The sequence below is a fragment of the Roseomonas sp. SRI_022 genome (assembly GCF_057586215.1).
Map to the genome: position 1 here is coordinate 1 of NZ_JBYCZL010000029.1, position 53,967 is coordinate 53,967.

Consider the following 53,967-nt stretch of genomic DNA (forward strand, 5'->3'; position numbering starts at 1 on the left):
CCCCCCCCCCCCCCCCCGCCGCCGCGACCACACCCAGCAACGGCCCGGTCAGCGACAGCCGTGCCACCGGTTGTTCCGTCTCAAGGCTGCGCAGACTGCCCTCCAGCAGCGCGGCCTGGACCATGCCATGCGCGGTCTCCAGTCGGGACAGCTGCTGGCGTCCGGCAAAGGCCGCGATGGCGGCCAGCGCATCGCCGCCGCACGCCTCCGGCGTCTCCTCGGGCGCGAGGCGGCGCAGCAGGGCAGGCGGGCAGGCGGGATGCCAGGCCTCGGTCGCCTCGGGCAGCGTGCGGAGCAGCAGGCGGGGGCCGCGCGCGGGTGCCTCCACGACCTGGCCTTCGGCGGCGAGCCTGCCATCGGCGGTGTCGAACCACATGATCGATGTCGCGCTGCCGCGGGCACGGCCACTGCGCAGCGCGGCGATCGCCGGCAGCCGCCCCAGGCGCGCCGCGGCCTCGGCCGGCAATTCGAAGTCGAGCGTGACCGGTTCCGCCTCGGCCGGCGTGGGACTGGGTGCGGGTTCGGCCGGCGTGGCCTCGGCGTCAGTCTCTGCGACCGGCGCCCGGCTGGTCCCCGCGGCGTCGGCCGGGAAGGTCACAGCACGGCCTCGGGCAAATCCGCGGGGATCAGGAAGCGCACGAGGCGGGCGCCGCCATCCGCGAGGTCACGCCAGGGCGTCGCCACGGCGAATTCCGCCAGGGAGCAGGTCGGGAAGCCATCGGCCATGCGGCGCGCCGCGACGGCGGCCGGCCCCGCCATCGCCGCCGGCCCGGCCAGTGCCAGGGCCAGGTCGTGCAGCCCCGGATTGTGGCCGATCAGCAGCACGCTGCGCGCCGTCTCCGGCGATTGGCGCAGCAGTTCTAGCAGCCGCTGCCACGGGGCGAGGTAGATGTCGTCCATCGGTTCGATCAGCGGGCTGTCGGCGAAGGGCGAGATCGCTTCCAGCGTCTGCAGCGTGCGCCGTGCGGAGGAGACGAGCACGACATCGGGCGACAGGCCGAGGTCGCGCATCGCCGCCGCCATCGCGGTCGCGGCGCGCCGCCCGCGCGCGTTGAGCGGCCGCGCATGGTCGGCGAGCAGCGGATCGTCCCAGGAGGACTTGGCGTGGCGCAGGAGGAGGAGCTGACGCATATCCCGCCCATCCTGCCATGGACCATCGCGCCTGTCGCGGCTGCCGGGGCGAGCCTGTCCGCGCCGGGAACGATGCATCCCCCGGCGCGACGACGGGTCGCCCGCGGTGCGGGCCGGGCACCTCGACGCCCGGTTGCGCCGGCGCCATCCTCCGCCGCGCCGGATGCGACGGAGGATGCCATGGCGCAGGATACCGAGATCGAGTGGATGAAGCTCACCTTCGCCGAGCTCAATGCCCGCGCGGCGGAAGGCGCGCTGGTGATCGTGCCCGTCGCGTCACTGGAACAGCATGGGCCGCACCTGGCGACCGGCGTGGACATCATCTGCGCCAACGGCGTCGCCCAGCGCGTCGCGCACCGCATGGCCGCCATGGGCAAGCCCGTGGTGGTGATGCCCTGCGTGTGGACCGGCCTCGCCGAGCATCACGTCGCCTTCGGGGGCACCGTCACGCTCGACTTCGCGGCCTTCTCGGCGGTGCTGAAGGGTGTCGTCCGTTCCGCCGCGCGCGCCGGCTTCAAGCGCGTCATGTTGCTGAACGGCCATGGCGGCAATGCCGAGGCGGTCGCCGTCATTGCCGGCGAGTGCCAGGCCGAATCCGGCATCGCGGTCGCTGCCGGCACCTACTGGCATCTTGCCGGCGATGCGTTCGCCCCCATCCTCGAACGGCAATCCAACGTCATGCACGCCTGCGAGGCCGAGACCTCGATGGTCATGACCCTGCTGCCCGAGGCGGTGCGCAGCGACCGGCTGGGCGAGGCCTACGGCCCGCATTCCACCCGGCCGGAGGGCCAGCCCGCGGCGATGATCCGCCGCCGCTCCTTCAAGGATGTGACGCCCTCGGGTGTGATCGGCGACGCGCGCTCGGCTTCGGCGGAGAAGGGGGAGGCGCTGCTGGAAGCGGCCGCCGAGCGCATCGCGGACGAACTGGCGAATGCGCGCCTCTGGTCCTGATCACGCGACCGGCAGCACCGCCATCATCACTGCGGCGAAGTGGCAGCCCGCGGCAGCCACCACGCAGCCATGCCAGGCCTCGTTCTGAAAGGGCATGCGCCGGCTGACGTGGAAGGCCACGCCGGCGCTGTAGAGCACGCCGCCGACGCCCAGCAGCACCAGCGCGCCGGTTGGCACATGTTCCAGTATTGCCGGCGCGGCGCCGAGCAACGCCCAGCCCAGCGCGAGATAGGCGACGATGGAGGCGCGCTCGAAGCGGTGTGGCCAGGCCAGCTTCAACACCATCCCCGCGAGCGATCCGGCCCAGACGAAGGTGATTAGCGCCCAGCCCCAGCTGCCGCCGATCGCGACCAGCGCGAAGGGGGTGTAGGTGCCTGCGATCATCAGGAAGATGGCGGCGTGGTCGAGCCGCCGCAGCGTCGCCCGCGCCCGCACCCCGCGCGCGAGGTTGTAGGCGAGCGCAACGGCCAGCATGGCAATCAGCGCGAGGCCATAGAAGCCGAGCGCCAGCACCGGTCCCGTCCGCACATCGGCCGGAAGGGTCAGCGCGATGGCGATGCAGCCTGCGATGGCCGCGGCCAGCCCGGCGCCGAGGATCGCGCCATCGAGGCGGCGCTCCGCCTCGGTGTCCTGGCGCCCGGCTCGGATCGGCAGCGGATGGCGCGTCCTGTGAGGGGATGGCATGGGGCCGACAGCGTACACCGGAGAGGCCCCGGTGCGGGCGGATTATCGCCGTCCCTCGCGCCGTTGTCCGCGATGCGGCATCTCGCCGAGGATGCGATTACGGCTGCCGGTCGCGTGCGTGGGCGATCCGGCGATGACCCGTGCCCGGCAGTGCCCGCCGCCGTCAGGCGGTCATGAGCGGCGCGCGCCCCTGCGACGCATCAATCCCGGCCTCAGCCAGCGTGAAATCCCGCCAGGCGAGCGCGCCGCCCTTGCCGGCGCCGGTATCGAGGAAGATCGCGCGCCCGCCGCGGAGCCCGGTCATCGTCACCGGCCGCCCGTCATGCGACCGTGTGTCGTGGCCGACCAGCACGGTCAGCCAGGCCGGGATGCGATCGACCCAGCCGGTCAGGCGGATCGGGAAGCCATCCGCCGCGCGCCGGCCGGTGACCTGGCCGAAGATGGCGCGCCCGACCAGGCCCTCGGGCTTCGTCGCCCCCGCATCGGGCGGCGGCGCCTGCTGCAGCATGCCGTCATGGAAGGCGGCATGGACGCAGAGGAGCCGACCGAAGGACAGCCAGGCCGGCGCGCGGCCGATCTCGGCGATGGCGCGCGCCTTCAGCGCCGGGCCATCGGGCGCGTCGGCGATCTGGTCCAGCGTGCGGCCGAGCCCGTCGCGGTCCATCCGCACGGACTGGCCGAGCAACGCGCGCCGCAGCTTGTGGTCGTGGTTGCCGAGGATGAACATGCCGCGCCCCGCATCCATGGCGGCGAACATGCTGCGCAGCACGGCGGGATTGTCCGGCCCGTGATCCGTCAGGTCGCCGAGCTGGATGACGAACAGGCCCGCTGCCTCGGCCCCCGCCACGGCGGCATCGAAGCCTCGCGCATCGCCATGCACGTCGCCCACCACGCGCAACCCGGTGAAGCCCGCGGCGCGCAAGCTGTCGGGCGAGGGCGTCACGCGACGCCCGCCCCCCTGATGGCGGCGAAGGCTGCGAGTGCGCGGGCGCGCCCTTCGCTGAGCCCGATCACCGGCGCCGGATAATCGCGGCCGAGCGCCACGCCCGCGCCGCGCAGGACGGCGTCCGGCGTGTCATGCGGGCGGTGGATGAAGCGGTCGGGCAGGCGCGCCAGTTCCGGGCACCAGCGCCGGACATAGACACCCTCGGGGTCGAATTTCTCGCCCTGCAGCACGGGGTTGAAGATGCGGAAATATGGTGCGGCATCCGCCCCGCAGCCCGCCACCCATTGCCAGGATGCGGCGTTGGCCGCGAGGTCGGCATCGACCAGCGTGTCCCAGAACCAGGCCTCGCCCGACTGCCAGGGCTGCAGAAGGTGCTTCACGAGGAAGGAGGCGACGATCATCCGGACCCGGTTGTGCATCCAGCCGCTGCGCCAGAGCTGGCGCATCCCGGCATCGACGATCGGGTAGCCGGTCCGACCGCGCTGCCAGGCCCGCAGCATCGCGGCATCGCTGCGCCAGGGGAAGGCCCTGTATTCCGGCCGCAGCGGCTGCACGGGCATCTCCGGCCGGTGCCAGAGGAGGTGGTGGGAGAATTCCCGCCACAACACCTCCTTCAGGAAGGTCTCGAGCCCCGCGCCACCCTGCGCCCGGGCGGCATGCCAGACCTGGCGGGGCGAGACCTCCCCCAGATGCAGGTGCGGCGACAGGCCGGAGGTGCCCCATTCGGCCGCCGGCGCGTCGCGCCTTGTGTCGTATTGCGCGAGACCTTCGCGCAGGAAGGTGGCGAGGCGCCCCGCGCCGCCGGCCTCCCCCGGTGTCCAATGGGCCGGGAACTCCTGCGCCCAGTCCGGCTGCGGCGGGGCGGGCAGCAGGCCGAATTCCTCCGCGCGAAGCCCGGCCGGCGTACCGGGCGCGGGTGCCAGCCGCCCGGGCGCGGGCAGCGGCCGTGGCAGGCCCTCCAGCAGGGCCGAGACGGCGCGCGCGAAGGGCGTGAAGACCGCGAAGGGCTTGCCCGCGGCGGTGCGGACCCGATGCGGTTCGTGCAGCAATGCGTTGCGGTGAAGCACCAGGCGCCGCCCGGCGCGTTGCAGGGCGTCGTGGGTTTCCGCATCGCGGTGGCGGGATGCGGGTTCTGTCTGGCGGCCCGCATGGATCTCGGCCGCGCCGATCCGCGCGGCGAGGTCCGGGATCAGCCGCCGCGGGTCGCCGCGCAGCACCACCAGCGGCGCGCCGCACGAGGCCAGCGACCGGCCGAGCGCGACCAGGCTGTGATGCAGCCACCAGCGCGACGCGCCGCCCGGGGCGCGGGGGCCGTCCTCAATGATGTAGACCGGCAGCACGGGCCGGTCCTGCACCGCGGCGAGGGCTGCATTATCGGCGAGCCGAAGGTCCTGCCGGAACCAGATCAGGGCGGCGTCGTGCATGCCCTTGATGTGGGGTGCGCCGGCATCGCGTCAGGGGGCCGTCGCCATCAGGCGCCCGTTCGGCTCCGGCATGACTTCGCATTTGAGCAGACGACCGCGCGACGCCAGACTGGCATCCGCCGTGCTTGCCTGACTGATCCCGGAATGCAGGGCGCGGGCACCGGGACCGCGCCCAGTCGAGAGGAGGGCCTGGACGATGCAGCGACGTTCCCTGATCCGTGGCGCTGGTGCGGGCCTCGCCGCCTCGCTGGCCGGGCCAGGCCTGCTGCGTGCGCAATCGGCGACGACGCTGCGCTTCAGCCCGCAGCAGGATGTGGTGACGCTCGATCCCGTCACCACCACCGCCTATGCCACGCGCAACCATGGCTACATGGTGTTCGACACGCTCTACGGCATGGATTCCACCTACACGGCGACGCCGCAGATGGTGGAAGGGCACCGCATCGAGGATGACGGCAGGCGCTGGACCCTGACGCTGCGCGACGGGTTGCTGTTCCACGACGGGGAGAAGGTGCTGGCGCGCGACTGCGTCGCCTCCATCCGCCGCTGGGCGCGGCGCGATCCCTTCGGGGAGACGCTGATGGCGGCGACCGATGAGCTTTCCTCCCCCGATGACCGCACCATCCTGTTCCGCCTGAAGCAGCCTTTCCCGCTGCTGCCGATCGCGCTCGGCAAGGCGTCCGTGCCGGTCTGCGCCATGATGCCGGAGCGGCTAGCGAATACCGACCCGTTCCGCCAGGTGCCGGAGCTGATCGGCAGCGGCCCCTTCCGCTTCCAGGCGGATGAACGCGTGCCGGGATCGCTGCTGGTCTATACGAAGTTCGACCGCTACCTGCCGCGGCGCGACGGGCCGGGCGGCTGGACCTCCGGGCCCAAGGTCGTGCATTTCGACCGCGTCGAATGGCGTGTCATGCCCGACCCGGCGACGGCGACCAACGCCCTGGTGGCGGGTGAGGCGGATTGGCAGGAATACGCCTATCACGACCTGCTGCCGCAGATGCGCCGCGCGCGCGGTGTCACGGTGCGCGTGCTGGACCCGTCGGGCTTCGTCGGCATGGTGCGGGTGAACCACCTCCAGGCGCCGTTCAACAATCCGGCGATCCGTCGTGCGCTGTGGGGCGCGATCGACCAGACGGCCTGCATGCAGGCGCTGGTGGGCGCGGAGGAGACGAGCCTGTACCGCGTGCCGCTCGGCTTCTTCGGGCCGGGCACGCCGATGGCCTCCGAGGCCGGGCTGGACCCGCTGCGCGGCCCGCGCGACTACGCCAGGGTCCAGGCCGATCTGCGCGCCGCGGGGTATCGCGGGGAGACGGTGCTGTTCATGATCCCGTCCACCTCGCAGCCCAATGCGGCGATGGGCGCCGTCATCGCCGACCAGTTCAAGCAGGCGGGGATGAATGTCGAGATCTACTCGGTCGAGTTCAACGCCATGCTGCAGCGGCGCAACCGCAAGGGGCCGGTATCCGACGGCGGCTGGTCCGCCTTCATGACCAACTGGGCGGGCACCGACTGGCTGAACCCCGCCGGCCATATCGCGCTGCGTGGCAACGGAGAGGCCGGCTACGCCGGCTGGGCGACCATGCCGCGCATCGAGGAGTTGCGTGACGCCTGGTTCCGCGCGCCGGACCTCGCGGCGCAGCAGGCGATTTGCCGTGACATCCAGATCGAAGCGATGCGGGAGGTGCCCTACTACCCGACCGGACAGTATCTTCAGCCCACCGCCTATCGCAGCAACATCACCGGCGTGCAGGAAGGGTTCGCGACCTTCTGGAACGTGCGGCGGGGCTGAGCGGCCAAATCCCCTGCGAAGACCCGCAGGGGAGAATGCCATGACGCCGAGTCGGATGCGCGGAGCATGCACGTCCACATGCCTTCGCGCGGCATGGTCCGGGGTGTCGTCTTTGCGGGCATCCCGCGCGTTCAGGTGATTCCACCTGAACGCCATGCGCGCTACCGGCCGTTTCGCCGGTTGGCTTCCAGCACGCCCCGCAGTGCCGCCATCAACCTGTCGCGCGACGCCGGATCGGGTGCGCGGTCGATCGCATCCTCGATGCCGAGCAGCAGGGCGGCGCGCGCATTGTGCCAGTCGGGCCGGCCGGCCGTGGCTGGATCGGCGCGACGTGGGCGCCCTTGGAGGCGCTGCGGCGCCGCGGCCCTGGGCAGCAGGAAGCGTTCGTCGAGCACCGGCATCAGCACCTGGCCCGCGCCCACCGAGCCCGATTGGCCGATGCGCTGCGTCAGCGCCTCCATCGCCGGCGGTTCGCCGTGCACCAGGAACACCCCGCCCGCGACCGGTCCGCGTGCCGTCAGCCACGCCGCGAGTTCCGGCGCATCGGCGTGGCCGGAATAATCGCGGATCTGGCGGATCGTGGCGGCGACGCGGATCGCCTCGCCCTGGATGCGGACCTCCTGCTTGCCCTCCAGCAGCAGTCGCCCGAGCGTGCCTTCCGCCTGATATCCGGTCAGCAGCACCGTCGCATCCGGTGACCACAGCCAGTGCTTGAGGTGATGGCGGATGCGCCCGGCATCGCACATGCCCGACCCGGCGACGATGATGTGGAAGCCCTCGGTCGCGGCGATGGCGCGCGACTGCGCGCCGGTCTCGGTGAAGTGCAGCAGCGGGGATCGCAGCGCGCGCTTCACCGACGCGCCGTCCTCGAGTGACGCGGTGTGGTCGAGGAAGACCTCCGTCGCACGGATGGCGAGCGGGCTGTCCACGAAGACCGGCGCCTGCGGGATGCGCCCCGCCTGCATCAGCGTGACCAGGTCCCAGCAGATCTCCTGCGTGCGTTCCACGGCGAAGGCGGGGATCAGCAGCGCGCCGTTGGGACGGATCGCCTCCTTCACCAGCGTTTCGAGGCGGTCGCGTCGTTCGTCGTGGCCGACGCAGGGCTTGTCCTCGTCACCATAGGTGGATTCCAGGAAGACGTGGTCGACGCCCTGCGGCCCCTCCGGATCGTCGTAGAACACCGCGCAATCGGGGCCGAGGTCGCCCGACACCAGCACGCGCAGCGGCGGCGCGCCGTCCTCGGTGAATTCCAGCTCGATCGAGGCGGAACCGAGCATGTGCCCGGCATTCCACCAGCGCGCGCGCACGCCGGGGAGTTCATCGAAGGAGAGCCAGCGATCCATCGGCACGGCGCGGAAGGCGCGCACCGCTACGGCGGCGTCGGCGGCAGTGTAGATCGGTTCCACCGCACCATGACCGCGCCGGCGGTTGCGGCGATTCAAGTGATCGACCTCCATCTCCTGCACATGCCCTGAATCCGGCAGCATCACGCTGCACAGGTCCACCGTCGGCGCGGTGGCGTGGATGCGGCCGCGGAAGCCTTCCTTCACCAGGCGCGGCAGCAGGCCGGAATGGTCGATATGCGCATGCGTCAGCAGCACCGCGTCGATCTCGCGCGGATTGTAGGGGAAGGGCTCCCAGTTCAGCGCCTTCAGCGTCTTGGGGCCTTGGAACAGGCCGCAATCGACGAGGAAGCGCGCGCGGGGTGTCTCGAACAGCAGCGACAGCGCGGTGACGGTGCGCGCGGCGCCGCAGACCTGGACCGTGACGGGCATATTGCCTACTCCGCCGTGACGCCGCCATCGACCGGCAAGGCGATGCCGGTGATGCCGGACGATGCTTCCGACAACAGGAACACCGCCGGCCCGGCGATGTCCTGCGGTTCCATGATGCGCCCGAGCGGGATGCGCGCGCGCGTCGCCGCGACGAATGTCTCGTCCGCCATCAGATCGGCAGCGAGCGGCGTGTTGACCAGCCCCGGGCAGACCGCATTGACGCGGATGCCCTTCGGCCCGAGTTCCAGCGCCATCGCGCGGGTCAGCCCCATCACCGCATGCTTGGTCGCGGCATAGAGGCTGCGGTTGCGCGACCCCACCAGCCCGGCGACCGAGGCCATGTTGACGATCGACCCGCCGCGCCCGGCCTTGACCATGGCGCGCGCGACTTCCTGCGCGACGATCGTGGCACCCTTCACGTTGAGCAAGAGGACACGGTCCATCTCACTCTCGCTGGCATCGAGGAAGGGTTCGCGCGTCACGCTGCCGGCATTGTTCACCAGGCCATCCAGCGCGCCCGCTGCCGCGACCGCCGCGCGGATCGCCGCCGGGTCGGCCGCGTCGAAGGGCAGCACCTCGGCCACGCCGCCCGATGCGGCGATCTCCGCCGCGACCTCCTCCAGCCCCGCTCGCCGGCGCGCGGCCAGCACCACCGTCGCGCCGCTCGCCGCGGCGGCCAGCGCGATGGCCTGACCGATGCCGAGCGAAGCACCGGTGACGAGGATTCGCTTGCCGTCGAGACGGAAGGCGGGCGCGGTCTGGGTCATGTGGTCTTCCTGCGGAACGGTTCCGCCAGTGTCGCCACCAGGCGAAGGCATGCAAGCGACGGGCGCCGCGACCGGCATGCGCCTGACGCGCGCCTGCTCGACACGCCGAATATGCGTTTGTTCTTGATCTACCTCAACGGCCCGGGGAAACTGCCACGCGCGGTCGCTTGACCGGAGGGAGCCGGCGGCCGAGAACCCGCCGAGCCAGGTGAACGGGAATCATGCATCCTCTCGACAGCACCCGTGCCCTGATGGATGGCCTCGGCGCCGAAGCGGATGTCTGCGTGAAATGCGGCTCTCGCTCGATCGGGCTGTGCGCGCCGCTCGATGTCGCGGCACTGGACGACATGGCGGGCGAGAGCGAACGGCTGTCGCTCGACACGCGTGACGCCGTCTTCCGCCAGGGCGATCCGGCCCGCTATGTCTATACGCTGACCGAAGGCATGGCACGGCTGACGCGCGTGCTGCCGGACGGTCGGCAGGCGGTGATCGGCTTCCGCTTCGCGGGCGACATCCTCGGCTTCACGCCGGCCACCGAATACGCCTTCGGCGCCGAAATGCTGACGCGCGGCACCGTCTGCCGGCTCGACCGCCGCCGTCTCGAACAGCTTTTCCGGCGCTACCCGGTGCTGGAACGCCGCTTCCTGGACCTGTGCATCACGGAACTGGCGGCCAGCCAGGATCACATTCTCGCGCTCGGCCGCTTCAGCGCGGAGGAACGGGTCGCCGCCTTCCTCGTCTCCCTCGCCGAGGCGCAGGAGCGCCGCAAGCATGTCGGCCCCGTCTTCGACCTGCCGGCCACGCGGGCCGATATCGGCGAGTTCCTCGGCCTGACGCTGGAAACCGTGAGCCGGGCCATCTCCGCCTTCCGCAAGCGCGGCTGGATCCGCCTGCACGGACATTCCGGGATCGAGCTCACGGATCGCGCGGCGCTGGTCGGCCTCGGCAGTGGCGAAGGCGCCGACGCCGCCTGAGGCGAAGCCTCAGGCTGATTTTTTATCCCTCAAACGGCGGGCGCCGCGCATCCGCGCGGCTTGCCTTCGCGCCCTGCGCTGGTGCGCTGGCAGCGACGAACGGTCTGGGCGCGGTCGCGCTGTGCGCTCGCGGCCCGATGCCCGCATCGGGCCAGAAAGCGGGGACGCGGCGCGCATGGCCGCCCTGCATTCCGTGCCCTGGCGGTATTCGCGATCGTCGTAATGTTCAGCGCCGATGACCGCCCTTCCGAGTCCCCAGCAACTCCGCTACCTCGTTGCCCTGGCCGCGCACAGCCATTTCGGCCGAGCGGCCGCCGCCTGCGCGGTGACGCAATCAACCCTGTCCTCCGGCATCTTCGCGCTCGAACGCCAGCTCGATGCCGCGCTGCTGGAACGCACCGGCGGCAAGCGCCCGGTCTTCACCCCGCTTGGCCGCGAACTGGTCGCGCGCGCACGCACGGCGCTCGCGGCCCTGACCGCGCTGGTCGAAACGGTGGAGACGGCGCGCGACCCGCTGACCGGCCCGCTGCGCCTCGGGACCATCCCGACCATCGGCCCCTTCCTGCTGCCGCGCCTGATGCCGCGCCTGCGCGAAGCCTATCCGCGCCTGCGGCTCTGGCTGCGGGAGGACATCACCGAGCGCCTGGTGGAAGGGCTGGATGCCGGGCGGCTCGACCTGCTGCTACTCGCCGTGCCCTGCGATTGCGGCGATGTGGAAACGGTGACCATCGCCGACGACCCCTTCCACGTCGCCCTGCCGCCCGGCCATCACCTGGCCACCATGGCCGAGATCCCGCCCGAGGCGCTGACCGGCGAACGGCTGATGCTGCTGGAGGACGGCCATTGCCTGCGCGACCATGCGCTGTCCGCCTGCGGCCTGCCCGGGGCGGCGGCATCGGAGGAATTCGCCGCTACCTCCCTGCACACGCTGGTGCAGATGGTCGGCGGCGGGCTCGGCATGACGCTGCTGCCCGACCTCGCCGTCACCGGCGGCGTGACCGCGGGGGCCGACGTCACGGTGCGGCCGCTGGCGGGCACCTTCGGGCGGCGCATCGCGCTTGCCTGGCGGGTGCGCAGCCCGCGGGCGGAGGAATTCCGCACGCTTGTGCCGCCCATTGCGGCAGCCCTGCGCGGCCTGTAGCAAAGCACGACTCGGGAAGGGATCGGGGCGATGGCGCAGTTCGACCTCGGCGGCGTGCTCGGCGCCATGCTGGGCGGCGGCCAGCCTGCGCGCGGCACGCGCCGGCGCGGTGGCGGCAAGCAGGATCTCGGCCGCGCGCTCGGCATGCTGGTCGGCGTGGCGATCGAAGCGATGGCCAAGTCGCAGCAGCAGGCCCCGCCGCCTGCGCCCCCGCCGCGACGCGGTGGCGGCCAGCCGGATGTTGGCGGCTGGGGCGACCCGGTGCCAGCCAAAACCGCCCCGGCCGGAACCACCGCCCGCAAGCCCGCCCCGGCCCGCGCCAGCGTTCCATCCGCCGGCGGGCCCTGGGGTGGCGCCGCGCCTGCGGGCAAGCCCGCGTCATCGGGCGCCTGGAACCCGGTGCCCGGCGTGCCCGCGCCACCGCCGGTCGCCGCCGAGGACCGCGAGGGCCTGCTGATGCTCCGCGCCATGATCGCCGCGGCCAAGGCCGATGGGCAGGTCGATTCCGACGAGCGCGCTCGTATCGCCGACCAGCTCGATGCCGCTGGGCTGACCCCGGCCGGGCGTGACGCCGTGCTGGCGGAATTCGGTCGCGGCGCGACAGCCGAGGCCCTGGCGCGCGAGGCATCGGACCCGATGCTGGCCGCGCAACTCTATGCCGCGGCGGTGGCCGGCGCGGCTTCCATCGAAGGCGCCGAACGCGCCTGGCTCGACGATTTCGCCAAGGCTCTGCGGCTCGACCGCGCCGCGACCGAGGCGATCGAGCGCCGCATCAGGGGAGGGTGACACCATGCACGGATTGACCGACGCCGAGGCCCGGCTGCGCGACAAGGCGCGCGAACTCGCCAAGGAAGCCGCCGCCCAGGCCGCCGCGACCGACAGATCCGAGCAATATCCCTGGCCGATGGTCGCCCGCATGCAGCAGGCCGGCTTCACCGGCCTGACCGTCCCGAAGGAATGGGGCGGGCCGGGCCTGTCCTATTTCGACGCGGTGCTGGTGATCGAGGAATTCTCCAAGGCCTGCGCCGTCTGCGGCCGCATCGCCGTTGAAGCGAACATGGGTGCGGTCGGCGCCATCATGGCCTATGGCACGCCGTCCCAGAAGAAGATCGCCGCGGACCTCGTGCTGGCCGGCGACAAGCCCGCCATCCTGATCACCGAGCCCGAGGCCGGATCGGCCGCCACCGACATGCGCACCCGCGCCGTGCGACGGGGCAATGACTGGGTGATCGACGGCGACAAGACCTGGATCACCGGCGGCGGCGTGTCCCGCCTGCACCTGATCTTCGCCCGCGCCTTCGAGGATGGCGAGGAGAAGGGCATCGGCGGCTTCATCGTCGCCCGCACCGGCGACGCCATGCCCGACGGCATGACCGCCGAGCGCATCCCGTCCATGGGCCTGCGCGGCATGCCGGAAGCCAACATCACCATGCGGGGCCTGGTGGTGCCTGATGCGATGGTGCTGCGCCCGCCGGGCGGCTGGGCGCGCGGCTTCGGGCGGCTGATGGATGCCTATAATGGGCAGCGGGTGGGTGCGGCGACGGTCGCGCTGGGCCTGGCTGCCGGCGCCTACGACCACGCCCTGGCCCGGGCGCAGACGCGCGAGCAGTTCGGCCGGCCGATCGCGGAATTCCAGGGCCTCGCCTGGATGCTGGCCGACATGTCGATCGAGCTGGAGGCCTCGCGCGCCCTGGTCTGGCGGGCGGCGCGGTCCGCCGGGCCGAACGGCTTCCCGGACCGGCTGGCCGCTGCGCAGGCCAAGGTGATGGCCGCCGACATGGCGATCCGCGTGACCAACAACGCGCTGCAGGTCTGGGGCGCGGCCGGGTATTCGCGGGAGAACCCGATGGAACGCTACGTCCGCGACGCGCGGATGTTCGCCATCGCGGGCGGGACGGCGCAGGTGCTGCGCACGCAGGTGGCGGAACAAATCCTGGGGCGGAAACTGCCGCAGACGCGGGATGGGTTCGCGCGGCTGGCGGAAGCGCCACGCGCGGCGGCGGAGTAGGGGCATTGGAGAGGGGGCGCCGCCCCTCTCCAAACCTCACCCCGCCAGGATGCAGTGCATCCTGGACCGCCGGGATTTGGTGCCGGGCGCGGTTGCCGCGCCGACATGTCGGAGTGCGCTGCGGGCACGGCGCCCAGAGAAGCATTCTTGGCTCCGGGCGCGGAGCATCCTCCGATGTCGCCGAACGCCTGCTCGGCTCAATGCTAGGCGTTCGTTCCCGAAGACAACCGTGCGCACGCAAACACAGGACGTGAATCAGGACGATTCACCTAGGTCCGCCTAAGGGCGCGCGATGCTGTGACGGAGCCGAGCGATTGCGTTATCGCGGGACGGGCGCACGTTCTCATCTGCGTTCGCTTCGGCCATCAAGCAAGCAAATTTGCGCTCGGCGGCATCAAGTTCGGCGTACGCCGGGGTTGTCGGAGGCTTCGGTTGCGCGATTACCACCAGCTTCGCACGGAAGGCGGCTTCGTCTGCATCGGCACCGAGGGTACGGGCCGTACTAGCGAATCGTTCCTATTGTGTGCTTAGCTAAGTATTTCGCGCATCCTTCACACGGCTCATGCGATGCTCCCGATTGGCTACGTAGCCTATATTGACGAAGCAGGCGACGACGGGATTAAGGCGGTATCACCGATAGACCCCAATGGGGCATCGGAATGGTTTGTGCTGGCCGCGTTTGTTGTACCAATCCACGAAGACGCCTTTGTTTCTCAGTGGCTTGGGGAGGCCCTGAGACGGCTAAACTCAAGACAGCGTACCGATATTCATTTTGCAAGGTTGGATGATCAGAGAAAAGATACTGTATGTCGCTATCTATCTACGCTCAACTTTCGATGGTTTGCATCCGTATCGCATAAGCCAAATATGCGAGGATATAGAAATACCCGGGCAGAGAAAGCCAAATCAAAAAACTACTTCTACAACTGGATGGCTAGAGTTCTCTTGGAGAAAGTAACACAATATTGTCAGAAAGACGCCTTGACGCGGTATCGCGGAAGGCCGCAGCACAAACTACGTATAGAATTCTCAACCAGAGGAGGAATGTTTTATCCCCATACGAAAGACTATCTCTCTAAATTATGGATGCGAAGTCAATCAGGAACTATGGTTGTAACGCGCGACGATTTATCCTGGGATGTAATTGAAATAGATCAAATTTTTCATTTTTCGCACAAGGATAGAGCGGGCCTTCAACTGGCTGATGTAGTGGCAAGCGCGATTTATAAGGGCCTCGGCCGTTCCAGTGGACCACCCGGCGATATTCGATTTGCCGAACTATTAGCGCCGCGGGTTGCGGAAGGCCCGAATGGGATCTTCGGTTTCGGCGTCAAATTGCAACCAGACCATTGGCAGAAGACGCTTCAGCATCACCAGCGTGCCCTCTTCGAGTACTTCGGCGCGCCGAAAAAGTGACGGGAGCCCGGGCCCTTGCACCACCGGCCGTGAATAGGCCATCCGTCATGGATGACCATCGGTTCGGCTGCCACCCATAAGGGTGACTCGGGCTGATTCCGGCGCTACCCGCCGAACAGAGACTAGGTGATTCGTCAAGGTGAATCAATGGGTTAGTCATCTGTGGGCGACTCGAATCAAGCCATTGATTTGAATCGATTTTACTACGCTTCTGCGCGATCAGCGCCACGGTAGGTGAGCTGCTTGCCCGCGATTCTGTGCAGAGCGACTCGCGCTCGCTTCACCTCGTGAACGCCCGAGGCAACGCGATTGCTGTATCGGAAATCGAACGCGGCGACATGCGGTGAAGATGCTTCTCACCGCAGTGCTGGTAGACCCCTTCATGCCGCGCTCAAACACGCTATGAGGGCCTTCGACGGTGTTGGTGTGGGATGTGACCGCGTCCGCAGTCGCCCTTGCTGTGGCGAACGATGCCCTATTCGGCGAAGTCCCGCTCCGGGGCGCCCCGCCGCCGGTCCCGTCAGCCCAGCACCCCGGTCCTGAACAGCACCACCCGCAGCCCGCCATGCGGCACCGGCGCCCCATGCGGCAGGAACGGCAGCCCGGTCGCGTAGGCCAGCTTCGGCTCGCTGGTGACGAGCCCGACGCGCCAGCCGCTGAAGCGGCGCAGCAGCGTCTGGCCGAGCGCGCGGTACAGAGGCGCCAGTTGCCCGCTGTCGCCGAGGCGTGAGCCGTAGGGCGGGTTCACGATGACCAGCCCCGGCGGCCCGGCGGGCGGGGTGATCTCGCTGATCGCGGCTTGGCGGAATTCGGTGATGTCGGCCACGCCGGCGCGTTCGGCATTGGCGCGGCTCATGGCGATGGCGCCGGCGTCGCGGTCGCTGCCGTGGAAGCGTGCCGTCGGGACGTCGCGGCGCTTCACTGTGCGCATTGCCTCCCAGGCCGCGGCGTCGAAGGTCGCGAGGCTTTCGAAGGCGAAGTGGCGGGCGCGGCCGGGATTGAGCCGGGCGGCGATCTCCGCGGCCTCGATGACGAAGGTGCCGGACCCGCACATGGGGTCGAGCACGGGTTCAGCGCCGTCGAAGCCGCATTGACGCAGGAACAGCGCGGCCATGGTCTCACGCATCGGCGCGGCGTTGATGGCTTCCTTGTAGCCGCGCTTGTGCAGCATCTCGCCCGAGGTATCGACGCTGATGGTGCAGAGGTCGTGGTCGATGCGGGCCATGACGAGGATGCCGGCATCCGGCGATTCGGTGGCGCCGAGCGTGTCGCGGATGGCGGTGGCGATGCGCTCGGCGGCGGCGCCGCTGTGGTAGATGCGCGATGCGGCGCAGGAGGCCTCGACCCGGAAGGGGATGTCGGGGCGCAGCACGCTGCCCCAGGGGATCCGGTGGGCCAGGGTGTCGAGCTGCGCGAGATGCGTGACGCGGAAGGCGGCGATGCGGGCGAGGACGCGCCCGGCGCCGCGGATCCACAGGTTCGCGCGCCAGACCTCGGGCCAGCCGCCGCGGGTGACGACGCCGCCGGGGACGGGCTTCGGGCGTTTGAAGGCCTTGGTGCGCACTTCCTCGCAGAGCACGGGTTCGAGGCCCGGGGCGGTGGCGAGGAAGATCTCGAAGTCCTGGGCGTTGGTCATTGGGTCCGTGGGGCGGGAGGCGAGGCCTGCGACGCTGGCCGGCGCCCTTGTGCCAGCCCGGGGCGGGCGCGGCCATGCGTCATGCGGTTGGCTGTCCGACCGGCGGGGCGCCGGGGTGGCGCGGTGAGATCGTGGGATAAAATTCCTTGTCGCGGTGCCTCGCCCCGGCTACCTTGCGGGCTTGCTCTTTGACCCCGTCGATCCGACCAGCAGCCCTTCGCCCGTCGCCGGACCGGCGAATTTGTCCAAAACCGACATTTCCGCCCGAGATAAAATCTTAAAAACCTAAAGTGCCGCCCCTCCGCCGAGGTTGACGCCCGCGCCGCCCCCCCCTAGAAGCGCCCCCTCACGAGGTAAGCCATGAAGATCCGTAATTCCCTGAAGACCGCCAAGACCCGCGACAAGAACTGCGTGCTCGTGCGCCGCCGTGGTCGCGTCTACGTGATCAACAAGAAGAATCCGCGCCTGAAGGCCCGCCAGGGCTGATCCCGCGCCGGGGGTTGCCCCGGCGGTCATGCGTTTGGATGAAGGGGGGCTCGGCCCCCCTTGCTATTTGGACGGTGCGGCGCCGCCCCCGCTTGGGGTCAGGGTTTCCGTACCGACGCCGCCGCCCTGACCCTGCGTCCAGGTGCCGACCAGTTGCCCGTCCGGCTGCACGGCATAGGCGACGACCCCGATATCCCGCCCGGCGAGATACCCGACCACCAGCAGCGGTCCCTGCGGGATCAGCAGCCCGACGCCGGTCGCAGTGTCCCCGGCGACGCGCCAGGTGACGCGCCAGGTGTTCTGCCCGCTCGACTGCATCTGCAACGTGCCGGTGTAGCGCTGGCCATCGGGCGTCTGTCCCGCAACGGCGTAGCTGCCCTGGCGCTGCGCGGCGGCCGGTCCGGCGAGGCCGACGGCCAGCAGCGCGGCGAGAAAAATTCTGTGCATCCGCCACCCTCCGCACCGCGCGAAGGCGCCGGCGCCGCCCGGCAGCGTGAACGCAGCCATGACGCCACGCAATGCTTGCCGCGCCGCCCCTCGATGCGCATGTTCCGCCCATCGGAGGAATGCCGCCGTGATCGCCCTGCCAGCCCCGAAGCCTGAGATCCTCGCCCGCCGCGCCGAGATCGTCGCCGCCCTGTCCGCCATCGTGCCGGGCGATGGCGTGATCAGCGAACCGATCCGCCTCAAGCCCTATGAGACGGATGGGCTTGCGGCCTATCGCCAGGTGCCGCTCGTGGTGGTGCTGCCGCGCACGACGGAACAGGTGGCCGCCGTGCTGCGGTATTGCCATGAGACTGGCGTCCGCGTGGTGCCGCGCGGCGCCGGCACGTCGCTGTCGGGCGGCGCGTTGCCGCTCGCGGATGCGGTCGTCATCGGCCTGATGCGGATGAACCGGATCCTCGAGATCGATCTCGACGATCGCCTCGCCGTGGTCGAGGCCGGCGTCACGAATATCGGCATTACCAATGCCGTTGCCGGCGATGGCTTCTTCTATGCGCCCGATCCGTCGAGCCAGCTCGCCTGCATGATCGGCGGCAATGTGATGATGAACTCGGGCGGCGCGCATTGCCTGAAATACGGTGTGACCGCGAACAACCTGCTCGGCGTGAAGTTCGTCACGATCGAGGGCGATGTCATCGACATCGGCGGCGCCCATCTCGATGCCGCGGGCTATGACTGGCTTGGCCTGATCACCGGGTCCGAAGGTCAGCTCGGCATCGTCACCGAAGTCACCGTGCGCATCCTGCGCGGGCCCGAGGGCGCGCGCGCCATGCTCGCGGCCTTCAAGGGCACCGAGATCGCGGGTGCAGCGGTCGATGCCATCATCGGGTCCGGCATCATCCCGGTGGCGCTGGAATTCATGGACAAGCCCTGCATCCATGCCTGCGAGGCCTTCGCCCATGCCGGCTATCCGCTGGATGCCGAGGCGATGCTGATCATCGAGGTCGAAGGCAGCACCGCCGAGCAGGACGAGTTGCTGTCCCGCATCAAGGCGATCTGCGAGCGCTTCGATCCGATCAGCCTGAAGGTCGCCGAATCCGCCGAGCAGTCCCTGGCCATCTGGAAAGGCCGCAAGGGCGCCTTCGGTGCGGTGGGGCGCATCAGCCCCGACTACCTCTGCATGGATGGCACCATCCCGACCTCCGAACTGCCCTTCGTGCTGAAGCGCATCGGGGAGATGAGCACGCAGTACGGCCTCGGCGTCGCCAACGTCTTCCACGCCGGCGACGGCAACCTCCATCCGCTGATCATGTTCGATGCCAATGACGCGGAATCCTTCCGCAAGGCGGAGGCCTTCGGCGGTGACATCCTGAAGCTCTGCGTCGAGGTCGGCGGCTGCCTGACCGGCGAGCACGGCGTCGGCGTCGAGAAGCGCGACTTGATGACGGTGCAGTTCACCGCGCGTGAGCTGGACCAGCAGCGCGCTATCAAGACCGCCTTCGACCCGCAATGGCTGCTGAACCCATCCAAGGTCTTCCCGTTGCAGGACATGCCGATGGCAGCGGAATGAGCGCCTCCCTCTCACCGCCGGACGAAGCGGGGATCGCGGCGGCGGTCGCCGCCGCCCATGCCGCTCGCGAGCCGATCGCCGTCGAGGGCCATGGCTCCAAGCGCGGCCTGCTGCGCCCGGTGCAGGCGGCGCGCACCATCTCGACGCGCAACCTGACCGGCATCACGCTGTATTCCCCGGCGGAACTCGTCATCTCGGCACGCGCCGGCACGCCGATGCCCGAGATCGAGGCCGCGCTGGCCGAGAAGGGCCAGCACCTGATCGCCGAGCCGCCCGACACCCGGGCGATCTTCGGGGCCAGCGAGCCAGCCACGCTCGGCGGCATCGTGGCAGCGAACCTGTCCGGGCCGCGCCGCATCGCCTGGGGCGCGATGCGCGACCACATCCTCGGCATCCGCTTCGTGAACGGGGCGGGGGAAGTGCTGCGCTCCGGCGGGCGCGTGCTGAAGAACGTCACCGGGCTCGACCTGTGCAAGCTGCTCGCGGGGTCCTACGGCACGCTTGGCGTGATGACGGAGATCACGCTGAAGGTGCTGCCGGCGCCTGAGGCGACCGCCACGCTGCTGGTCCAGGTGCCGGACATCGAGGCGGGCGTCCGCGCCGTCTCGGCCGGCCTCGCCAGCCCTTTCAGCGTGACCGGTGCGGCGGTGCTGCCTGGACGCCCGGTCCTTGCAGCGCTGCGGCTTGAGGATTTCGCACCGTCCGTGACCTATCGCGCGGGCCGCCTGCAGGAATCGCTGGCGGCCTTCGGCCCCGTTTCCCTGCTGGAGGGCGAGGCGAGCCGCGACTTCTGGCGGGAGGTGCGCGATGCGGCGCCCCTCGCCGCGCAGATGGGGGAGGCGGTCTGGCGCGTCTCCGTCAGGCCCTCCGCCGGGCCTGGCGTCGCGCGTGCGGCCGCGGCGCTGGGTGGCCGGGCGCTGCTCGACTGGGGTGGCGGCCTGATCTGGGTCGCGGCGCCCGCGACCTCGGCGACGCATGACGCGCTGGCCGCCGCGGCGGTCGCCTCCGGCGGCACCTGCACGCTGTTCCATGCGCCGGAGGACCTGCGCCTGGCCGTCGCGGTACTGCCGGAGGAATCGGCCCCGCTCGCCGCCATTGGTCGGCGCGTGAAGGCAGCGCTGGATCCCGCCGGGATCCTCAATCCGGGGCGGATGCGCGCCGGCAGCTGAAGGCGGGGCTGGTCATACCGCAACCTTGGCGTGCAAGACTGCGCGGCATGTCACGCCTCCTCCACTTCCTGGGCATCGTCGCCACGCTGACCCTGCCCATGCCAGCCCTGGCCCAAGTGGCGGGCGACCACATCGACGTCACGGCGGTGACCGTGGAAGGGACGAACCCGCAGGAATGCGGCAGCCGGGTCGCCCGGCTGGCGGAACAGTCGCGCGTGCTGTCGCTCGCGACCTCGCCGCCCTACGACCTCGCGCCCGGGCTGCGGACCTTCTACGACCACGTGCTGCGCCTGGATTCGAATGGCGAGCTGAGTTCCACCGCGCAGCTCAGCACCATCTACGTCGCGGGCTACACCGGCGCGGGCGAACCGGTGCAGCGAGCGGTCTCCCCCTTCGTGCGGGTCGAGGTGGCCCGGCCGGCGGGCACGCCGGGCGATGCGCCGTCGCGTATCTCGATCTCCTGGCTCTGGCTGCAGCGCCTGGCGCACAGCAATGATCCGGCCGGACGGGTGGTCGAGCGCCCCTTCCTCCATCGCTTCGACTTCGTGGGAGAGGTGGCGACCACCTACGGCACCTGGGGGCAGGCCATCGCGCCGTGCCGCACCGGCACCGACGGGCGCTGGTTCGGCGCGGTCACGGTCTGGACCTATCTGCCGCCCTGAGAGGCCTATCCGCCGGCTTCCCGCAGGGCGAATTGGGCCTTGCCCTCGGCTTCCAGCGTGGCGCGGCGGGCATCGACCTGCCGCTGCACCGAATCCCGGTCGCTGCGGCTGTAGCGATAGGCGCGGCAGGCGCCGTTCCATTCCGTGACGGCGGCGTTGAAGGCCTGCACCTGGCCCTGCTTGGCGCTGCGCATCTCGGGCCGTGCCGCTTCGATGCGGATGTCGTTGAACATGCACCAGCGCAGCTCGGCGCGGCTCAGTGTCCGCTCATTGCCGCCATTGGCGGGCTTCGTTTCGGTCAGGTCGTCCGAACAGGCGCCGAGCGCCAGCCCAAGCCCCAGCAGAAGCGGCGCGATCGCGCGGCGGTATCCCATCCCGGCAGTCCTTATCGCCTTGGTCGTGACCGCCGCACTATGCCACCAGGCCGCGCGGCGGCGCAGTGACCTTGCGCTCGTCCGGCGCACCCGTAGGGTGCGGCCGGTTCACGAGGAGGCGCCCATGGCCCAACGGAAGCACCGCATCGCCGTCATCCCCGGCGATGGCATCGGCAAGGAAACCACGCCCGAGGGGCTGCGGGTGCTCGACGCCGCCGCGCGCCGCTTTGGCTTCGAGCTAGAGCTGACGCATTACGATTGGTCCTGCGAGACCTATGCCCAGACCGGCAAGATGATGCCCGATGACGGGATGGACCGGCTGAAGGACAGCGACTCCATCTTCCTCGGCGCGGTGGGTTGGCCGGGGGTGCCGGACCATGTCTCGCTGTGGGGCCTGCTGATCCCGATCCGCCGGCAATTCGACCAGTATGTCAGCCTGCGGCCGTGCAAGCTGCTGCCGGGGTCGAAGTCGCCGCTCGCCAACCGCGGGCCGGAGGACATCGATTTCTACGTGGTGCGCGAGAACACCGAGGGCGAGTACAGCAGCATCGGCGGGCGGATGTTCCCCGGCACGGATCGCGAATTCGTCTCCCAGCAATCGGTGCTGACGCGCATCGGCTGCGACCGCATCATGAAATACGCCTTCGAGCTGGCCATGACGCGCAAGCGACGGAAGGTGACCTCGGCGACCAAGTCGAACGGCATCACCTTCACCATGCCCTATTGGGACGAACGCTTCGCCGAGATGGCGAAGAACTACCCCGAGGTGACGACGGACCAGTTCCACATCGACATCCTCTGCGCCCATTTCGTGCAGCACCCGGATTGGTTCGACGTGGTGGTTGGGTCGAACCTGTTCGGCGACATCCTGTCGGACCTCGGCCCGGCAGTGGCGGGGTCGATCGGCATCGCGGCGAGCGCCAACATCAACCCGGAGAAGGTCTTCCCGTCGATGTTCGAGCCGGTGCACGGGTCCGCGCCCGACATCGCCGGCAAGTTCATCGCCAACCCGATCGGTCAGATCTGGTCCGGCGCGATGATGCTGGAGCATCTGGGTGAGAAGGAGGCCGCTGCGGCCGTCGTCTCGACCATCGAGAAGCTGCTCGCCGAGGGCGGCCCGCGCACCCGCGACATGGGCGGGCAGGCCGGCACCCTCGATGTCGGCAAGGCGATCGCGGAAGCCGTCGCGCGGGCGTGAGGGACCGCGTCGTCGCTTTGGGAATGCGCCGCCCGGCGCATTCCCGACGGTCTGTGATCCCGCGATGACTTGAACCCGCGCGGAACAGGGGCTACCTTTTCCGTCTCTTGCGAGTGACTCGCAATTGGATTCCCTCGGAGGTGGCCGCATGGGCCAGGACTTCAGCCATATCGCGCGGCGTTGCGAACGGGCCGTGGTGACGGCCTATCGTGAACTGCGTGAGCAGGGCTCGGCGGATTTCAGTGCCTTTGGGGCCTGCACCGCGCTGTATCGCATCCACCATCCGGAATCCTCGGTGAATGAGGCACGGCGCCTCGTGGCGGAATGGATCGACCACCACATCGTCCGCGCCGAAACTGGGCCTACTGACGGCTGCAATTGCGACTAATTCGCAATATGGGCAGACGATAGCCGCCCGGTCAGCCCGCCGGCTTCGCCCAGGCAATCGCCGCGCGCGCTAGCGCATCGATGGTGTCCGCGACCGGGAAGGGCAGCGCCGGCCCCGCCGAGATGCCGAGCGGAATCTCCGTGCAACCCAGCACCACCGCCCTTGCGCCGCGCTCGATCAGCCGACGCGCCATCTCGGCCAGCGGGGCGTAGGATTCGGCGATGCGGTTGGCCTTCACGAGCTCGATCGCCGGCATGACGATGCGAGACTGCTCCTCCTCGGACGGCACCAGGCAGTCATAGCCGCGCGCGGACAGCCGGTCCTGGTACAGCCGCATCGCGAGCGTCCCGCTGGTCGCCAACAGCCCGACCGGCCCGGGTGGCACGCGCAGGCGCAGCAACTCATCTGCGGCGGCGTGGACGATGTGCAGGATGGGCAGGCGGGTCGCGTCCTGCATCGCCTCGAACCAGCCATGGGCGGTGTTGCAGGGGATGACGATGGCGCCGCAGCCAGCGGCCTCCAGGCCGCGTATGCCGCGCAGCAGCCAGGGCAGGGGATCCTCCCCGCCCGACAGGCGCGCGGCGGTGCGGTCGGGCACGCGCGGGTCGGACCAGAGGATGGACGGGATGTGGTCCTGGTCCCGATCCGCCGGGGTCAGCAGCGTCAGCCGTTGCATGAAGGTCGCCCCCGCCAGCGGCCCCATGCCGCCCAGCACGCCGAGAATCCGCGCATTGGTCATGCGAACACCCCATCCCAGGTCAGCTTCACGCCGGTCAGCAGCAGAAGCGCGTAGAGCAGCTTGTAGAACAGCGCATCCGGCACGTGCTTCTGCAACCAGATGCCAAGATAGACGCCCACCGGCGCCAGCGGCAGCAGCACCAGCGATGTCGAAAGGTTCGCCGCCGAGAGGTTCCCCAGCAGGAAATAGGGGATCAGCTTCACGTAGTTCACGATGCCGAAGAACACGACGGTGGTCGCCGCCATCACCTGGCGGTCGAGCCGGCGCGGATACATGTAGATCGCCAGCGGCGGCGACCCGGCATGGGCGATGGTGCTGGTGAAGCCCGAGGCCGCCGCGCAGATCGCGCCCTTGACCGGGTCATGCGGCGCGGCCGGCGGTGCCGTGCGGTGCCGCGCCAGCCACAGCGTGCGCGCCAGGAACACCAGCGTCGTCACCCCCACCATCGCCTTGATGGCGCGGTCCGAGAACAGGGAGAAGGCGAGGCCGCCGATCAGGATGCCGACCAGCGCGCCGGGGACCAGCACGCGCATCTCCCGCTTGTCCCACTTGCCCCACCAGGCCTTGAGCCCCGAGACATCCATGGCGCAGAGCAGCGGCAGCGCGATGCCGGCGGCGATGGGCGCGGGCACCGACAGCGCCATCAGCGGCACGAGCAGGTTGCCCGCGCCGCCCGCGAAGCCGCCCTTGCTGATGCCGGTGATCAGCACGGCCGGGATGGCCAGGACGTAGAACCAGGGATCGGTCAGGAAGGGCAAGGCGGGGTGACGCTGGATGGGTCAGCGTGTATGCCACGCCCTCCGCCCCGCGCCCATCCCGGACCTGCTTGACATGGAACATCTCAACGACCCCGCTTGGCTTCTGAGCATGGCGGCCGCGATGGCGGCGACCGGTCTCGTCTCGGGAACGCTGGCGGGGCTGCTCGGCGTCGGCGGCGGCATCGTCATCGTGCCGATTCTGTTCGCCGTCTTCCCGCTGTTCGGCATTCCGGAAAGCATCCAGATGAAGCTGGCGGTGGCGACATCGCTCGCCACCATCATCCCCACCTCGATCCAGTCGGCACGCAAGCACTACGCGAAGGGGGCGATCGACGTGGCGCTGCTGCGCTCCATCTGGCCGTCGATGCTGGCGGGCGTGGCGCTTGGAACCTTCCTCGCCGTCTATGTGCGGGGGGAGGGGCTGACCGCGGTCTTCGCCCTCGTCGCGCTGATGGTCGCGCTGAACATGGGCTTCACCGGGGTGGACTTCAAAATCACCGACAGCGTTCCGGCCGGCCCGCCGCGCCAGGCGATCGGCCTCGGCATCGGGTCGGTCAGCGCCATGATGGGGATCGGCGGCGGTACGCTTGGCGTGCCCATCCTGTCGATGTTCGGCGCGCCCATCCGCTCGGCGGTCGCGACCGCGTCGGTCTTCGGGCTGATCATCTCCATCCCGGCGACGATCGGCTTCATCTGGGGCGGGTGGAGCGACCCGCGGACGCCGCCCTGGTCGATCGGCTACGTCAACCTGGTCGGCTTCGCGCTGATCGCGCCGAGCTCGATCCTGGCCACGCCCTGGGGCGTGCACCTGGCGCACACCATTCCGCCGATCTGGCTGAAGCGGGCCTTCGCGGCCTTCCTGCTGGTGACCAGCCTCAGCATGTTCTGGAAGCTATTCGCCTGATCGCGGGCCGCCGCCGGCCTATCCCGGCGGGCGGTGGTCCTTGAACATGTCGCGCAGCTTCGTCTTCAGGATCTTCCCCGTCGCGGTGTGCGGGATCTCGTCCACCACCACGAGATCGTCGGGCAGCCACCATTTTGCGACCTTGTCGGCGAGGAAGTCGCGCATCCTGGGCAGGTCCGGGGACGGCTCGCCAGGCTTCATGACCAGGATCAGCAGCGGCCGCTCATCCCATTTCGGATCCTTCATGGACACCACAGCCGCCTCGGCGACGCCAGGATAGCCGACCGCGGCATTCTCGAGCGCGATGGAGGAGATCCATTCGCCGCCGGACTTGATTACGTCCTTCGAGCGGTCGGTGATTTCCATGAATCCGTTCTCGTCCATGGTCGCGACGTCGCCGGTGTCGAAGAAGCCGTTCTCGTCGAGGATCTCCTCCTCCTCGCGCCGGAAGTAGCGGCGGGAGATGGCCGGGCCCTTCACCTTCAACCGGCCGAAGGTCTTGCCGTCCCAGGGCAGTTCCCTGCCGTCGTCGTCGGTGATCTTCATCTCGACCGTATAGGGCGGCGTGCCCTGCTTGGCCTGCAGGCGCAGCATATCCTCGCCGGTCAGTTGCGCGACCTCCGGCTTCTTCGAGAACAGCGTGCCAACCGGCGAGAGTTCCGTCATGCCCCAGGCATGGCAGACATGGACGCCGTATCGTTCCTGATACGCCTTGGTGATTGCCGGCGGGCAGGCGGAGCCGCCGATCGCCACGCGGTTCATCGAATCGACGCGCGAGCCGGTGCTGTCGAGGTGCTGCAGCAGCATCATCCAGACCGTCGGCACGGCGGCGGAGAAGGTGACGCGCTCGCGCTCGATCATCTCATGCACCGATGCGCCGTCGAGCTTCGCGCCCGGCATGATCATCGCCGCGCCCACCATCGGCGCGCAGAGCGCGAGCGACCAGCCGTTGGCGTGGAACATCGGTACCACGGGCATCACGCGGTCCGACGCACTCAGGCCGAAGCAGTCCACCTGGTTGCAGGCCAGCGCGTGGATGACGTTGGACCGGTGCGAATAGACCACGCCCTTGGGATCGCCCGTGGTGCCCGAGGTGTAGCAGATGCCCGCCGCCGCATTCTCCTCGACCCTGGCCCAGGCGAAGTCGCCATCCGCCTCGGCGATCCAGTCCTCATAGGCGACGGCGTTGCGCAGCGTGGTCTGCGGCATGTGCGCGGCATCGGTCAGGATGACGAAGCGTTCGACCTGCGGCAGCCGGTCGGCCAGCGCCTGGATCATCGGCACGAAGGTCAGGTCGAGCATCAGGATGCGCGACCCGGCATGGCCCATGATCCAGGCGATCTGGTCGGGGAACAGGCGCGGATTGACTGTGTGGTAGACCGCGCCGGCGCCGGCGATGCCGTACCAGGCCTCCAGGTGCCGCCAGGTGTTCCAGGCGAGCGTCGCGACGCGGTCCCCCTGGCGGATGCCGTCCTTCACGAGGCGTTGGGCGACCCGCAGGGCGCGCCCGCGCAACGACGCGTAGTCCGTGCGATGGAAGGGGCCTTCCACGGACCGGCTGACGATGTCGCGCCGCGGATGCTGGGCGGCGGCGTGGTCCAGCACCGTGTGCATCAGCAGCGGCCAATCCTGCATCAGGCCAAGCATGGCGCATCCTTCCCCGCGTGGCCGGCCTTGGTGGCGGGCCTTCGTCGGGGGCAGGCTACACCGATTCAGGGGGGCGCCAGGAAGGGGCGCCGTGCCCTATTCCGCCGGCGCCAGGGCCAGGCCGTTCCCGGCCGCCACGCGCCGCCGCCAAGGCAGCGCCAGGGCGTAGAGGGCGGGTACCACCAGCAGGGTCGCGAGCGTGGCGAGCGACAGCCCGCCGATCATCGCGATCGCCATCGGCCCCCAGAACACCGACAGCGTCAGCGGCACGAAGGCCAGCACGGCGGCGAGCGCGGTCAGCAGCACCGGCCGCGTCCGCCGCACCGTGCTCTCGATGATGGCGGTCCGCAGCGGCTGTCCGGCCTCGAGGTCCTGGCGCACCTGGTCCACCAGGATCTGCGTGTTGCGCATCACCATCCCCGCCAGCGCGATGACGCCGAGAAGTGCGACGAAGCCGAAGGGCGCGCCCATCGCCAGCAGCGCGAAGGCCGCACCGGGGATGCCGAGCGGGGCGGTGACGAAGACCAGCGCCGTCCGTCCGAAATGCCGCAACTGCGCCATCAGCAGCATCAGCATGGCCGCGACCATCAGCGGGAAGATCGCGAAGAGCGCGGCATTGGCCTTGCCGGATTCCTCGGTCGCGCCGCCAGTCTCGATGCGCAGGCCGACCGGCAGGGCGTCGATCACCGGGCGCAGCCGTGCGGCCACCGCGGCCGAGACGTCCGGCCCCTGCAGGCCGGGTGCGACATCGGCGCGGATGGTGATGTAGGCCTCGCGGTTGCGGCGGAACAGGATGGGTTCCTCGGCATCCGGCACAAGCCGCGCGACCTGGGACAGCGGGACGGGGCCGGCCGGCGTGGCGAGCGACAGGTCGGCCAGCGTCTCCGTCGTCAGCCGTTCATCGGCGGGCGCGCGGAGCACGACATCGACCAGGCGGTTGCCCTCCCGGTACTGGGTCGCGGTTGCGCCGGTCAGCAGCAGTTGCAGGGAGGAGGCAACCTGCGCCGGCGACAGGCCAAGCTCGGCGACGCGCGCGCGATCGAGTTCCAGCCGCAGCGACGGCGCGCGCTCGCCCCAGGACAGGGACGCATCGCGCGTGCCGGGCGTCGCGCGGATCACCGCGAGCACATCCTCGGCGGCGCGCCGCAGGGCGGCCGGGTCGTCGCCATGCACGCGGAACTGCACCGGGTATCCGACCGGCGGCCCGAAATCGAGCCGCGAGACGCGCACCCGCGCCTCGGGCACCAGCCCGTCCTGCACCAGCGCCGTGATGCGTTCGCGCAGGCGCTCGCGGGCGGCGATGTCGCGCGCCTGGACGACCAGCTTGGCGAAGGCCTCGTTCGGCAAATCGGGGTTGAGGGCGAGGAAGAAGCGCGGCGATCCCTGGCCGAGATAGGTGGTCACCAGCCGCGCATCGGCGTCGCCGTCCAGCGCCTGTTCCAGCCGCCGCGCGGCGTCCAGCGTCGCACCAATGCCCGCCCCCTGGCGGAGGTTGATGTCCACCAGCAATTCGAGCCGTGCGGAGGTCGGGAAGAACTGCTTGCGCACCGCGCCCATCGCCGCGAAGCCGGCGACCATCACCAGCAGTGTCGCGCCGATCACGATGACGCGGTGATCCACCGCCCAGCCCACCACGCGCCGCAGCGCGCGGTATCCGCGCCCGTCATAGGCGTCGTGATGCGTGCCGGGCTTCGGGCTCGGCAGCAGCTTCACGCCGAGCCAGGGCGTGAACAGCACGGCGACGAGCCAGGAGGCGATCAGCGCGATGCCCACCACCCAGAAGATGCCGCCCGCATATTCACCGGCCGAGGACCGCGCGAAGCCGACCGGCAGGAAGCCAGCGACCGTCACCAGCGTGCCGGAGAGCATCGGCCCGGCGGTGGAAGTCCAGGCGAAGGTCGCCGCCTTGGCGCGCGTCCAGCCTTCCTCGAGCTTCACCACCATCGTCTCGATGGCGATGATCGCGTCATCCACCAGCAGGCCGAGCGAGAGGATCAGCGCGCCGAGCGTCACGCGCTCCAGCTCCATCCCCATCGCCTGCATCACCAGGAAGACGATGGCGAGCGTCAGCGGCACCGAGAGCGCGACGATGATCCCCGCGCGGAAGCCGAGGGAGAGAAAGGAGATCACCATCACCACGCCGAGCGCGGCGACGAATTTCAGCAGGAACTCCGACACGCTCTCCTGCACCACATGCGCTTGGTCGACGATCGGTGCGACGGTGATGCCGACCGGTGTGACGCGGGCCTGCGCCGCCATTGCCGCGGCGAGGTCCGTGCCGAGCGTCAGCACGTTGACGCCCGGCTGCTTGCCCACGGCGATCAGCACGGCCGGCTGCCCCCCCTGCCGGATGCCGGTCGAAGGCGGGTCGGCATAGCCGCGCGAGACCTCCGCGATGTCGCCGAGGCGCAGCGAACGGCCCTGGGCGGCGACCGGTACCTCGCGGATGGCGGCGAGGCCGTCGAAGCCGCCATCGACGCGCAGATGCAGCCGCGTCGCGCTGCCTTCCACCACGCCCGCCGGCGCGACCGGGTTGTGCCGTGCCAACGCATCGAGGATCGCCTGCGGCTGCACGCCCAGCGAGGCAAGCCGCGCATGCGCGACCTCGACATGGATGCGCTGGGGCTGCTCGCCGAAGATCTTCACCTTGTCCACGCCGGGCACGCGCAGCAGGCGGGCGCGGATCGTCTCGGCCTGGCGGATCAGCTCGGCATTCTCGGCACCGGTCACGGCATAGATCGCGGACCAGACGTCGGAATACTCGTCGTCGAAGAAGGGGCCCTGCACGCCGGCCGGCAGCGTGTGGCGGATGTCGCCGACCTTCTTGCGCACCTGGTACCACAACCCCTGCACCTCGCGCGGCGGCGTGGTGTCGCGCAGCACGACAGTCATCACCGCCTGGCCGGGACGGGTGAAGGTCTCGACGCGGTCGAGGAAGGGCAAGTCCTGCAGCCGGCTTTCGATCGGGTCGGCGACCTGGCGCTGCATCTCCTCGGCCGTCGCGCCGGGCCAGGCGGCGGTGACGACCATGACCTTGAGCGTGAAGCCCGGATCCTCCGCCCGGCCGAGCCGCAGATAGGCGAAGGCCCCGGCGGCCCCGAGCATGATGATCAGAAAGAAGGTGAGGGCGCCGTTCCGCACGCCCCAGTCGGACAGGTTGAAGCCCATGGCGGCGCGCTCAGCGCAGCGTCGCGGCGGCGCGGGTCTGCACGACCCGCACATTGGTAGCCGGGTCCAGCAGTTGCGGGCCAAGTGCGACGACCTTGTCGCCCTCGGCCAGCGCACCGCGCAGCGCGACCTGCGCCTCCCCGAGGCGCGCGACCTCCACCGGCACGGCGACGATCCGGCTGCCTTCGACCTTCCACACCATCGGCCCCTGGCCGCGGTCATGCAGCGCGGAGGCCGGCAGCAGCGCGACCGGGGCGGTCTCGGCACGCAGGCGAATCGTGCCGGTCATGCCGAGTGCGGCCCAATCCGGTGCCTCGGGCAGGGTGAAGCGCGCGGCATAGGTGCGCAGCGTCGTATCGGCCTGGGGGGCGACCTCCCGCAGCCGGGCGGCGATCGGCTCGCCGGGCCGCGCCCAGAGCACCGCCTCGGCGCGGCCGGCGGCGAGGTCGGGCAGGGCGCCTTCGGGCACCTGCACCAGCACTTCGCGCTCCGCCGGGTCGGCCATGCGCATCACCACCTGACCCTCGCCGACCACCTGGCCGGCCTCGGCCAGCAGGGCGGTGACGACGCCATCCGATGGTGCGCGCAGGATGGTGTGATCCAGGCGGTTGCGCGCCAGTTCCAGCGCCGCGCGGGCGGATTCGACGCGTTCCCCGGCGCTGCGCGCCGCGGTCTGGCGCTGTTCGTCAAACGCCGCGGCGACATGGCCGGCGGCCAGCAGGGTGCGCGAGCGGCCGGCATCGGCCAGCGCCCGGCGAGCCTCGGCCTCGGCGGCCGCGAGGTCGGCTTCGGCGGCGCGGACCGACAGCGCGATATCGGCGGGGTCGATCCGGGCGATTTCCTGCCCTGCCGTCACGCTGGCACCGACATCGACCAGCCGGACCTGGATGCGGCCGCCCGCGCGGAAGGCGATGTCGGCCTCCCGCCGGGCGCGGACAACGCCCGCGAAGGCGCGGGGTTGTTCGGCCGGTGCGTAGTGGATCTCGGCGACCTGGACGGGCTTGGGGCCCTCCGGCAGCGCGGCCTGGGGGGGCGCGTCGCGGCATCCGGCAAGCAGGGCGAGGGCGGCAATGGCGGGGAAGGGGACGCGCATGGCGGATCTCCTGGGATGGGCCAGGTTATCCGCGGTCAGTGATGAAAGTCAATAATCGTCAGTTATCAAAAATCAGGCGTCAGGCATCAATCCGCGGACCAGCAGGTCGAGCAACGATTCCAACTCCCCGGCCATCCGCACCTCATCGGTCAGGTTCTTGGCGAGCGCCTCAGCGATCAGCACCGGATGCATCCAGCACATCGTCGCCTGCTTGATCATGCGGGCCGTGGTGCTGGGCTCGAGGGCGGCGAACTCCCCTCGTGCGGCGCCATCCGCCAGCACCCGGGCAAGCGCGGCCTCGACCCGAGCGATGAAGCCAGCGATCACGCCCCAGTGCTCGCTCATGGCCGCGGTGACCATGTCGTGCATGCGCTTTTCCTTGAAGAACAGCGCCATGTGGCGGGCATGCAGCAGGCGCATCATGACGCGCAACCGGTCGGCCGCGGCACCGGGGCCATCGGCGATGGCCTCAAGGTCGCCGGCGACGCCTTCGAGCAGACGTTCGGCGATCGCCTCGTTGATCGCGCTTTTCGAGGCGAAGAAGCGATAGACGTTGGCCGGCGACATGCCGAGTTCGCGCGCGATGTCGGCCACCGCGGTCTTCTGGTAGCCCATGGTGCGGAACAGCGCCTCGGCGGTTTCGAGGATGCGGCTGCGCGTGGCCGCGGCGCGGTCTTCCTGCAGGGCCGGGGACGGGCGATTCATCTTCTGAAGAAATCCGTCAATCGTCAGAGCACATTAAGGCATGACCGCCTGCGATGGAAGCGATGACACGGCATTGATGCAGCGGCGTGCTGACGCTGGCCATGCCGATGTTGCGGTTGCTCTTGCTGCGCCGCGGGACCATTTTGCCATGTGAGATTCGCTGCAAGGAGCCGCATCGTGGCAGGCGTTCCGGATATCGGCCCCAAGGAAACCTGGACCTTCCTCTCCGAGGAGACGAACAGCGCGCTGGTGGATGTGCGCACGGATGCGGAGTGGAACTTCGTCGGCCTGCCGGATCTCACCACCATCGGCAAGCAGCCGGTGCTGATCCCCTGGCAGGTCTATCCGACCATGCAGATGAATGGACATTTCGCCGACCAGCTGCACAAGGCGGGGCTGACGCCGCTGCACAAGATCTTCTTCATCTGCCGGTCGGGCGCGCGTTCGCTGGCCGCCGGCCAAGCCGCGCAGGCAGCGGGCTTCCCGCATGCCTTCAACGTCGCCGATGGCTTCGAGGGGCCGGTCGATGGCGATGGCCATCGCGGCAATGTCGCTGGCTGGAAGGCCGACGGCCTGCCCTGGCGGCAGCGCTGAAGCGCGGGCATTCTCGGCCCATCGACCGATGGGGAGAACGCCATGACGCCGCTGCCGCTGACATCCGAGTTCCTGTTCCGCATCGCCCTGTCCGCCGGCGCGCCGCAGATGGCGGGCGCCACGCGCAACGGGGAACTCCGCGTCGTCCCGGTGACCGGCGGCACCGCCGAGGGGCCGCGCTTCAATGGTGAGGTGCTGCCCGGCACGGCGGGCGACTGGCTGCGCGTCGATGCCGATGGCACCGCGCATATGGATGTGCGGCTGACGCTGAAATCCACCACGGGCGGCATCGTCTACATGCACTACACCGGCCTGCGGCATGGACCGGCCGAGGTGCTGGCGCGGATGAACGGCGGGCAGCCGACCGACCCGTCCGAGTATTACTTCCGCACCGCCATCCGCTTCGAGACGGGGGCGCCGGAGCTCGCCTGGATGAACAAGGTGATCGCGGTCGGTGTCGGCCAGCGGCCGCCGAGCGGGCCGACCTACGACGTCTACGCCATCGCCTGACCGGCTGGTCCGGGGGAGGTCGGTCCCCCGGCCTGCCTGCGTCAGTTCCGCGGCACGTCCAGCCGGCTGAGGATCGGGCGCCATTGCTGGTCGGACCGCCTCAGGAATTCTGCGAAATCCTGCGGCGTCCCTCCGGCGAGGAACTGGCCCTCGGTGGTGAGCCTCTCGCGGATGCGCGCATCCTGCAGCGCATCGTTGGCCGCCGCATTCAGCCGTTGCACCAGTTCCGCCGGCGTCTGCGCGGGTGCCAGCATCCCGAACCAGGACAGCACGTCGAGCCCCGGCGCGAACTGCGCGATCGAAGGCACGTCGGGCGTCGATTCCACGCGCCGCGCGCTGGTCCAGGCGATCAGCCGTCCCTGGCCGTTCTGGTGCACCGGCCGCGCCGTGCCGCCGGCGACGATCAGCATGTCGAGGTCGCCGGCGAGGAAGGCTGCGAGCTGCGCCGAATCCCCGCGATAGGTCACGTCCTGCATGGTGATGCCGAGCCGTTCCATCACCATCAGCATCGCGACGTTGGTCAGCGTGGTCGGCCCGTTGGTGCCGTAGGTCATCTGCCCGGGGCGCGCCTTGGCGGCCGCCACCCAGGCCGGCACATCGACCGGCCCGCCATTCAGCCTGGTGATGATGCCGAAGGGGAAGGTTGTGGCCAGCATGACCGGGGCGAAATCCTCGACCTTGTAGGGCAGGTTCGGGATGATCACCGGATTGATGGTCAGCGTGGTGCCCGCGGCCATCAGCAGCGTGTGGCCGTCGGGTCGTGCGCGCGCGACGTATTCCGCGCCGATGATGGTGTTCGCGCCGGGCCGGTTCTCGACCTGCACGGTTTGGCCGAGCGTCGCCGTCATGCGTTCGGCCATCAGCCGGCTGACGATGTCGGTGCTGCCGCCCGGGGCGAAGGGGACGACGATGGTGACGGGGCGGGGCGTGCCCTGCGCGAAGGCGGGGGCGGGAAGCGCGACGAGCGCGCCGAGAAGCGGCCGGCGCCGGATGCGGAAGGTCATGGCGGCAGGATCCTGGACGTTGTTTCGCCCGCGTTCGATTGGCGCGGTCCGAGCCATCTTCGCCCGATCGGCGCTTGTTTGGAACCTTGGCACCCGATTGGATCGCGGCAGGCCGCGATCCGCGAGCGCAGGTGCGACCACGCCCAGACCGTCCTTTGGCCCCGCATGACAGCGCAGGGCGCGAAGGCCAGCCGGCCGGATGGCCGGTGCCCGCCGTCTGAGGGTTCAATCAAAGACTCAGCGATGACCGAAGGTCAGCGCCGCCCCGCCAGCTGCCGGTTCTCCAGCCGCGACAGCACCCGCACCACAGGCCAGAGGAGGATGAAATACACCACCGCGGCGGCCATGATCGGCGTCGCGTTGTAGGTGACGGATTGCGCCTGGCGCGCCTGGAACAGCAATTCCGGCAGCGCGACGACCGAGGCGATGGAGGTGAGCTTCACCACCTCCAGCGTGTTGGAGATGAGGTCCGGCAGCACGTTTCGCACCGCCTGCGGCAGCACGACATGGGCCATGGTCTGCGCACGTGTCAGCCCGGTGGACCGCGCGGCTTCCAACTGCCCGCGCGGCACGCTCTCGATGCCCGCGCGCAGGATCTCGCCGTAATAAGCGCCCGTGTTGAGGAAGAAGCCGATCGCAACGGCGCCCCAGGCGCCGACATCGATGCCGATGAAGGGCAGGCCCGCGAAAACGAAGATCAGCAGCACCAGCGGCGGCAGCGCGCGGAAGGTATCTACCCAGACGCGCAGCGGCCATTTGATCCACGGCGCGTGGAAGGTGGACAGCACCGCGATGATGATGCCGCCCAGCAGCCCCAGCGGCACGACCAGTGCCGAGAGCAGCAGCGTCGCCTGCAGCCCCTGCCACAGGATCGGCCAGGCTTCGGTGATGATCTGCCAGTTGAAGAAGGTGTCGAGAAAGACGTCCATCGCGGTCACCGCTTCCACGCGAAGCGTGTCTCGATCCAGCGGCCGAGCACGACGACGGGCAGGAACAGCACCAGATAGGCGATGGCCCCGAGGGTGAGCGGGGAGGGGTTGAAGGAGAAGGACACGCCCGCATTCGCCGCGCCCAGGATGTCCGGCACCGCGACGACGGAAGCAAGCGCGGTGCCCTTGGTGATGGCGATGGTCCGGTTGGTCAGCGGCGGGATGGTGATGCGCAGCGCCTGTGGCAGCACGACATAGGTCAGCGTCTGCACGAAGCCGAGCCCGGTCGAACGCGCCGCTTCCCACTGCCCCTTCGGCACGGATGTGATGCCGGCCCAGAAGATCTCCTCGGCGAAGGCCATCAGCACCAGGGTCAGCGCCAGCCAGGCGGCCACGAAGCCCGAAAGTTCCACCCCCGCATTGGGCAGGCCGAAGAACAGCAACACGATGATGACCAGCGGCGGCAGGGCGCGGAACAGATCGACGGTGAAGATGATCAGCCAGTTCAGCGGGCGGATGCCGAAAGCGCGCAGCAGCGCCAGCAGCAGGCCAAGGGCAAGCCCGGCTGCGATAATCAGGAGCGCCAGCACCACGGTCAGCCAGAAGCCCTCGATGATCTTGGGCAGATACTGCGCCATGACGCGCGCATTGAAGAAGCTGTCGGTGAAGCGGTCCCAGGCGGTCATGATGCGCGCCCTTCGGGGCGCGCCGCGCTATGATCGGACCAGGACCCGATGGAGGGAAACGCCGCATGCTTCCGCTGAAGACCACCACCCTCGCCGCCCTGGCCCTGCTGTGCGTCGCCGCCGGCCCGCCGCCGGAAGCCGAGCGCATGGTCCCGGGCGGGCGCGGTGGTTTCGTCAGCGACGGGGCCGATGGCTGCTGGCTGTGGGCGAGCGGCATCCGTGCCGGGGCGGAAGGCCTGACGGCGTCCTGGACCGGCCCCTGCCCGGACGGCCCGGCGGAAGGCCAAGGCCGGGCCGTGGTCACCTGGCGGGAGGACGGCAACGAACGCACGATGATCTACGAGGGCAGCCTGCGCCGGGGGAAGAACGAGGGTTCGGGCCGCCTCGTCATCACCGCCGGCAAGGAAACGCGGGTGGTGCAGGAAGGCACCTTCCGCGATGACCATTTCGTCTCGGGCCGGGTCGAATTCCCCTCGGCCGGGATCGTTTATGAGGGCGGCTGGTCGCTGGCGCATCCGAACGGGCGCGGGCGCCTCGTCATCCGCGGGCGCGTCGTCGAGGGCAATTGGGTCAATGGCTGCCTGCGCGGCCCGCAGGGCTTGTTCGCCTTCACCCGCCCCGTGCGTGAGTGCGAGGGGCTCGACACCTGAAGGCGGCATCAATGCCGCTCGATCTGGGAGATGAAGGCCCGGGTGCGGGCATGCTGCGGGTTCGCGAAAATCTCGCCGGGGATGCCTTCCTCGACGATCGTGCCGTCTGCCATGAACACCACGCGGTCGGCGGCGGCCTTGGCGAAGCCCATCTCATGGCTGACCACGACCATGGTCATGCCGTCCTCGCGCAATTCGCGCATCACCGCCAGCACGCCGCCGACAAGTTCGGGATCGAGCGCGCTGGTCGGTTCGTCGAACAGCATCACGCGGGGTTCGAGGGCGATGGCGCGCGCGATGGCGACGCGCTGCTGCTGCCCGCCTGACAATTGCAGCGGATAATGGTCGGCGCGGTCGGCCAGGTGCACCCGCTCCAGCGCCTTGCCCGCCTTCGCCTCGGCTTCCGCCCTGTTCATCCCCTGCACCTTGCGCAGCGCGAGCGCGACATTCCCGAGCGCCGTCATATGCGGGTAGAGGTTGAACGACTGGAACACCATGCCGATGCGCTGACGCGCCTTGTTGATGTCGGTCTTCGTATCGAGCATGTCGATGCCGTCCACCACCACCGAGCCGGAGGTCGGGTCCTCCAGCCGGTTCAGGCAGCGCAGCAGCGTGGACTTGCCCGACCCCGAGGGGCCGATCAGGAACACCAGCTCCTTCTCGGCCACGCGCAAGTCCACGCCCTTCAGGACATGCAGATGCCCGAAATGCTTGTGGACGCCGCGCGCCTCGACGATCGGGGTGGTCATTAGCCGCAATTCGGGTTCTGCGGCGTCGCGTCGTACCCCGGCAGGCCGGGCACGCCATAGCCGGGGAACTCGACGCGTTCCGCCTGGTCGGCGCCGGGGGCGCTGCCGAACCAGCGCTCGGACAGCCGTGCGACGGTGCCGTCGCGCTTCATGCAGACGATGATGTCCTCGACCTGGTTGCGCAACGCGCCGGAATCCTGGCGGAAGGGCGTGCCCCAGTGGAAGCGCGTGCCCGGCAGAACGAAGTCCGCGACATATTGTGGCGTGCGCGACGCCGAATATCGCACCACCGTGTTGCCTGACAGGTTCGCATAGGCGCGGCCCTGGATCACCGCCTGCGCCGCATCCGCCTGGCTGTCGAAGGCGAGCAGGGTGAGGTTCAGCCGCTCGCGGTTGTTGTTGACCCACTGCTCATAGGGCGTGCCCTTGTTCACGCTGATCGTCTTGCCGCGCAGGTCTTCCTCGGAGCGGATCGGCGGCGTGCCGCGCCGGATGCCGAACTGCAGCTCGGTCCACAGATAGCCTTCAGTGAACAGCAGCGCCTGGGCGCGTTCCGGCGTGACCGTGGTCGGCGCGCAGAGGAAATCGTAGCGCCCGGCATTGAGCGCCGGGATCAGGCCGGAGAAGGCGGCGCTGTCGATCACGATCTCACGGCCCATGCGGCGCGCGACCTCACGGAACAGGTCGATCTGGAAGCCCTGCACGCCCCCCTGGAGGTTGGGGAAGGCATGCGGCGCGAAGGTGCCATCGACGCCGCAGCGCAGCGGCGGCTGGGCCTGCGCGAAGGCGGGACCCGCGGCCATGGCCGAGAGAAGAGCGGCAGCAAGAAGCCTGCGCATCGTGAAACCTCCGTTGTTGTGCTGCGCAACATTTCCAGATGGCTGCCCTGCTGTCCATGCAGGGGCCGCCACAAAACCGCCTTGCGAACGTCCCGGTGGCGCCGCGCCGGGGGTGTTCAACTCACCCTCAAGGAGCAGCCCCCATGCCAGTCATTCCCATCACCCTGATCATCACCGGCTTCCTCGGCAACCTTTTGCTGGTCGCTTTGCTGATCGGCGATGCGACGGCGCCGGGGCGGGTGCCGCTGGCGGCGGCAGCGGTGCTGGCCCTGGGCGGGGCGGCGCTGATGCTGGGCGGCCTCGCGCTGCTCGAACCGCGGCGCGAGCGCCGCGATACCGCCGATCACCTCTCGTGATGCCGGTTGTCCATCCCACGGAATACAACCAACGGTCGTGACGTCCGCGCGCGCGGCGTCATCTCCAACCAGTCGAGAAATTCCACCAGCACCTTGCCGGTGATGTCCGCCACGCGGTGGCGATGGGCCTGTTCCGGCGTGAACCAGCCGAGGCGTTCCAGTTCTCCCGACCCGGCGATCTCGCCATGCACGGCTTCCGCCGGGGCAGCGAGAAAGCGGGCGTTGAAGCGGATCGGCCGCCCGCCTGGCGTGACCGCGCGGCAGACATAATGAAGTGCGGCGAGGTCGGCGGCGACGCCGTCGCCCTGCCGTTCGCCCAGCACCAGGCCGGTCTCCTCGAACAATTCGCGCACAGCGGCGATGCCGATGGCGCGCGCGCGCCCGGATGTGGCGCGGCGTTCGAGCATGCGGCGGGCCGCGGAGTGCAACTCGGTGGCGGCGGGCTGGCGGTGGTCATCCGCATCGACGCGCCCGCCGGGGAACACCATCACATCTGGCATGAAGCGGTGCTTCGCGTGGCGCTGACCCATCAGCACCTCCGGCCCTGCGGGGCCGAGGCGCCAGACGATGAGGCTCGCCGCGTCACGCGGGCGGACGGTGCGGCGCGCATGGCCTTCCGTGTCCGCGCCGCCGGGATTGTCGGCCGCGGGGTGGTGGCGCGCGTCAGTCAAGCGCGAAGCCCCTCAGGCGCAGCCAGGTGCGGAAGCCGAAGCGCTCGGGCACCGACAACTGACGGGCCGAATTCTCCGACCAGGTGCAGCCCTCGGGCGCCGGCCCGTGCACCTCGGGATAGCGCGGCTTCTGCCTGGGCCGCAGCGCGTCATAGCCATCGAGCGCGGCGGGCAATCCGCTGTCGTCATAGGCCTCGCGATGGATCACGACGGAGGGCGGCAACCGTGGTGTCGGCTCGTTGCGCGCCTCAGGCCAGCCGAGTGTCAACCCGGCGACCGGATAGACGCCCTCCGGCAGGCGAAACAGCGGGCCGACCTTCTCGATATGGCTGCGGACGTAGGAGATCGGGCAGGTGCCCAGGCCCGCGGCATCGGCGGCGGATATCGCCATGCCCATCGCCAGCGCCGCATCGACCGCGGTGTTGAGGAAGGTGTCCATGTTGTTGTTGGCATGCGCGCGGCCGTGGCGTGCGCAGGCCTGCTGCCCACGCCGCATGTCACCGCAGAACAGCAGCAGCACCGGCGCGTCCTTGATCCACGGCATGGTGCCGATCCAATCGGCCACCTTCGCGATCTTCGCCTTGTCACGCGTGACGATAATGGAGAACTGCTGCAGGTCCGATTTGGACGGCGCCGATTGCGCCGCGGCGAGGACGGTTTCCAGCAGCGGATCGGCGACATCCTCCGCCCGGTAGCGCCGCGTCACGCGGCGGTCGAGCAGCGCGGCGAGCGCCGGCGGGATCTCCGCCGGCGGTTCGAAGGGCAGGGCGCCGTAGCGGGCACGGATCAGGTCGGCGGGGGTCATGGCGACAGCGTGGCATCCAACCGGCCGGCCGGGAAGGTCAGGCACGGACCACCCAGGCATCGGCGACGGTAACGCCCTGGCCCTCGGCATGGATGATCAGCGGGTTGATCTCCGCCTCCGACACTTCGGGTAGCGCAGCGAGGCGGGAGACCGCCACGATCGCCCGCGCCAGCGCTTCGAGGTCGCCTTTCGGCAGCCCGCGCCAGCCGGCGAGCGGCTTCAGCCCCTTCACCTCCCCGATCATGGCGCGTGCCTCGGCCTCGGTGACCGGGGCGCAGCGCAGGGCGGTGTCGCGGTGCAGCTCGGCCATCACGCCGCCGGCGCCGACCAGCACCATGGGGCCCGTCTCCGGGTCGCGTCGGAAGCCGAGGATCGCCTCGGCGAGCCCCTTCGCCATGGGCTGCACGAGGAAACCCGTGATGGTGGCCTGCGGTGCCTTCGCCTTCACCCGCGCGAGCATGTCCGCCGCTGCGGCCTTGAGTGCTGCGGCATCGGGAATATTCAGCGCGACGCCGCCGACTTCCGTCTTGTGAGCGAGGTCGGGCGACAGGATCTTGAGCGCAACCGGAAAGCGCATCCCCTCCGGCACCGCGTCGGGCGTCGCCATGGTGGCAGTGCCGCCGGGCAGACCGAGCGCGGCGAACAGCGCCCGCGCATCGGCCTCATCCGGCCGCGCCGGCAGGGTATGGGCCAGGGCGGCGGCGGCCGGCACGGCGCGCGGTGCCTGCCAGTCGAGGAAAGCGCGGATGACGTCGGCGCAGGATTCTGGGGTGCGGAAGGCGGGGATGCCGGCTTCGCCCAGCATGCGCAGCGACACATCGGCCTGCGGCACCAGGAAGGCCGCGACGGGCTTCTCCAGCCCGGACGTCGCCGCGCCCAGGATGCCGGCGACCGCATCGTGCGGCCGGAACTGCGCGGACGACCCGATCACCGACAGCGCGAGGTCGGTATCCGGATCGGCGGCGAGTGCCGAGAGCGCCGCCTGCACCTTGTCCGCCCGCGTGCCGGCCAGCGTCACGTCGATCATCCGGCCATGATGCGGCAGCCCGGCGGCCTTGAGGCCCGCCACGGCGGTTTCGTCCGGCGCGCGCGTCTCGATGCCCGCTACGCCGAGCGCATCCACCGCCATCGCGCCGCCGCCGCCCGTCGTCGTCATCACGGACACGGCGCGCTTCGGCGCGGCAATCGGCCTGCGGCCGATGAACAGGGCAGGGGCTTCGAGCAGTGCTTCGATCATCGTGACGCGCGGGATGCCATTGGCGCGGAAGAAGGCGTCGGCTGCGGCGTCCGACCCGGCCAGCGCACCGGTATGGCTGTTGGCGAGCTCCGCCCCGAAAGAGGAGCGGCCGAGCTTGTAGGCGATGATCGGCTTGCCGGCCGCATGCGCGCGCCGCGCGGCTTCGGCGAGCAGGTCGGCGCGGCGGATCGCTTCGAGGAACAGCAGGATCGCATCGACTTGCGGATCGTCCACCAGCATCCCGGCGATTTCGGATGCGGTCAGATCGGCCTCGTTGCCGGTGCTGATCAGGTGAGAGAAACCGAGCCCGCGCGCCGCCCCGCGCGCCATGATCGCGCCGAGCATCGAGCCCGACTGCGACACCAGGGCGAGCCGCCCGGCCGGCAGGCTCTCGGCTTCCAGCGCCGCATTAACCGAACAGGCAGTGCGCGAATTGAGGTTGATCAACCCCATCGAATTCGGCCCGAGGATGCGTACACCCGCGGCCTTGGCGGTGGCCAGCAGCCGCGCCTGCCGCGCCTGGCCCTCAGGGCCGGCCTCGGCGAAGCCATCGGCGAGGATGGCGGCGACCGGAATGCCCTTGGCCGCGACATCGGCGATGACGCCTTCGACATGTTCCGTGGCGAGCAGCAGATAGGCGAGATCGACCGGGCCGGGGATGTCTGCGATCGACGCGTAGGATTTCTCGCCGAGCACAGTCTCGGCGCGAGGATTCACCGGGTAGAGATCGCCGTCGAAGCCGTGCTTGCGCAGATAGACCTGGGCGCGCGCCGTAAGCCGCGCCGGATCCGTCGAGGCGCCGACCAGCGCGATGCGGCGGGGATTGAGCAGGGCAGGGGCGAGGGCGGTCATATGGCGGTCCGGTTCAGCTCGGGCCCTGCGCGACGCAGTCCTCGGGCGGCGCTACGGGCGGGGCGACATGGATGGCGAGGAAGGCGGGCATTGGCGCATCGGCCGGCAGAAGGGCGAGGTCGTGATCGTGCAGCGAGATGCCGCCCGCCGCGATGCGTTGTCGCGTTGCGCTGCGGGCGAGCAATTCGCGTGTCGGGCGCAGCACCGCCGCGCGGCTGCCAGTCGGCAGGCCCGGCAGGTCGCCGAACAGCACCACGGCTTCCGGTCGTGCCCAGGGCATGTTGGCCGGCAGGCGTTCGAGATGCCGGGCGATGGGCGCGAAGACGCAGGGCGCGGCGCGCAGCGGCGCTTCGAGCGCGGCGGTCGGCGGCATGCGCTGCACGGCGTCCAGCACCACCGGCAGCACGCTGGCCGCCGGCGGCGTGACGGTCACGAAGGGCGCCGGGACGTCCTGCGACGCGGCGGGCCAGGCGATGGCGCAAAGCGCCAGGGCCAGCACCCGCCGCATCGGGATCCTCAGATCGGATCCCAGGAGAACACGTCGCCCGAGCGCTCGAGCTTCGAGAAGCCCTGTGCCAGCGAGGGCAGCGCGTATTCGGCGATCGCTTCCGGCGTCCAGCCGTTCTCGCGGTGCACCGACTTGATCGGGCGGATCTGGCTATAGACGAACAGCTCGTTCATGCGCGGGGAGAAGATCTGCCCGGTCACGTCCTTCGCCGCGTCGGACGCCAGGAACACCGCCAGCGGTGCGTTCTTGTCCGGCGTCATCTGCATGATGCGCTCGACGCGGCGCTTCTGCTCCGGCGTCTCGGCCGGGATGGTGCCGGTCATGCGCGACCAGGCGAAGGGCGCGATGCAATTCGACCGCACGCCGAAACGCGCCATGTCGAGCGCGATCGACTTCGACAGCCCGACGATGCCGAGCTTCGCCGCGGAGTAGTTCGCCTGGCCGAAGTTGCCGATCAGGCCCGAGGTCGAGGACATGTGCACATAGGCGCCGGATTGCTGCTGGCGGAAATGCGTGGCCGCGGCGCGGGAGACGTAGAAGGAGCCATTGAGATGGACCGCGATCACCGCGTCCCATTCCTCGGGCGTCATGCGGTGGAAGATCTGGTCACGCAGGATGCCGGCGTTGTTCACGACGATGTCGATGCGGCCGAAATGGTCCATCGCCGCCTGCACGATCTTCTGCGCCGAGGCCCAGGTGGCCACGCTTTCGGCCGAGATCTCGGAGGTGCCGCCGTTCTGGGCGATGATCGCCTTGGTCTGCTGCGCCGGGGTGGCGTCCTGGCCCTCGCCGGAGACGGAGGCGCCGACGTCGTTGATGATGACCTTCGCGCCCTGCTTGGCCATCATGATGGCGATTTCGCGCCCGATGCCGTTGCCGGCCCCCGTGACGATCGCAACCTTGCCCTCGAGCATGTTCGGCATACGGCGTTCCCTCCTAGGTCCTTAGCCACCTAACCTTCTAGACCCGGCCCCGCGGGCCGTGAAGCCGCCCCGCGGGGCCCATGCGCCGGGTTGCCGCCCGGGGCGGCGGGCCTTAGAGCGGGCGCAAGCATGACAGGCAGGAGCAAGGTGCATGGGCAGGGATGATCGCCGGGTCGCGGCGCTGCGCCGCCTTGCCGAACATATCGCGACGATCGCGCCGCTCGATGTCTCGATCCGGCTTTGGGATGGGACGGTGCTGCCGCTGGGTCCGGGGGCGGATGGGACATTGCTCCTCGTCATCGCGACCCCGGCCGCGCTGACGCGTCTGGTGCGCCGCCCGCGCCTGACCACGGTGGTGGAACTGATCGCCGAGGGAGCGGTGGACCTTGAAGGCGGCACGCTGCTCGACCTGTCGGCGCGGCTCGGCGGCGGGTCCACGCGCGGCATCGCGAAGCGGCTCGACAAGATGCTCGCCGCGCGCGCGCTGCTGCCCTTCCTGTTTGGGCCCGGCAGCGGCGGCGACGGGCATGCCTATGGCGGCAGCCAGGCCGCGAAGCATGGGCAGGGGCGCGACGACAAGGCGCTCGTGCAGTTCCACTACGACCTGTCCAACGACTTCTACGCGCTCTTCCTCGACCCCGAGATGGTCTATTCCTGCGCCTATTTCCCGGATTGGGAGGCCGACATCGCCACGGCCCAGAAGGCCAAGCTGGAGATGATCTGCCGCAAGCTGCGCCTGAAGCCCGGGGAGCACATGCTCGACATCGGCTGCGGCTGGGGTGGCCTTGTCTGCCATGCGGCGCAGCATCACGGGGTGCGTGCCCACGGTGTGACGTTGTCCCAGGCACAACATGATTTCGCGGTGGAGAAGGTGAAGCGCCTCGGCCTCGAGGATCGCGTTACCGTCGAATTGCGCGACTTCCGCAGCCTGGAGGGCGTCGAGTTCGACAAGATCGCCTCGATCGGCATGTTCGAGCATGTCGGGCTGGAGAACCGCGGCGGCTATTTCCAGCAGATCCGCGGATTGCTGCGCCCGCGCGGCATCTACCTGCACCACGCCATCACGCGCCCGATGAAGAAGACCGAACGCGACTTCCGCAAGAAGCGCCCGGAATACAGCGCCATCATCAACTACGTTTTCCCGGGCAGTGAGTTGGACCATATCGGCGGCACGGTCGATGCGCTGGAAGCCGGTGGCTTCGAGGTGCATGACGTCGAAGGCTGGCGCGAGCATTACGGCCGCACCTGCCGGCTGTGGACCGAACGCCTTTTCGCGAACCGCGCCGCTGCGGAAGCGGAGGTCGGCGCGGCCAAGACGCGGCTGTGGCTGCTCTATCTCGCCGGCGTCTGCCTGGGCTTCGAGCGCGGGACCATCGGCATCTTCCAGACCGTCGCGACGAAGCGCGCGCGCGGCACCTCCTTCATGCCGCCGACCCGTGGGGACCTTTACGCATGAGCGAGACCGTCTTCCGCAGCGCCATGGCGGGCGACCTGCCGGCCATCGTCGCGCTGCTTGCCGACGATGTGCTGGGCGCGGCGCGGGAACGCCCAGGCGATCCCGCCTATGATGCGGCCTTTGCCGCCATCGCGGCGGACGCCAATCAGTTGCTCGCGGTGGCCGATCTGGACGGGCGCATCGTCGGCTGTCTGCAGATCAGCTTCATCCCGGGCATCTCCCATCGCGGCGCCTGGCGCGGCCAGATCGAGAGCGTGCGCATCGGCGCCGACCAGCGCGGCAGCGGCCTCGGCCGGCGGATGATGGACTGGTCGATCGAGCAATGCCGGGCGCGGGGCTGCCGGCTGGTGCAGTTGACCACCGACAAGTCCCGGGCCGATGCGCGGCGCTTCTATGAATCCCTTGGCTTCGTCGCGAGCCATGAGGGCATGAAGCGCGTGCTCTGACCGGCGCTACGGCTTCGCGGCGATGATCGACCCGCTCTGGCTTTCCGGGATGCGGTTGCGCCAGGCTCCGGCTTCGACCTGCGTCACGAAGTCCAGCACCGCCCGATTGAAGGCATCGGGATGTTCGAGGTTCATGGTGTGCCCCGCCTTGGGCATCACCAGCAGCGCGCTGGTCGGGATGGTGCGCTTCAGAAACAGCGCCGGTTCCAGCGTCGGGTCGTCCTCATCGCCGGCGATCACCAGCGTCGGCGTGGTGTAGGCCTTGAAGCCCTCCGCCAGGTCGAACAGGGAGGGGCGCTCGCGCTGCACGCCCTGCATGGTCAGCGCCGAGCCTTCCGTCGAATGCTCGCAAAGCTGGGTGCGGAATTCGGCATAACCGCGCGGGTCGGTCTCCTCGAACACCAGCCGGGTCGGGCCGCGGCTGTAGGATTTGCCGAATTCCGCCATGGTTTCGGCGCGGATGCGTGCGATGGCGGCGTCGGTCTCGGCGCGGAACTGGTCGCGCTTGCCGGGGGCGGCGCCATAGCCGACGCCCGCGGCGACCAGGCTGCGCGCCAGGCTCGGATGCCGCAGCCCGAGATGCAGCGTCGCGAAGGCGCCCATCGACAGCCCGACCACATGGGCCGGCGCCAGATCCAGGGCCTTGATCACCGCCGCGATGTCATCCGTGGCCCGGTCCTGGGAATAGGCCTTGGGGTCGGACGGCACGGCCGACGGCGGATAGCCCCGTGCATTGAAGGCGACGCAGCGGTAACGGCGGGCGAAGAAACGCAACTGCGGCTCCCAGGACCGGCTGTCGCCGGCGAATTCATGCACGAAAACCATCGGGATGCCGGACCCAGCCTCCTCGTAATGGAGGTCCACGCCATCATCGGTACGAAACGTCGGCATGCGGTCGGTTCCCTGTGGATTCGGCCCAGGATGCGAGCCGTTCTCAGCCACGTCCAGGCGCCTTGACTTCGGCAGGTGGCGGGCGCATCTGCAAACCGTACCAATCGGGTACTGATTGCCGGAGGGCAACGGCCGTGTTGCGGCTGTCCAAGTTGACCGACTACGCCGTGGTGGTGCTGACCCGGCTGGAGGATGCCGAGGATGGCGGCGTGCTGACCGCGCCCGGCCTTGCCGCCGCCACGGGTCTTGGCGAGCCCACCGTGTCCAAGGTGCTGAAGACGCTGGCCCATGCCGGGCTGGTCGAGGGGCGCCGCGGTGCGGCGGGGGGCTATCGCCTGACCCGCCCCCTGGCCGAGATGCCATTGACCGAGGTGATCGCGGCGATAGACGGCCCCATCGCGCTGACGGCCTGTGTGGACAACGCCGCCGGCTGTTGCGAGACGGAAGGCCGCTGCCCGGTGCGCGGGCGCTGGGATCCCGTGAACGATGCCATCCGCCGGGCGCTGTCCGGCATTTCCATTGCCGACCTTGCGGGCGTGCCGGCCATCGTGCCGCACCCCGAAGTTGTGGCTGCCGAGTAGGGCGGAGAAGAGAATGCCTGCCGTCACCGAGACGATCGAGACCGTCCAGTCCGTCACCGAGTCCACCTACAAGTGGGGCTTCGAGACGGATATCGAGATGGAGTTCGCCCCCAAGGGGCTGAACGAGGATATCGTCCGCTTCATCAGCGCGAAGAAGAATGAGCCGGAATGGCTGCTGGAATGGCGCCTGCGCGCCTTCGCGGCCTGGAAGGCCATGGAGGAACCGCGCTGGGCGGCGGTGAAGTACCCGCCGATCGACTATCAGGACGCGCATTACTACGCCGCGCCGAAGACCAAGGTCGCGCCGAAGTCGCTGGACGAGGTCGATCCCGAGCTACTGAAGACCTATGCCAAGCTCGGCATCCCGCTGCGCGAGCAGGAGGTCCTGGCTGGCGTCGAGGGTGCGGGCACCGTCCCGGCCGAAGGGCGCATGCCGATCGCCGTCGATGCGGTGTTCGACAGCGTGTCCGTCGCGACCTCCTACAAGGAGCGTCTCGGCAAGGAAGGCATCATCTTCTGCTCGATCAGCGAGGCGGTGCAGGAGCACCCTGAGCTTGTGCGGAAGTACCTCGGCACGGTGGTGCCGCAGGGCGACAATTTCTTCGCCGCGCTGAACAGCGCCGTCTTCACCGACGGGTCCTTCGTCTACATCCCGAAGGGCGTGCGCTGCCCGATGGAGCTGTCCACCTATTTCCGCATCAATGCGAAATCCACCGGACAGTTCGAGCGCACGCTGATCATCGCTGATGCGGGGTCCTACGTCTCGTATCTGGAGGGCTGCACGGCCCCGATGCGGGACGAAAACCAGCTCCATGCCGCGGTGGTCGAACTGGTCGCGATGGAAGACGCGACGATCAAGTATTCCACCGTGCAGAACTGGTACCCCGGCGACGCCGAGGGCAAGGGCGGCATCTACAACTTCGTCACCAAGCGCGGCGCCTGCCGTGGTGCGCGGTCCAAGATCTCCTGGACGCAGGTGGAGACGGGGTCGGCGATCACCTGGAAGTACCCCTCCTGCATCCTCCAGGGCGAGGACAGCGTGGGCGAGTTCTATTCGGTCGCCATCACCAACAACTACCAGCAGGCCGATACCGGCACGAAGATGTTCCACATCGGCCCGCGCACCAAGTCGACCATCGTGTCGAAGGGCATCAGCGCCGGGCATGGGCAGAACACCTATCGCGGCCTGGTGCGCATCGGCGCCAAGGCCGCCGGCGCGCGCAACTTCACGCAATGCGACAGCCTGCTGATCGGCGATCTGTGTGGTGCGCATACGGTCCCCTACATCGAGAACCGCTGCGTCTCCGCCAAGGTGGAGCATGAGGCGACCACCAGCCGCATCGCCGAGGACCAGCTGTTCTACTGCCGCCAGCGCGGGCTGACGCAGGAAGAAGCGGTGGGCCTGATCGTGAACGGCTTCTGCCGCGAGGTGCTCAAGGAACTGCCGATGGAATTCGCGGTGGAAGCGCAGAAGCTGTTGCAGATTTCGCTCGAAGGGAGCGTTGGTTGATATGTTGCGTATCGAAGGACTGACGGCCGAAATCGACGGCAAGGAGATCCTGAAGGGGATCGACCTCGAAGTGCCGACCGGCCAGGTGCACGCCATCATGGGCCCGAACGGATCGGGCAAGTCCACGCTGTCCTATGTGCTGTCCGGGCGCGAGGGCTATGAGGTGACGGGCGGGACCGCAACGCTGAACGGCATCGATATCCTGGCGATGGAACCCGAGGAACGCGCGGCGTCCGGCCTGTTCCTCGCCTTCCAGTACCCGGTGGAACTGCCCGGCGTGGGCAATGCCACCTTCCTGCGTACCGCGCTGAATGCGCTGCGCCGCGCGAAGGGGGAGAGCGAGCTCGATGCCATGCAGTTCCTCAAGCTGGCGCGCGAGCGGATGAAGGCGCTGTCGATGCCCGAGGACATGCTGAAGCGCGGCGTCAATGTCGGCTTCTCCGGCGGCGAGAAGAAGCGCAACGAGATCTTGCAGATGGCGCTGTTGCAGCCATCCATGGCGATCCTGGACGAGACAGATTCCGGCCTCGACATCGATGCGCTGAAGATCGTCGCCGATGGCGTGAACGCGATGCGCGGGCCAGGCTTCTCCGCGCTCGTCATCACGCATTACCAGCGTCTGCTCGACTACATCGTGCCGGACCGCGTCCATGTGCTGATGGGTGGCCGCATCGTGAAGTCGGGCGGCCCGGAGCTGGCGCAGGAGCTGGAGGCGCAGGGCTACGGCGCCGTCCAGGCCGCGGCATGACCGCCGCCGTGCCCGCGGGTGCGGCCGGTTTCCTCGCCCGCTACGAAGGGCTGAAGGACCACCTGCCCGGTGCCCGCAAGCCGTGGCTGAACACGTTGCGCGCCGATGCCGCGGTGCATTTCGCCGCGCGCGGCTTCCCTACGCGCCGTGTCGAGCAGTGGAAGTACACCGACCTCGCCCCCATCGCGCAGGCGCATTTCGCCGAGCCGCTGACCATGGTGGAAGGCGCACTCGCTTTGCCGGTGGCCAATGCGCCGCATCGCGCTGTCTTCGTCGATGGCCGGTTCCGCGCCGACCTGTCCTCGCTGGGCGGCCTGCCCTTCCGTGCCGGCGGCTTGGCGCGTGACCTGGCGGAGGCGGAACCCTATCTCGGCTCCCTCGCCAAGCCGGAGAACGAGCCGCTCGCCGCGCTGAACACCATGCTGTTCGAGGACGGGCTGTTCCTCGACGTGCCGGACGGCGTCGATGGCGGGCTGCTGGAACTGGTCTCGATCGCGGTCGATCCCGGCCGGCCTTTCGCCTTCCATCCGCGGCACCTGTTCCGCCTCGGCGCTGGCGCGCGGCTGACGCTGATCGAAACGGCGACCGGCCGCGGCCAGTGCCTGCACAACCCGGTCTTCGAGATCGAGGTCGCCGAGGGTGCGACGCTGACCCATGGCCGCCTGCTGCAGGAGGAAGCGACCGTCTTCCACCTGTCCACCATCTACGCGACCATCGCGGCGGCTGGCACCTACGACAACTTCACCGTCGCCGCCGGCCCGCGCCTGACGCGCAACGAGATCCATGCGGCGCTGACCGGCCCGAAGGCCGCCTGCCACATGAACGGGGCGCAGATGGCCTCCGACGGGCAGCATGTGGACACCACCACGGCGCTTGATCACGCAGCACCCGATTGCGCCAGCCGCCAGACCTACAAGACGGTGCTGACCGGCCGCGCCCGTGGTGTCTTCCAGGGCAAGATCCTGGTGCGGCGGGAAGCACAGAAGACCGACGGCTACCAGATGAACCAGGCGCTGCTGCTGTCGGAGGAAGCCGAGATCGACAGCAAGCCGCAGCTTGAGATCTACGCCGACGACGTGAAGTGCAGCCATGGTGCGACGGTCGGCGCGCTCGACGCTGACAGCCTGTTCTATCTGCGCACCCGTGGCATCCCGGAAAGCGAGGCGAAGGCCATGCTGGTCGAAGCCTTCCTGCATGAGGTGGTGGAGACAGTGTCCGACGAGACGCTGCGCGGGGCGCTGACCCGCGCGCTCGATGCCTGGTGGGAACGCCAGGGGGCGGCTGCGTGATGGATACGCTGGCGCCCCCGACTTTCGACGTCGCGCGCATCCGGCAGGATTTCCCTATCCTGTCGCAGCCGCAGGCGCGCGGGCGGCCGCTGGTCTTCCTCGATTCCGGTGCTTCGGCCCAGAAGCCGCGCGCCGTGATCGACGCCATGGTCCGCTGCATGGAAACGGCCTACGCCAATGTCCATCGTGGCGCTTATCGGCTGTCCGAGCTGGCGACCAATTCCTACGAGGCGGCGCGCGAGGCGACCGCGCGCTTCCTCAATGCCGCCGATACGCGCGAGATCGTCTTCACCCGCAACAGCACCGAGGCGATGAACCTCGTCGCCCATGCCTGGGGCCGTGGCGTGATGAAGCCGGGCCAGGCGGTGCTGATCTCGGAGCTGGAGCACCACGCCAACATTGTCCCGTGGCAGATGCTGCGCGACGACAAGGGCAACGAGCTGCGCGTCTGCCGCGTGACCGATGGCGGCGAGCTTGACATGGACGACCTCGAGGCGAAGCTCGCCGATGGCAAGGTCGGCCTCGTCGCGATTGCGCATATGTCGAATGTGCTCGGCACGGTCACGCCGGTCGAACGCATCGTCGCCATGGCGCATGCCCATGGTGCGAAGGTGCTGCTGGACGGGTCCCAGGCCGCGGTGCATCGGCGCGTCGATGTCCAGGCGATCGGTTGCGACTTCTACTGCTTCACCGGCCACAAGCTGTATGGACCGACCGGCATCGGCGTGCTGTGGGCGAAGCTGGAGCATCTCGACCGCATGCCGCCGATGCTCGGCGGCGGCGACATGATCTCCTCCGTCACCTTCGAGAAGTCGGAATGGGCGCCGGTGCCCGCGAAGTTCGAGGCCGGCACGCCCGCGATCATCGAGGCGGTCGGCCTGCATGCCGCCATTGACTACGTCACCGCCATCGGCATGCCGGCGATCGAGGCGCATGAACGCACGCTGGTCGATCACGCGACGACCCGCCTCGCAGGCGTGCCCGGCGTGACGCTGCTGGGCCATGCGCAGGATCGCGGGGGCGTCTTCGCCTTCACGCTGGATGCGGCGCATCCGCACGACCTCGCGACGCTGCTCGACCGCGCCGGCATTGCCGTGCGCGCTGGCCGCCACTGCGCCGAACCGCTGCATGCCCGCTTCGGATTGGAGAACGGCACGACGCGCGCTTCCTTCGGGCTCTACACGACGAAGGACGAGATCGACCTCCTCGCCCAGGCGCTGACCGAGGCGCGGGAGTTCTTCAAATGAGCGGCCTGTTCGACGATCTGCGCGACCTGTACCAGGAGGTGATCCTCGATCACGGTCGCAAGCCGCGGAACTTCCGCCGGCTGGAGGATTCGACGGCGACCGCGCGCGGCGACAACCCGATGTGCGGCGACCGGATCGAACTGTTCATCAAGCGCGCGCCGGACGGCACCATCGCGGATGCCGCCTTCCAGGGCCGCGGCTGCGCCATCTCCACCGCCTCTGCGTCCCTGATGACGGAGACGGTGAAGGGCAAGACGGCCGCGCAGGCCAAGGATCTCGGTGCCAAGTTCCGCGAGTTGGCGATGACCGGCGCCTGCCCCGATTGCGGCGCCGAGTTCGTGGATGAGATGGAGCGCCTGGCACCGCTGTCGGGCGTGCACGAGTTTCCGTCCCGTGTGAAATGCGCGACGCTGGCCTGGCACACGCTGAACGCCGCGCTCGACGGGACCAAGGAGGCGAGCAGTGAGTGAGGACGCCACCATCAATCCCCCCGAGACCCGCGCCGCCTGGACGCCGGACGGGGAGGTGAGGCCGCCTGCGCCCAAGGTCAGCGAGGACGCCGTGATCGGCGCCATCTCCACCGTCTATGACCCGGAGATCCCGGTCGACATCTACCAGCTTGGCCTGGTCTACGCGATCGAGATCGAGGACGACGGCCGCGTGAAGGTCGAGATGACGCTGACCACACCGGCCTGTCCTTCCGCGCAGGAACTGCCGAGCCAGGTCGAGGAAGCCGTCCGCGCCGTCGAGGGCGTGACCGATGTGCAGGTCGAGGTCGTGTGGGATCCGCCCTGGGATCAGTCGCGCATGAGCGAAGACGCCCGCCTCGCACTCAACATGTTTTGAGGCCAAGGATGAGTACCACCATCGACGCCCCGCGCGCCAGGCGCGCCCTGCCGCCGCTGATGACGCTGACCGATGGCGCCGCGGAGCGGCTTCGCGCGCTCTATGCGAAGGGTGAGCACGGCAAGCTGCTGCGCATCGCCGTCAAGACGAAGGGTTGTTCCGGCCTCTCCTACGACCTGTCCTGGACCGATGAGGCCGCGCCGTCCGACGAAGTCATCACCGACAAGGGGGTGACGGTGCTGATCGACCGCAAGGCGACATTGTTCCTCATCGGCACGGTGATGGATTACGAGGTGAAGGCGATGACCTCGGGCTTCACCTTCACCAATCCGAACGAAAAGGGCCGCTGCGGCTGCGGCGAGAGCTTCCACGTCTGACGGCATGACGTCGCGGGGGTGGGTCTGAAGCCCGGCCCGCGATGGCAATCCGGCTTGGCGCCCGTGTCGCCGCCGTAGCCTCTACGGAAGCGACGTCGAAGGGGTTGCGCGCCGCGCGATGGATGGCGGCGACCGCATCAGTCCAGAGTCTGCCGGTAGCGGGCCAGCGCCAGGACCGAGACGATGCCCAGGAAGGCCAGCATCGGCCAGATATCTGCCCAGGTGTCGGCAAGCGCATTGCCCTTCAGCATCACGCCGCGCACCACGCGCAGGAAATGGGTCAGCGGCACGGCTTCCCCGATCACCTGCGCCCAGGCCGGCATCCCGCGGAAGGGGAACATGAAGCCGGACATCAGGATGGAGGGCAGGAAGAAGAAGAAGCTCATCTGCATCGCCTGCAGCTGGTTCCGCGCCACGGTCGAGAACAGGAAGCCCACCGCCAGGTTCGCGACGATGAAGATGAGCAGCCCTGCGACCAGCACGCCGGGCTGGCCCACCATGGGCACGCTGAACAGGGTCGTCGCCGCGCCCAGGATGACCAGCACCTGCACCGCCCCGATCACGATGAAGGGCGCGAGCTTGCCGATCATCACCTCGGTCGGGCGCACGGGCATGGCGAGCAGGTTCTCCATCGTCCCGCGCTCGCGTTCCCGCGTCACGGCGAGCGCGGTCATGATGATCATGGTCATGGTCAGGATGGTGCCCATCAGGCCGGGCACGATGTTGTACTGGCTGAGCCCTTCCGGGTTGTAGCGACGCTGCACGCGCAGATCGACCGGCGCGGCGCCCTGGCGCAGGGATTCGAGCGGACCTTCAAGCAGCGGCGCCAGGGCGGCATCGACGATGCGGTCGAGTGCCCCGAGGCCGTTGCCGGTCGCCGCCGGGTCCGTCGCATCAGCCATGAGCAGCAGGGCAGGGCGATCGCCGCGCATCAGGTTGCGCCCGAAGTCGGCCGGGATCTCGACCGCGAACTGCACCGCGCCGCGCGCCAGCATGCGGTCCAGTTCCGCCGCATCCTCCGCGACGGTCGTCACGCGGAAATAGGTGCTCGTCTGAAGCCCCGAGACGATGGCCCGGCTGAAGGTGGAATTGTCGAGGCTGAGCACGGCGGTCGGCAGGTTGCGTGGGTCGGAGTTGATGGCGTAGCCGAACAGCAGAAGCTGCAGCAGCGGGATGCCGACCATCATCGCGAAGGTCATGCGGTCGCGCCGCATCTGGATGAATTCCTTCACCACCATCGCGACCAGGCGGTGCCAGGCAAAGTGTGGGCCGTTCCTCATCGCCGGGGTGCCCCGGCGGTGTCCGGTGCCATCGTC

The 53,967-nt window shown here is 69.4% G+C and carries 57 protein-coding genes and 1 pseudogene (1 of these 58 only partly in view); 28 read left to right on the top strand and 30 right to left on the bottom strand.

Annotated elements, in window-relative coordinates; all coding sequences use genetic code 11:
- Nucleotides 1-598: hypothetical protein (locus AC2YHJ_RS22730; RefSeq protein ID WP_487398466.1), on the bottom strand; the 598-nt coding region annotated here is incomplete at its 3' end.
- Nucleotides 595-1,131 (bottom strand): SixA phosphatase family protein, encoded by a 537-nt coding sequence (locus AC2YHJ_RS22735; protein WP_487398467.1) that lies wholly within the window; start codon nt 1,129-1,131, stop codon nt 595-597. The genes AC2YHJ_RS22735 and AC2YHJ_RS22730, both read right to left, overlap by 4 nt.
- Here AC2YHJ_RS22735 and AC2YHJ_RS22740 point away from each other — a divergent pair.
- Nucleotides 1,105-2,082: a creatininase family protein gene (locus AC2YHJ_RS22740; protein ID WP_487398468.1), complete on the top strand. Its 978-nt coding sequence runs from the start codon at nt 1,105-1,107 to the stop codon at nt 2,080-2,082. The genes AC2YHJ_RS22735 and AC2YHJ_RS22740 overlap by 27 nt on opposite strands.
- Here the strand turns inward: AC2YHJ_RS22740 and trhA are convergent, their stop codons facing one another.
- From trhA to AC2YHJ_RS22755, 3 genes are all read right to left on the bottom strand, one after another.
- Nucleotides 2,083-2,766 (bottom strand): PAQR family membrane homeostasis protein TrhA, encoded by a 684-nt coding sequence (gene trhA / locus AC2YHJ_RS22745; protein ID WP_487398469.1) that lies wholly within the window; start codon nt 2,764-2,766, stop codon nt 2,083-2,085.
- Nucleotides 2,767-2,929: 163 nt separating this feature from the next.
- Nucleotides 2,930-3,709, bottom strand: coding sequence for a metallophosphoesterase (locus tag AC2YHJ_RS22750; protein ID WP_487398470.1), 780 nt, complete (start codon nt 3,707-3,709; stop codon nt 2,930-2,932).
- A complete protein-coding gene (locus AC2YHJ_RS22755; RefSeq protein ID WP_487398471.1) occupies nt 3,706-5,136 on the bottom strand; it encodes a cryptochrome/photolyase family protein in 1,431 nt (476 codons plus the stop codon). Before AC2YHJ_RS22755 ends, AC2YHJ_RS22750 begins: the two co-directional genes overlap by 4 nt.
- 196 nt (nt 5,137-5,332) lie before the next feature.
- Between AC2YHJ_RS22755 and AC2YHJ_RS22760 the strand changes: the two genes are divergently transcribed.
- Nucleotides 5,333-6,925 (top strand): ABC transporter substrate-binding protein, encoded by a 1,593-nt coding sequence (locus tag AC2YHJ_RS22760; protein WP_487398472.1) that lies wholly within the window; start codon nt 5,333-5,335, stop codon nt 6,923-6,925.
- Between the two features lie 161 nt (nt 6,926-7,086).
- Here AC2YHJ_RS22760 and AC2YHJ_RS22765 read toward each other — a convergent pair whose 3' ends face one another.
- Both AC2YHJ_RS22765 and AC2YHJ_RS22770 read right to left on the bottom strand, forming a co-directional pair.
- Nucleotides 7,087-8,700, bottom strand: a complete 1,614-nt coding sequence (locus AC2YHJ_RS22765) for an MBL fold metallo-hydrolase RNA specificity domain-containing protein (protein WP_487398473.1) — start codon at nt 8,698-8,700, stop codon at nt 7,087-7,089.
- Nucleotides 8,701-8,705: 5 nt separating this feature from the next.
- Complete coding sequence (locus AC2YHJ_RS22770) at nt 8,706-9,467, bottom strand: SDR family NAD(P)-dependent oxidoreductase (protein WP_487398474.1); 762 nt, start codon at nt 9,465-9,467, stop codon at nt 8,706-8,708.
- Nucleotides 9,468-9,688: 221 nt separating this feature from the next.
- Between AC2YHJ_RS22770 and AC2YHJ_RS22775 the strand changes: the two genes are divergently transcribed.
- The 5 genes from AC2YHJ_RS22775 to AC2YHJ_RS22795 all read left to right on the top strand — a co-directional run bounded on the left by AC2YHJ_RS22775 (nt 9,689) and on the right by AC2YHJ_RS22795 (nt 15,006).
- The gene (locus tag AC2YHJ_RS22775) at nt 9,689-10,441 is read left to right on the top strand and encodes a Crp/Fnr family transcriptional regulator (protein WP_487398475.1); all 753 of its coding nucleotides are present in this window, start codon (nt 9,689-9,691) and stop codon (nt 10,439-10,441) included.
- Nucleotides 10,442-10,676: 235 nt separating this feature from the next.
- Entirely contained in the window at nt 10,677-11,582 is a 906-nt protein-coding gene (locus AC2YHJ_RS22780) for a hydrogen peroxide-inducible genes activator (RefSeq protein WP_487398476.1), read from the top strand.
- A 30-nt stretch (nt 11,583-11,612) separates the two neighbouring features.
- The gene (locus tag AC2YHJ_RS22785) at nt 11,613-12,368 is read left to right on the top strand and encodes a DUF533 domain-containing protein (protein WP_487398477.1); all 756 of its coding nucleotides are present in this window, start codon (nt 11,613-11,615) and stop codon (nt 12,366-12,368) included.
- Between the two features lie 4 nt (nt 12,369-12,372).
- Nucleotides 12,373-13,590 (top strand): 3-sulfinopropanoyl-CoA desulfinase, encoded by a 1,218-nt coding sequence (gene acdA, locus AC2YHJ_RS22790; RefSeq protein ID WP_487398478.1) that lies wholly within the window; start codon nt 12,373-12,375, stop codon nt 13,588-13,590.
- A 567-nt stretch (nt 13,591-14,157) separates the two neighbouring features.
- Nucleotides 14,158-15,006 (top strand): DUF3800 domain-containing protein, encoded by an 849-nt coding sequence (locus tag AC2YHJ_RS22795; RefSeq protein WP_487398479.1) that lies wholly within the window; start codon nt 14,158-14,160, stop codon nt 15,004-15,006.
- A 203-nt stretch (nt 15,007-15,209) separates the two neighbouring features.
- Here the strand turns inward: AC2YHJ_RS22795 and AC2YHJ_RS22800 are convergent.
- Nucleotides 15,210-15,432 (bottom strand): annotated as a pseudogene (locus AC2YHJ_RS22800) (IS1595 family transposase); the annotation flags it as partial.
- Nucleotides 15,433-15,526: 94 nt separating this feature from the next.
- Nucleotides 15,527-16,642: a THUMP domain-containing class I SAM-dependent RNA methyltransferase gene (locus AC2YHJ_RS22805; RefSeq protein WP_487398480.1), complete on the bottom strand. Its 1,116-nt coding sequence runs from the start codon at nt 16,640-16,642 to the stop codon at nt 15,527-15,529.
- Nucleotides 16,643-17,002: 360 nt separating this feature from the next.
- On the opposite strand from AC2YHJ_RS22805, the gene ykgO reads away from it, so the two are divergent.
- Entirely contained in the window at nt 17,003-17,128 is a 126-nt protein-coding gene (gene ykgO / locus AC2YHJ_RS22810) for a type B 50S ribosomal protein L36 (RefSeq protein ID WP_137125466.1), read from the top strand.
- Nucleotides 17,129-17,191: 63 nt separating this feature from the next.
- On the opposite strand, the gene AC2YHJ_RS22815 is transcribed toward ykgO, so the two are convergent.
- A complete protein-coding gene (locus AC2YHJ_RS22815) occupies nt 17,192-17,575 on the bottom strand; it encodes a hypothetical protein (RefSeq protein WP_487398481.1) in 384 nt (127 codons plus the stop codon).
- 127 nt (nt 17,576-17,702) lie between these two features.
- Here AC2YHJ_RS22815 and AC2YHJ_RS22820 point away from each other — a divergent pair, with 127 nt between their 5' ends.
- From AC2YHJ_RS22820 to AC2YHJ_RS22830, 3 genes are read left to right on the top strand one after another with little or no spacing between them, the layout of a single operon-like run.
- Complete coding sequence (locus tag AC2YHJ_RS22820; RefSeq protein ID WP_487398482.1) at nt 17,703-19,142, top strand: FAD-linked oxidase C-terminal domain-containing protein; 1,440 nt, start codon at nt 17,703-17,705, stop codon at nt 19,140-19,142.
- Nucleotides 19,139-20,311: a glycolate oxidase subunit GlcE gene (glcE, locus tag AC2YHJ_RS22825; RefSeq protein ID WP_487398483.1), complete on the top strand. Its 1,173-nt coding sequence runs from the start codon at nt 19,139-19,141 to the stop codon at nt 20,309-20,311. Before AC2YHJ_RS22820 ends, glcE begins: the two co-directional genes overlap by 4 nt.
- Nucleotides 20,312-20,358: 47 nt before the next feature.
- A complete protein-coding gene (locus AC2YHJ_RS22830; protein WP_487398484.1) occupies nt 20,359-20,973 on the top strand; it encodes a hypothetical protein in 615 nt (204 codons plus the stop codon).
- Nucleotides 20,974-20,978: 5 nt separating this feature from the next.
- Here AC2YHJ_RS22830 and AC2YHJ_RS22835 read toward each other — a convergent pair whose 3' ends face one another.
- Complete coding sequence (locus tag AC2YHJ_RS22835) at nt 20,979-21,347, bottom strand: hypothetical protein (RefSeq protein WP_487398485.1); 369 nt, start codon at nt 21,345-21,347, stop codon at nt 20,979-20,981.
- 124 nt (nt 21,348-21,471) lie between these two features.
- Here AC2YHJ_RS22835 and AC2YHJ_RS22840 point away from each other — a divergent pair, with 124 nt between their 5' ends.
- Together AC2YHJ_RS22840 and AC2YHJ_RS22845 are read left to right on the top strand one after the other, a co-directional pair.
- Nucleotides 21,472-22,545 (top strand): tartrate dehydrogenase, encoded by a 1,074-nt coding sequence (locus tag AC2YHJ_RS22840; RefSeq protein WP_487398486.1) that lies wholly within the window; start codon nt 21,472-21,474, stop codon nt 22,543-22,545.
- A 148-nt stretch (nt 22,546-22,693) separates the two neighbouring features.
- Nucleotides 22,694-22,933: a hypothetical protein gene (locus AC2YHJ_RS22845; RefSeq protein ID WP_487398487.1), complete on the top strand. Its 240-nt coding sequence runs from the start codon at nt 22,694-22,696 to the stop codon at nt 22,931-22,933.
- 31 nt (nt 22,934-22,964) lie between these two features.
- Here the strand turns inward: AC2YHJ_RS22845 and cuyB are convergent, their stop codons facing one another.
- Both cuyB and AC2YHJ_RS22855 read right to left on the bottom strand, forming a co-directional pair.
- Complete coding sequence (cuyB, locus tag AC2YHJ_RS22850; RefSeq protein ID WP_487398488.1) at nt 22,965-23,672, bottom strand: cysteate racemase; 708 nt, start codon at nt 23,670-23,672, stop codon at nt 22,965-22,967.
- Nucleotides 23,669-24,430 (bottom strand): sulfite exporter TauE/SafE family protein, encoded by a 762-nt coding sequence (locus AC2YHJ_RS22855; RefSeq protein WP_487398489.1) that lies wholly within the window; start codon nt 24,428-24,430, stop codon nt 23,669-23,671. Before AC2YHJ_RS22855 ends, cuyB begins: the two co-directional genes overlap by 4 nt.
- 73 nt (nt 24,431-24,503) lie before the next feature.
- Between AC2YHJ_RS22855 and AC2YHJ_RS22860 the strand changes: the two genes are divergently transcribed.
- Nucleotides 24,504-25,334 carry a sulfite exporter TauE/SafE family protein gene (locus tag AC2YHJ_RS22860; RefSeq protein ID WP_487398490.1) on the top strand — a complete coding sequence of 277 codons (831 nt, stop codon included), beginning with the start codon at nt 24,504-24,506 and terminating at the stop codon, nt 25,332-25,334.
- 18 nt (nt 25,335-25,352) lie between these two features.
- Here AC2YHJ_RS22860 and AC2YHJ_RS22865 read toward each other — a convergent pair whose 3' ends face one another.
- From AC2YHJ_RS22865 to AC2YHJ_RS22880, 4 genes are all read right to left on the bottom strand, one after another.
- Nucleotides 25,353-26,981 (bottom strand): long-chain-fatty-acid--CoA ligase, encoded by a 1,629-nt coding sequence (locus AC2YHJ_RS22865; RefSeq protein WP_487398491.1) that lies wholly within the window; start codon nt 26,979-26,981, stop codon nt 25,353-25,355.
- 96 nt (nt 26,982-27,077) lie between these two features.
- Nucleotides 27,078-30,149: an efflux RND transporter permease subunit gene (locus AC2YHJ_RS22870; protein ID WP_487398492.1), complete on the bottom strand. Its 3,072-nt coding sequence runs from the start codon at nt 30,147-30,149 to the stop codon at nt 27,078-27,080.
- 10 nt (nt 30,150-30,159) lie between these two features.
- Nucleotides 30,160-31,242: an efflux RND transporter periplasmic adaptor subunit gene (locus tag AC2YHJ_RS22875; RefSeq protein ID WP_487398493.1), complete on the bottom strand. Its 1,083-nt coding sequence runs from the start codon at nt 31,240-31,242 to the stop codon at nt 30,160-30,162.
- A 72-nt stretch (nt 31,243-31,314) separates the two neighbouring features.
- Nucleotides 31,315-31,947 (bottom strand): TetR/AcrR family transcriptional regulator, encoded by a 633-nt coding sequence (locus tag AC2YHJ_RS22880; RefSeq protein ID WP_487398494.1) that lies wholly within the window; start codon nt 31,945-31,947, stop codon nt 31,315-31,317.
- A gap of 177 nt (nt 31,948-32,124) precedes the next feature.
- On the opposite strand from AC2YHJ_RS22880, the gene AC2YHJ_RS22885 reads away from it, so the two are divergent.
- Nucleotides 32,125-32,541: a rhodanese-like domain-containing protein gene (locus AC2YHJ_RS22885; protein WP_487398495.1), complete on the top strand. Its 417-nt coding sequence runs from the start codon at nt 32,125-32,127 to the stop codon at nt 32,539-32,541.
- A 42-nt stretch (nt 32,542-32,583) separates the two neighbouring features.
- On the top strand, nt 32,584-33,051 hold the full coding sequence (locus AC2YHJ_RS22890) for a DUF3237 domain-containing protein (protein ID WP_487398496.1): 468 nt from the start codon (nt 32,584-32,586) through the stop codon (nt 33,049-33,051).
- A gap of 41 nt (nt 33,052-33,092) precedes the next feature.
- On the opposite strand, the gene AC2YHJ_RS22895 is transcribed toward AC2YHJ_RS22890, so the two are convergent.
- The 3 genes from AC2YHJ_RS22895 to AC2YHJ_RS22905 form a co-directional block, all read right to left on the bottom strand.
- Complete coding sequence (locus tag AC2YHJ_RS22895) at nt 33,093-34,055, bottom strand: Bug family tripartite tricarboxylate transporter substrate binding protein (protein WP_487398497.1); 963 nt, start codon at nt 34,053-34,055, stop codon at nt 33,093-33,095.
- Between the two features lie 254 nt (nt 34,056-34,309).
- A complete protein-coding gene (locus AC2YHJ_RS22900) occupies nt 34,310-34,984 on the bottom strand; it encodes an amino acid ABC transporter permease (RefSeq protein WP_487398528.1) in 675 nt (224 codons plus the stop codon).
- 5 nt (nt 34,985-34,989) lie between these two features.
- Nucleotides 34,990-35,670 carry an amino acid ABC transporter permease gene (locus tag AC2YHJ_RS22905; RefSeq protein WP_487398498.1) on the bottom strand — a complete coding sequence of 227 codons (681 nt, stop codon included), beginning with the start codon at nt 35,668-35,670 and terminating at the stop codon, nt 34,990-34,992.
- Between the two features lie 65 nt (nt 35,671-35,735).
- Between AC2YHJ_RS22905 and AC2YHJ_RS22910 the strand changes: the two genes are divergently transcribed.
- A complete protein-coding gene (locus AC2YHJ_RS22910) occupies nt 35,736-36,320 on the top strand; it encodes a hypothetical protein (RefSeq protein WP_487398499.1) in 585 nt (194 codons plus the stop codon).
- A gap of 8 nt (nt 36,321-36,328) precedes the next feature.
- Here AC2YHJ_RS22910 and AC2YHJ_RS22915 read toward each other — a convergent pair whose 3' ends face one another.
- Nucleotides 36,329-37,069 (bottom strand): amino acid ABC transporter ATP-binding protein, encoded by a 741-nt coding sequence (locus AC2YHJ_RS22915; RefSeq protein ID WP_487398500.1) that lies wholly within the window; start codon nt 37,067-37,069, stop codon nt 36,329-36,331.
- Nucleotides 37,069-37,908: a transporter substrate-binding domain-containing protein gene (locus AC2YHJ_RS22920; protein ID WP_487398501.1), complete on the bottom strand. Its 840-nt coding sequence runs from the start codon at nt 37,906-37,908 to the stop codon at nt 37,069-37,071. Before AC2YHJ_RS22920 ends, AC2YHJ_RS22915 begins: the two co-directional genes overlap by 1 nt.
- Nucleotides 37,909-38,051: 143 nt before the next feature.
- Between AC2YHJ_RS22920 and AC2YHJ_RS22925 the strand changes: the two genes are divergently transcribed.
- Nucleotides 38,052-38,264 carry a hypothetical protein gene (locus tag AC2YHJ_RS22925; RefSeq protein WP_487398502.1) on the top strand — a complete coding sequence of 71 codons (213 nt, stop codon included), beginning with the start codon at nt 38,052-38,054 and terminating at the stop codon, nt 38,262-38,264.
- On the opposite strand, the gene AC2YHJ_RS22930 is transcribed toward AC2YHJ_RS22925, so the two are convergent.
- The 5 genes from AC2YHJ_RS22930 to AC2YHJ_RS22950 are packed head-to-tail and all read right to left on the bottom strand — an operon-like array spanning nt 38,252 to nt 43,260.
- Nucleotides 38,252-38,935, bottom strand: coding sequence for an NUDIX hydrolase (locus tag AC2YHJ_RS22930; RefSeq protein ID WP_487398503.1), 684 nt, complete (start codon nt 38,933-38,935; stop codon nt 38,252-38,254). The genes AC2YHJ_RS22925 and AC2YHJ_RS22930 overlap by 13 nt on opposite strands.
- Nucleotides 38,928-39,740 (bottom strand): nitroreductase family protein, encoded by an 813-nt coding sequence (locus AC2YHJ_RS22935; RefSeq protein WP_487398504.1) that lies wholly within the window; start codon nt 39,738-39,740, stop codon nt 38,928-38,930. The genes AC2YHJ_RS22930 and AC2YHJ_RS22935 overlap by 8 nt, the downstream gene beginning before the upstream one ends.
- A 37-nt stretch (nt 39,741-39,777) precedes the next feature.
- Nucleotides 39,778-41,829, bottom strand: coding sequence for an acetate--CoA ligase family protein (locus AC2YHJ_RS22940; protein ID WP_487398505.1), 2,052 nt, complete (start codon nt 41,827-41,829; stop codon nt 39,778-39,780).
- 13 nt (nt 41,830-41,842) lie between these two features.
- Entirely contained in the window at nt 41,843-42,337 is a 495-nt protein-coding gene (locus AC2YHJ_RS22945) for a hypothetical protein (protein WP_487398507.1), read from the bottom strand.
- An 8-nt stretch (nt 42,338-42,345) separates the two neighbouring features.
- Nucleotides 42,346-43,260, bottom strand: coding sequence for an SDR family NAD(P)-dependent oxidoreductase (locus tag AC2YHJ_RS22950; protein WP_487398508.1), 915 nt, complete (start codon nt 43,258-43,260; stop codon nt 42,346-42,348).
- A gap of 151 nt (nt 43,261-43,411) precedes the next feature.
- On the opposite strand from AC2YHJ_RS22950, the gene AC2YHJ_RS22955 reads away from it, so the two are divergent.
- Nucleotides 43,412-44,716, top strand: a complete 1,305-nt coding sequence (locus AC2YHJ_RS22955) for a class I SAM-dependent methyltransferase (RefSeq protein ID WP_487398509.1) — start codon at nt 43,412-43,414, stop codon at nt 44,714-44,716.
- The gene (locus AC2YHJ_RS22960; protein WP_487398510.1) at nt 44,713-45,162 is read left to right on the top strand and encodes an N-acetyltransferase family protein; all 450 of its coding nucleotides are present in this window, start codon (nt 44,713-44,715) and stop codon (nt 45,160-45,162) included. The genes AC2YHJ_RS22955 and AC2YHJ_RS22960 overlap by 4 nt, the downstream gene beginning before the upstream one ends.
- Before the next feature lie 6 nt (nt 45,163-45,168).
- Here the strand turns inward: AC2YHJ_RS22960 and AC2YHJ_RS22965 are convergent, their stop codons facing one another.
- Nucleotides 45,169-46,053, bottom strand: coding sequence for an alpha/beta fold hydrolase (locus AC2YHJ_RS22965; RefSeq protein ID WP_487398511.1), 885 nt, complete (start codon nt 46,051-46,053; stop codon nt 45,169-45,171).
- A gap of 134 nt (nt 46,054-46,187) precedes the next feature.
- Between AC2YHJ_RS22965 and AC2YHJ_RS22970 the strand changes: the two genes are divergently transcribed.
- The 8 genes from AC2YHJ_RS22970 to AC2YHJ_RS23005 are packed head-to-tail and all read left to right on the top strand — an operon-like array spanning nt 46,188 to nt 52,651.
- Entirely contained in the window at nt 46,188-46,634 is a 447-nt protein-coding gene (locus AC2YHJ_RS22970) for an SUF system Fe-S cluster assembly regulator (protein WP_487398512.1), read from the top strand.
- A gap of 13 nt (nt 46,635-46,647) precedes the next feature.
- Entirely contained in the window at nt 46,648-48,144 is a 1,497-nt protein-coding gene (gene sufB, locus AC2YHJ_RS22975) for a Fe-S cluster assembly protein SufB (RefSeq protein WP_487398513.1), read from the top strand.
- A 1-nt stretch (nt 48,145) separates the two neighbouring features.
- A complete protein-coding gene (gene sufC, locus AC2YHJ_RS22980) occupies nt 48,146-48,892 on the top strand; it encodes a Fe-S cluster assembly ATPase SufC (RefSeq protein WP_487398514.1) in 747 nt (248 codons plus the stop codon).
- On the top strand, nt 48,889-50,181 hold the full coding sequence (gene sufD / locus AC2YHJ_RS22985; protein WP_487398515.1) for a Fe-S cluster assembly protein SufD: 1,293 nt from the start codon (nt 48,889-48,891) through the stop codon (nt 50,179-50,181). Before sufC ends, sufD begins: the two co-directional genes overlap by 4 nt.
- A complete protein-coding gene (locus AC2YHJ_RS22990) occupies nt 50,181-51,428 on the top strand; it encodes an aminotransferase class V-fold PLP-dependent enzyme (RefSeq protein WP_487398529.1) in 1,248 nt (415 codons plus the stop codon). The genes sufD and AC2YHJ_RS22990 overlap by 1 nt, the downstream gene beginning before the upstream one ends.
- Complete coding sequence (gene sufU / locus AC2YHJ_RS22995; RefSeq protein ID WP_487398516.1) at nt 51,425-51,898, top strand: Fe-S cluster assembly sulfur transfer protein SufU; 474 nt, start codon at nt 51,425-51,427, stop codon at nt 51,896-51,898. Before AC2YHJ_RS22990 ends, sufU begins: the two co-directional genes overlap by 4 nt.
- Nucleotides 51,891-52,274 carry an SUF system Fe-S cluster assembly protein gene (locus tag AC2YHJ_RS23000; RefSeq protein WP_487398517.1) on the top strand — a complete coding sequence of 128 codons (384 nt, stop codon included), beginning with the start codon at nt 51,891-51,893 and terminating at the stop codon, nt 52,272-52,274. Before sufU ends, AC2YHJ_RS23000 begins: the two co-directional genes overlap by 8 nt.
- A gap of 8 nt (nt 52,275-52,282) precedes the next feature.
- The gene (locus AC2YHJ_RS23005; RefSeq protein WP_487398518.1) at nt 52,283-52,651 is read left to right on the top strand and encodes a HesB/IscA family protein; all 369 of its coding nucleotides are present in this window, start codon (nt 52,283-52,285) and stop codon (nt 52,649-52,651) included.
- Between the two features lie 137 nt (nt 52,652-52,788).
- Here the strand turns inward: AC2YHJ_RS23005 and AC2YHJ_RS23010 are convergent, their stop codons facing one another.
- Complete coding sequence (locus AC2YHJ_RS23010; protein WP_487398519.1) at nt 52,789-53,931, bottom strand: ABC transporter permease; 1,143 nt, start codon at nt 53,929-53,931, stop codon at nt 52,789-52,791.
- Nucleotides 53,928-53,967 carry the 3' end of an ABC transporter ATP-binding protein gene (locus AC2YHJ_RS23015; RefSeq protein ID WP_487398520.1) on the bottom strand. 902 nt of this gene lie beyond the right edge of the window, so only the last 40 of its 942 coding nucleotides appear in the window; the start codon falls outside the window, past its right edge; its stop codon occupies nt 53,928-53,930. The genes AC2YHJ_RS23010 and AC2YHJ_RS23015 overlap by 4 nt, the downstream gene beginning before the upstream one ends.

Excerpts from the sequence above, each read along its gene's own strand:
- AC2YHJ_RS22735 (WP_487398467.1), bottom strand. The coding sequence starts at position 1,131 with ATGCGTCAGCTCCTCCTCCTGCGCCACGCCAAGTCCTCCTGGGACGAT.
- AC2YHJ_RS22805 (WP_487398480.1), bottom strand. The coding sequence starts at position 16,642 with ATGACCAACGCCCAGGACTTCGAGATCTTCCTCGCCACCGCCCCGGGC.
- ykgO (WP_137125466.1), top strand. The coding sequence starts at position 17,003 with ATGAAGATCCGTAATTCCCTGAAGACCGCCAAGACCCGCGACAAGAAC.
- AC2YHJ_RS22890 (WP_487398496.1), top strand. The coding sequence starts at position 32,584 with ATGACGCCGCTGCCGCTGACATCCGAGTTCCTGTTCCGCATCGCCCTG.
- AC2YHJ_RS22870 (WP_487398492.1), bottom strand. The coding sequence starts at position 30,149 with ATGGGCTTCAACCTGTCCGACTGGGGCGTGCGGAACGGCGCCCTCACC.
- AC2YHJ_RS22845 (WP_487398487.1), top strand. The coding sequence starts at position 22,694 with ATGGGCCAGGACTTCAGCCATATCGCGCGGCGTTGCGAACGGGCCGTG.
- AC2YHJ_RS22900 (WP_487398528.1), bottom strand. The coding sequence starts at position 34,984 with ATGGACGTCTTTCTCGACACCTTCTTCAACTGGCAGATCATCACCGAA.
- AC2YHJ_RS22770 (WP_487398474.1), bottom strand. The coding sequence starts at position 9,467 with ATGACCCAGACCGCGCCCGCCTTCCGTCTCGACGGCAAGCGAATCCTC.
- AC2YHJ_RS22950 (WP_487398508.1), bottom strand. The coding sequence starts at position 43,260 with ATGCCGAACATGCTCGAGGGCAAGGTTGCGATCGTCACGGGGGCCGGC.
- sufB (WP_487398513.1), top strand. The coding sequence starts at position 46,648 with ATGCCTGCCGTCACCGAGACGATCGAGACCGTCCAGTCCGTCACCGAG.
- AC2YHJ_RS22755 (WP_487398471.1), bottom strand. The coding sequence starts at position 5,136 with ATGCACGACGCCGCCCTGATCTGGTTCCGGCAGGACCTTCGGCTCGCC.
- AC2YHJ_RS22945 (WP_487398507.1), bottom strand. The coding sequence starts at position 42,337 with ATGCGGCGGGTGCTGGCCCTGGCGCTTTGCGCCATCGCCTGGCCCGCC.
- trhA (WP_487398469.1), bottom strand. The coding sequence starts at position 2,766 with ATGCCATCCCCTCACAGGACGCGCCATCCGCTGCCGATCCGAGCCGGG.
- AC2YHJ_RS22835 (WP_487398485.1), bottom strand. The coding sequence starts at position 21,347 with ATGGGATACCGCCGCGCGATCGCGCCGCTTCTGCTGGGGCTTGGGCTG.
- AC2YHJ_RS22775 (WP_487398475.1), top strand. The coding sequence starts at position 9,689 with ATGCATCCTCTCGACAGCACCCGTGCCCTGATGGATGGCCTCGGCGCC.
- AC2YHJ_RS22865 (WP_487398491.1), bottom strand. The coding sequence starts at position 26,981 with ATGCTTGGCCTGATGCAGGATTGGCCGCTGCTGATGCACACGGTGCTG.
- AC2YHJ_RS22860 (WP_487398490.1), top strand. The coding sequence starts at position 24,504 with ATGGAACATCTCAACGACCCCGCTTGGCTTCTGAGCATGGCGGCCGCG.
- AC2YHJ_RS22925 (WP_487398502.1), top strand. The coding sequence starts at position 38,052 with ATGCCAGTCATTCCCATCACCCTGATCATCACCGGCTTCCTCGGCAAC.
- sufD (WP_487398515.1), top strand. The coding sequence starts at position 48,889 with ATGACCGCCGCCGTGCCCGCGGGTGCGGCCGGTTTCCTCGCCCGCTAC.
- AC2YHJ_RS22965 (WP_487398511.1), bottom strand. The coding sequence starts at position 46,053 with ATGCCGACGTTTCGTACCGATGATGGCGTGGACCTCCATTACGAGGAG.
- AC2YHJ_RS22955 (WP_487398509.1), top strand. The coding sequence starts at position 43,412 with ATGGGCAGGGATGATCGCCGGGTCGCGGCGCTGCGCCGCCTTGCCGAA.
- AC2YHJ_RS22830 (WP_487398484.1), top strand. The coding sequence starts at position 20,359 with ATGTCACGCCTCCTCCACTTCCTGGGCATCGTCGCCACGCTGACCCTG.
- AC2YHJ_RS22990 (WP_487398529.1), top strand. The coding sequence starts at position 50,181 with ATGGATACGCTGGCGCCCCCGACTTTCGACGTCGCGCGCATCCGGCAG.
- AC2YHJ_RS23005 (WP_487398518.1), top strand. The coding sequence starts at position 52,283 with ATGAGTACCACCATCGACGCCCCGCGCGCCAGGCGCGCCCTGCCGCCG.
- AC2YHJ_RS22880 (WP_487398494.1), bottom strand. The coding sequence starts at position 31,947 with ATGAATCGCCCGTCCCCGGCCCTGCAGGAAGACCGCGCCGCGGCCACG.
- AC2YHJ_RS22785 (WP_487398477.1), top strand. The coding sequence starts at position 11,613 with ATGGCGCAGTTCGACCTCGGCGGCGTGCTCGGCGCCATGCTGGGCGGC.
- AC2YHJ_RS22795 (WP_487398479.1), top strand. The coding sequence starts at position 14,158 with ATGCTCCCGATTGGCTACGTAGCCTATATTGACGAAGCAGGCGACGAC.
- AC2YHJ_RS22875 (WP_487398493.1), bottom strand. The coding sequence starts at position 31,242 with ATGCGCGTCCCCTTCCCCGCCATTGCCGCCCTCGCCCTGCTTGCCGGA.
- AC2YHJ_RS22760 (WP_487398472.1), top strand. The coding sequence starts at position 5,333 with ATGCAGCGACGTTCCCTGATCCGTGGCGCTGGTGCGGGCCTCGCCGCC.
- AC2YHJ_RS22895 (WP_487398497.1), bottom strand. The coding sequence starts at position 34,055 with ATGACCTTCCGCATCCGGCGCCGGCCGCTTCTCGGCGCGCTCGTCGCG.
- AC2YHJ_RS22935 (WP_487398504.1), bottom strand. The coding sequence starts at position 39,740 with ATGACCCCCGCCGACCTGATCCGTGCCCGCTACGGCGCCCTGCCCTTC.
- AC2YHJ_RS22780 (WP_487398476.1), top strand. The coding sequence starts at position 10,677 with ATGACCGCCCTTCCGAGTCCCCAGCAACTCCGCTACCTCGTTGCCCTG.
- AC2YHJ_RS22920 (WP_487398501.1), bottom strand. The coding sequence starts at position 37,908 with ATGCGCAGGCTTCTTGCTGCCGCTCTTCTCTCGGCCATGGCCGCGGGT.
- AC2YHJ_RS22815 (WP_487398481.1), bottom strand. The coding sequence starts at position 17,575 with ATGCACAGAATTTTTCTCGCCGCGCTGCTGGCCGTCGGCCTCGCCGGA.
- glcE (WP_487398483.1), top strand. The coding sequence starts at position 19,139 with ATGAGCGCCTCCCTCTCACCGCCGGACGAAGCGGGGATCGCGGCGGCG.
- AC2YHJ_RS22840 (WP_487398486.1), top strand. The coding sequence starts at position 21,472 with ATGGCCCAACGGAAGCACCGCATCGCCGTCATCCCCGGCGATGGCATC.
- cuyB (WP_487398488.1), bottom strand. The coding sequence starts at position 23,672 with ATGACCAATGCGCGGATTCTCGGCGTGCTGGGCGGCATGGGGCCGCTG.
- AC2YHJ_RS22765 (WP_487398473.1), bottom strand. The coding sequence starts at position 8,700 with ATGCCCGTCACGGTCCAGGTCTGCGGCGCCGCGCGCACCGTCACCGCG.
- acdA (WP_487398478.1), top strand. The coding sequence starts at position 12,373 with ATGCACGGATTGACCGACGCCGAGGCCCGGCTGCGCGACAAGGCGCGC.
- AC2YHJ_RS22960 (WP_487398510.1), top strand. The coding sequence starts at position 44,713 with ATGAGCGAGACCGTCTTCCGCAGCGCCATGGCGGGCGACCTGCCGGCC.
- AC2YHJ_RS22905 (WP_487398498.1), bottom strand. The coding sequence starts at position 35,670 with ATGACCGCCTGGGACCGCTTCACCGACAGCTTCTTCAATGCGCGCGTC.
- AC2YHJ_RS22910 (WP_487398499.1), top strand. The coding sequence starts at position 35,736 with ATGCTTCCGCTGAAGACCACCACCCTCGCCGCCCTGGCCCTGCTGTGC.
- sufU (WP_487398516.1), top strand. The coding sequence starts at position 51,425 with ATGAGCGGCCTGTTCGACGATCTGCGCGACCTGTACCAGGAGGTGATC.
- AC2YHJ_RS22940 (WP_487398505.1), bottom strand. The coding sequence starts at position 41,829 with ATGACCGCCCTCGCCCCTGCCCTGCTCAATCCCCGCCGCATCGCGCTG.
- AC2YHJ_RS23010 (WP_487398519.1), bottom strand. The coding sequence starts at position 53,931 with ATGAGGAACGGCCCACACTTTGCCTGGCACCGCCTGGTCGCGATGGTG.
- sufC (WP_487398514.1), top strand. The coding sequence starts at position 48,146 with ATGTTGCGTATCGAAGGACTGACGGCCGAAATCGACGGCAAGGAGATC.
- AC2YHJ_RS22915 (WP_487398500.1), bottom strand. The coding sequence starts at position 37,069 with ATGACCACCCCGATCGTCGAGGCGCGCGGCGTCCACAAGCATTTCGGG.